The organism is Lactiplantibacillus sp. C232 (assembly GCF_023806725.1).
In the GTDB taxonomy this organism is placed as follows: domain Bacteria; phylum Bacillota; class Bacilli; order Lactobacillales; family Lactobacillaceae; genus Lactiplantibacillus; species Lactiplantibacillus plantarum.
The window spans coordinates 56,863-114,533 of record NZ_JAMSKZ010000006.1 but is presented as its reverse complement, the minus strand read 5'-3'; the positions used below and the strand labels follow the sequence as shown (position 1 = coordinate 114,533).

The 57,671-nt window shown below is 44.1% G+C and carries 53 protein-coding genes (2 of these 53 only partly in view); 10 read left to right on the top strand and 43 right to left on the bottom strand.

Annotated elements, in window-relative coordinates:
- From uvrB to MZO41_RS07750, 3 genes are all read right to left on the bottom strand, one after another.
- On the bottom strand, positions 1-719 hold the beginning of the coding sequence (gene uvrB, locus MZO41_RS07760; RefSeq protein ID WP_003641029.1) for an excinuclease ABC subunit UvrB. The gene continues 1,285 nt to the left of window position 1, outside the view; only the first 719 of its 2,004 coding nucleotides appear in the window; the start codon lies at positions 717-719; the stop codon falls past the left edge of the window.
- 148 nt (positions 720-867) lie between these two features.
- Positions 868-1,515: an HD domain-containing protein gene (locus MZO41_RS07755; RefSeq protein ID WP_003641028.1), complete on the bottom strand. Its 648-nt coding sequence runs from the start codon at positions 1,513-1,515 to the stop codon at positions 868-870.
- Between the two features lie 105 nt (positions 1,516-1,620).
- Complete coding sequence (locus MZO41_RS07750) at positions 1,621-2,817, bottom strand: MFS transporter (protein WP_013355256.1); 1,197 nt, start codon at positions 2,815-2,817, stop codon at positions 1,621-1,623.
- A gap of 169 nt (positions 2,818-2,986) precedes the next feature.
- Between MZO41_RS07750 and MZO41_RS07745 the strand changes: the two genes are divergently transcribed.
- Positions 2,987-3,544 carry a M15 family metallopeptidase gene (locus tag MZO41_RS07745; RefSeq protein ID WP_003641026.1) on the top strand — a complete coding sequence of 186 codons (558 nt, stop codon included), beginning with the start codon at positions 2,987-2,989 and terminating at the stop codon, positions 3,542-3,544.
- Between the two features lie 445 nt (positions 3,545-3,989).
- On the opposite strand, the gene MZO41_RS07740 is transcribed toward MZO41_RS07745, so the two are convergent.
- Positions 3,990-5,348 (bottom strand): FAD-dependent oxidoreductase, encoded by a 1,359-nt coding sequence (locus tag MZO41_RS07740; protein WP_128650885.1) that lies wholly within the window; start codon positions 5,346-5,348, stop codon positions 3,990-3,992.
- 153 nt (positions 5,349-5,501) lie between these two features.
- Between MZO41_RS07740 and MZO41_RS07735 the strand changes: the two genes are divergently transcribed.
- On the top strand, positions 5,502-6,212 hold the full coding sequence (locus MZO41_RS07735) for an EAL domain-containing protein (protein WP_003643965.1): 711 nt from the start codon (positions 5,502-5,504) through the stop codon (positions 6,210-6,212).
- A 123-nt stretch (positions 6,213-6,335) separates the two neighbouring features.
- Here the strand turns inward: MZO41_RS07735 and MZO41_RS07730 are convergent, their stop codons facing one another.
- The gene (locus MZO41_RS07730) at positions 6,336-8,063 is read right to left on the bottom strand and encodes a phospho-sugar mutase (protein ID WP_058906924.1); all 1,728 of its coding nucleotides are present in this window, start codon (positions 8,061-8,063) and stop codon (positions 6,336-6,338) included.
- 218 nt (positions 8,064-8,281) lie between these two features.
- Here MZO41_RS07730 and MZO41_RS07725 point away from each other — a divergent pair, with 218 nt between their 5' ends.
- Positions 8,282-8,734 (top strand): DUF3290 domain-containing protein, encoded by a 453-nt coding sequence (locus MZO41_RS07725; protein WP_003646084.1) that lies wholly within the window; start codon positions 8,282-8,284, stop codon positions 8,732-8,734.
- On the top strand, positions 8,735-9,367 hold the full coding sequence (locus MZO41_RS07720) for a DUF421 domain-containing protein (protein WP_003641021.1): 633 nt from the start codon (positions 8,735-8,737) through the stop codon (positions 9,365-9,367).
- Positions 9,368-9,472: 105 nt separating this feature from the next.
- Here MZO41_RS07720 and trxB read toward each other — a convergent pair whose 3' ends face one another.
- The 8 genes from trxB to MZO41_RS07680 form a co-directional block, all read right to left on the bottom strand.
- Positions 9,473-10,411, bottom strand: coding sequence for a thioredoxin-disulfide reductase (gene trxB / locus MZO41_RS07715; RefSeq protein WP_003641020.1), 939 nt, complete (start codon positions 10,409-10,411; stop codon positions 9,473-9,475).
- Between the two features lie 92 nt (positions 10,412-10,503).
- A complete protein-coding gene (locus tag MZO41_RS07710; protein WP_003641019.1) occupies positions 10,504-11,361 on the bottom strand; it encodes a hypothetical protein in 858 nt (285 codons plus the stop codon).
- A complete protein-coding gene (locus tag MZO41_RS07705; RefSeq protein WP_080396939.1) occupies positions 11,354-13,498 on the bottom strand; it encodes a cellulose biosynthesis cyclic di-GMP-binding regulatory protein BcsB in 2,145 nt (714 codons plus the stop codon). The genes MZO41_RS07710 and MZO41_RS07705 overlap by 8 nt, the downstream gene beginning before the upstream one ends.
- Positions 13,437-14,690 carry a glycosyltransferase family 2 protein gene (locus tag MZO41_RS07700; RefSeq protein WP_044429357.1) on the bottom strand — a complete coding sequence of 418 codons (1,254 nt, stop codon included), beginning with the start codon at positions 14,688-14,690 and terminating at the stop codon, positions 13,437-13,439. The genes MZO41_RS07705 and MZO41_RS07700 overlap by 62 nt, the downstream gene beginning before the upstream one ends.
- 38 nt (positions 14,691-14,728) lie before the next feature.
- The gene (locus MZO41_RS07695; RefSeq protein WP_013355252.1) at positions 14,729-16,303 is read right to left on the bottom strand and encodes a hypothetical protein; all 1,575 of its coding nucleotides are present in this window, start codon (positions 16,301-16,303) and stop codon (positions 14,729-14,731) included.
- Complete coding sequence (wsfD, locus tag MZO41_RS07690) at positions 16,296-17,792, bottom strand: glycan biosynthesis hexose transferase WsfD (protein WP_003641015.1); 1,497 nt, start codon at positions 17,790-17,792, stop codon at positions 16,296-16,298. The genes MZO41_RS07695 and wsfD overlap by 8 nt, the downstream gene beginning before the upstream one ends.
- A 17-nt stretch (positions 17,793-17,809) precedes the next feature.
- The gene (locus tag MZO41_RS07685) at positions 17,810-18,973 is read right to left on the bottom strand and encodes a glycosyl hydrolase family 8 (protein WP_003641014.1); all 1,164 of its coding nucleotides are present in this window, start codon (positions 18,971-18,973) and stop codon (positions 17,810-17,812) included.
- Entirely contained in the window at positions 18,954-20,366 is a 1,413-nt protein-coding gene (locus tag MZO41_RS07680; RefSeq protein ID WP_003641013.1) for an FAD-dependent oxidoreductase, read from the bottom strand. The genes MZO41_RS07685 and MZO41_RS07680 overlap by 20 nt, the downstream gene beginning before the upstream one ends.
- Before the next feature lie 391 nt (positions 20,367-20,757).
- Here MZO41_RS07680 and MZO41_RS07675 point away from each other — a divergent pair, with 391 nt between their 5' ends.
- Positions 20,758-21,438 (top strand): EAL domain-containing protein, encoded by a 681-nt coding sequence (locus tag MZO41_RS07675; protein ID WP_003641011.1) that lies wholly within the window; start codon positions 20,758-20,760, stop codon positions 21,436-21,438.
- Positions 21,439-21,535: 97 nt separating this feature from the next.
- Here MZO41_RS07675 and galU read toward each other — a convergent pair whose 3' ends face one another.
- The 20 genes from galU to MZO41_RS07575 all read right to left on the bottom strand — a co-directional run bounded on the left by galU (position 21,536) and on the right by MZO41_RS07575 (position 41,744).
- Positions 21,536-22,456 (bottom strand): UTP--glucose-1-phosphate uridylyltransferase GalU, encoded by a 921-nt coding sequence (galU, locus tag MZO41_RS07670; protein WP_003641010.1) that lies wholly within the window; start codon positions 22,454-22,456, stop codon positions 21,536-21,538.
- A gap of 43 nt (positions 22,457-22,499) precedes the next feature.
- A complete protein-coding gene (locus tag MZO41_RS07665; protein WP_003641009.1) occupies positions 22,500-23,516 on the bottom strand; it encodes an NAD(P)H-dependent glycerol-3-phosphate dehydrogenase in 1,017 nt (338 codons plus the stop codon).
- A gap of 17 nt (positions 23,517-23,533) precedes the next feature.
- Entirely contained in the window at positions 23,534-24,382 is an 849-nt protein-coding gene (gene lgt / locus MZO41_RS07660; protein ID WP_003641008.1) for a prolipoprotein diacylglyceryl transferase, read from the bottom strand.
- Between the two features lie 18 nt (positions 24,383-24,400).
- Entirely contained in the window at positions 24,401-25,348 is a 948-nt protein-coding gene (gene hprK / locus MZO41_RS07655) for an HPr(Ser) kinase/phosphatase (RefSeq protein ID WP_003643956.1), read from the bottom strand.
- A gap of 145 nt (positions 25,349-25,493) precedes the next feature.
- Positions 25,494-25,859, bottom strand: coding sequence for a phage holin family protein (locus MZO41_RS07650; protein WP_003641006.1), 366 nt, complete (start codon positions 25,857-25,859; stop codon positions 25,494-25,496).
- A gap of 21 nt (positions 25,860-25,880) precedes the next feature.
- Positions 25,881-26,192, bottom strand: coding sequence for a PspC domain-containing protein (locus tag MZO41_RS07645; protein ID WP_013355250.1), 312 nt, complete (start codon positions 26,190-26,192; stop codon positions 25,881-25,883).
- 99 nt (positions 26,193-26,291) lie between these two features.
- Positions 26,292-26,966, bottom strand: coding sequence for a phosphate signaling complex protein PhoU (gene phoU / locus MZO41_RS07640; protein WP_003641004.1), 675 nt, complete (start codon positions 26,964-26,966; stop codon positions 26,292-26,294).
- Positions 26,967-26,978: 12 nt separating this feature from the next.
- Positions 26,979-27,734, bottom strand: a complete 756-nt coding sequence (gene pstB, locus MZO41_RS07635) for a phosphate ABC transporter ATP-binding protein PstB (RefSeq protein WP_003641003.1) — start codon at positions 27,732-27,734, stop codon at positions 26,979-26,981.
- Positions 27,735-27,745: 11 nt separating this feature from the next.
- Positions 27,746-28,555, bottom strand: coding sequence for a phosphate ABC transporter ATP-binding protein PstB (gene pstB, locus MZO41_RS07630; RefSeq protein WP_003641002.1), 810 nt, complete (start codon positions 28,553-28,555; stop codon positions 27,746-27,748).
- Positions 28,556-28,569: 14 nt separating this feature from the next.
- Positions 28,570-29,454, bottom strand: a complete 885-nt coding sequence (pstA, locus tag MZO41_RS07625; protein WP_003641001.1) for a phosphate ABC transporter permease PstA — start codon at positions 29,452-29,454, stop codon at positions 28,570-28,572.
- A complete protein-coding gene (gene pstC, locus MZO41_RS07620; protein ID WP_003643955.1) occupies positions 29,444-30,373 on the bottom strand; it encodes a phosphate ABC transporter permease subunit PstC in 930 nt (309 codons plus the stop codon). Before pstC ends, pstA begins: the two co-directional genes overlap by 11 nt.
- A 10-nt stretch (positions 30,374-30,383) precedes the next feature.
- Positions 30,384-31,259, bottom strand: a complete 876-nt coding sequence (locus tag MZO41_RS07615) for a phosphate ABC transporter substrate-binding protein PstS family protein (protein WP_011101150.1) — start codon at positions 31,257-31,259, stop codon at positions 30,384-30,386.
- A gap of 343 nt (positions 31,260-31,602) precedes the next feature.
- Entirely contained in the window at positions 31,603-33,006 is a 1,404-nt protein-coding gene (pnpS, locus tag MZO41_RS07610) for a two-component system histidine kinase PnpS (RefSeq protein ID WP_003640998.1), read from the bottom strand.
- Entirely contained in the window at positions 32,999-33,727 is a 729-nt protein-coding gene (locus MZO41_RS07605) for a response regulator transcription factor (protein WP_003640997.1), read from the bottom strand. The genes pnpS and MZO41_RS07605 overlap by 8 nt, the downstream gene beginning before the upstream one ends.
- Positions 33,727-34,902 carry a PDZ domain-containing protein gene (locus tag MZO41_RS07600; RefSeq protein ID WP_003640996.1) on the bottom strand — a complete coding sequence of 392 codons (1,176 nt, stop codon included), beginning with the start codon at positions 34,900-34,902 and terminating at the stop codon, positions 33,727-33,729. The genes MZO41_RS07605 and MZO41_RS07600 overlap by 1 nt, the downstream gene beginning before the upstream one ends.
- Positions 34,903-35,085: 183 nt before the next feature.
- A protein-coding gene (gene prfB, locus MZO41_RS07595; RefSeq protein WP_096641376.1) for a peptide chain release factor 2 occupies positions 35,086-36,202 on the bottom strand; the annotation gives its coding sequence in 2 pieces (ribosomal slippage) (positions 35,086-36,129 and positions 36,131-36,202; 1,116 coding nt in all).
- 105 nt (positions 36,203-36,307) lie between these two features.
- Positions 36,308-38,671: a preprotein translocase subunit SecA gene (gene secA / locus MZO41_RS07590; protein WP_003643952.1), complete on the bottom strand. Its 2,364-nt coding sequence runs from the start codon at positions 38,669-38,671 to the stop codon at positions 36,308-36,310.
- A gap of 386 nt (positions 38,672-39,057) precedes the next feature.
- Entirely contained in the window at positions 39,058-39,624 is a 567-nt protein-coding gene (hpf, locus tag MZO41_RS07585) for a ribosome hibernation-promoting factor, HPF/YfiA family (protein ID WP_003637821.1), read from the bottom strand.
- 133 nt (positions 39,625-39,757) lie between these two features.
- A complete protein-coding gene (locus MZO41_RS07580) occupies positions 39,758-40,432 on the bottom strand; it encodes a ComF family protein (protein ID WP_003643951.1) in 675 nt (224 codons plus the stop codon).
- A complete protein-coding gene (locus tag MZO41_RS07575; protein ID WP_011101146.1) occupies positions 40,392-41,744 on the bottom strand; it encodes an ATP-dependent helicase ComFA in 1,353 nt (450 codons plus the stop codon). Before MZO41_RS07575 ends, MZO41_RS07580 begins: the two co-directional genes overlap by 41 nt.
- Positions 41,745-41,810: 66 nt before the next feature.
- On the opposite strand from MZO41_RS07575, the gene MZO41_RS07570 reads away from it, so the two are divergent.
- A complete protein-coding gene (locus MZO41_RS07570) occupies positions 41,811-42,458 on the top strand; it encodes a YigZ family protein (RefSeq protein WP_011101145.1) in 648 nt (215 codons plus the stop codon).
- 190 nt (positions 42,459-42,648) lie between these two features.
- On the opposite strand, the gene MZO41_RS07565 is transcribed toward MZO41_RS07570, so the two are convergent.
- From MZO41_RS07565 to groES, 5 genes are all read right to left on the bottom strand, one after another.
- The gene (locus MZO41_RS07565; RefSeq protein WP_003643949.1) at positions 42,649-43,551 is read right to left on the bottom strand and encodes a phosphate ABC transporter substrate-binding protein; all 903 of its coding nucleotides are present in this window, start codon (positions 43,549-43,551) and stop codon (positions 42,649-42,651) included.
- Positions 43,552-43,875: 324 nt separating this feature from the next.
- Positions 43,876-44,973 (bottom strand): glycosyltransferase family 4 protein, encoded by a 1,098-nt coding sequence (locus tag MZO41_RS07560; protein WP_003640988.1) that lies wholly within the window; start codon positions 44,971-44,973, stop codon positions 43,876-43,878.
- Positions 44,974-45,188: 215 nt separating this feature from the next.
- Entirely contained in the window at positions 45,189-47,024 is a 1,836-nt protein-coding gene (gene kimA / locus MZO41_RS07555) for a potassium transporter KimA (RefSeq protein ID WP_003640987.1), read from the bottom strand.
- Positions 47,025-47,273: 249 nt separating this feature from the next.
- A complete protein-coding gene (groL, locus tag MZO41_RS07550; protein ID WP_003640986.1) occupies positions 47,274-48,899 on the bottom strand; it encodes a chaperonin GroEL in 1,626 nt (541 codons plus the stop codon).
- A 55-nt stretch (positions 48,900-48,954) separates the two neighbouring features.
- On the bottom strand, positions 48,955-49,239 hold the full coding sequence (gene groES / locus MZO41_RS07545) for a co-chaperone GroES (RefSeq protein ID WP_003640985.1): 285 nt from the start codon (positions 49,237-49,239) through the stop codon (positions 48,955-48,957).
- A 192-nt stretch (positions 49,240-49,431) separates the two neighbouring features.
- Between groES and MZO41_RS07540 the strand changes: the two genes are divergently transcribed.
- Positions 49,432-50,076 carry a CPBP family intramembrane glutamic endopeptidase gene (locus MZO41_RS07540; RefSeq protein ID WP_011101144.1) on the top strand — a complete coding sequence of 215 codons (645 nt, stop codon included), beginning with the start codon at positions 49,432-49,434 and terminating at the stop codon, positions 50,074-50,076.
- Positions 50,077-50,240: 164 nt separating this feature from the next.
- Here the strand turns inward: MZO41_RS07540 and MZO41_RS07535 are convergent, their stop codons facing one another.
- Complete coding sequence (locus MZO41_RS07535; RefSeq protein WP_003640983.1) at positions 50,241-50,918, bottom strand: redox-sensing transcriptional repressor Rex; 678 nt, start codon at positions 50,916-50,918, stop codon at positions 50,241-50,243.
- A 168-nt stretch (positions 50,919-51,086) separates the two neighbouring features.
- Between MZO41_RS07535 and MZO41_RS07530 the strand changes: the two genes are divergently transcribed.
- Both MZO41_RS07530 and MZO41_RS16825 read left to right on the top strand, forming a co-directional pair.
- A complete protein-coding gene (locus tag MZO41_RS07530) occupies positions 51,087-53,069 on the top strand; it encodes an ABC-F family ATP-binding cassette domain-containing protein (RefSeq protein WP_013355247.1) in 1,983 nt (660 codons plus the stop codon).
- A 472-nt stretch (positions 53,070-53,541) separates the two neighbouring features.
- On the top strand, positions 53,542-53,664 hold the full coding sequence (locus tag MZO41_RS16825) for a hypothetical protein (protein ID WP_003640981.1): 123 nt from the start codon (positions 53,542-53,544) through the stop codon (positions 53,662-53,664).
- A gap of 291 nt (positions 53,665-53,955) precedes the next feature.
- Here the strand turns inward: MZO41_RS16825 and tsaD are convergent, their stop codons facing one another.
- Genes tsaD through tsaB form a run of 4 tightly spaced genes read right to left on the bottom strand, consistent with a single transcriptional unit; the run spans position 53,956 to position 56,742 of the window.
- On the bottom strand, positions 53,956-55,002 hold the full coding sequence (gene tsaD / locus MZO41_RS07525; protein WP_011101143.1) for a tRNA (adenosine(37)-N6)-threonylcarbamoyltransferase complex transferase subunit TsaD: 1,047 nt from the start codon (positions 55,000-55,002) through the stop codon (positions 53,956-53,958).
- 4 nt (positions 55,003-55,006) lie between these two features.
- A complete protein-coding gene (gene rimI, locus MZO41_RS07520) occupies positions 55,007-55,462 on the bottom strand; it encodes a ribosomal protein S18-alanine N-acetyltransferase (RefSeq protein ID WP_252129668.1) in 456 nt (151 codons plus the stop codon).
- Positions 55,455-56,033: a ribosomal protein S18-alanine N-acetyltransferase gene (gene rimI / locus MZO41_RS07515; protein ID WP_011101142.1), complete on the bottom strand. Its 579-nt coding sequence runs from the start codon at positions 56,031-56,033 to the stop codon at positions 55,455-55,457. The genes rimI (MZO41_RS07520) and rimI (MZO41_RS07515) overlap by 8 nt, the downstream gene beginning before the upstream one ends.
- A complete protein-coding gene (gene tsaB, locus MZO41_RS07510) occupies positions 56,017-56,742 on the bottom strand; it encodes a tRNA (adenosine(37)-N6)-threonylcarbamoyltransferase complex dimerization subunit type 1 TsaB (protein ID WP_003640977.1) in 726 nt (241 codons plus the stop codon). Before tsaB ends, rimI (MZO41_RS07515) begins: the two co-directional genes overlap by 17 nt.
- 279 nt (positions 56,743-57,021) lie before the next feature.
- On the opposite strand from tsaB, the gene MZO41_RS07505 reads away from it, so the two are divergent.
- On the top strand, positions 57,022-57,671 hold the 5' portion of the coding sequence (locus tag MZO41_RS07505) for a phosphate/phosphite/phosphonate ABC transporter substrate-binding protein (RefSeq protein WP_003640976.1). It continues 403 nt past the right edge of the window; only the first 650 of its 1,053 coding nucleotides appear in the window; it begins with the start codon at positions 57,022-57,024; its stop codon lies beyond the right edge, outside the window.

Here is a 57,671-nt window from a genome sequence, read left to right as displayed (position 1 = left end):
ACAATTTCACCGGTTAAGGCGTCAATCTCACGGATTCGATCAATCTCATCGCCAAAGAATTCAACGCGCAATGCGTGATCATCCCGTGAAGCCGGAAAGATTTCTACGACATCACCATGGACCCGAAAACGCCCCCGCTGGAAATCAATATCGTTACGATCAAATTGAATATCAACAAGTTTACGCAACAGATCATTGCGGTCGATCTCCATGCCGACTCGCAGTGAGACTACGTGATCTTGGTACTCGTGAGGATCCCCTAAACCGAAAATACTGGAGACCGATGCCACGACGATCACATCGTTGCGTTCCAATAATGAGCTGGTCGCAGAGTGCCGTAACTTATCGATTTCATCGTTGATTGCCGAGTCCTTTTCGATATAGGTATCACTCGAAGGCACGTACGCTTCCGGCTGATAATAATCGTAATAACTCACAAAATATTCAACGGCATTGTTCGGGAAAAACTTCTTAAACTCCCCGTATAATTGACCCGCTAACGTCTTGTTATGTGACAAGATTAACGTTGGCTTATTCACCTTTGCAATCACGTTCGAAATTGTAAAGGTCTTCCCGGTCCCGGTCGCCCCCAACAAGATCTGCTCTTTTTCTCCCGATTCAATGCCAGCGGTTAATTGCTGGATCGCTTGGGGTTGATCGCCCGTTGGTTGGTAATCTGAAACTAAGTCAAAATGATTATTATCTACCCGATCAATCAAACGTAGTCCTCCTTTTAAACGGTCACCCGTTCATATCATCTATTGATAACTAAATCTTACTGTCGCACCATAAAAAATAGGCAAGCCCGCGCTTCCCTATCACATTCAAATCGCATTTAATTTTAGCACATCGAACATACTTTCGCCATTAATCGGATTGCGGCCCGGCCGTTAAAATCTGGGTCGTCAGCGCCTGTAATTGATCCTGATGCGTGAACGGTTCCGCTAACATCTCTGGTAGCACTGCTTTTAAGAAATATTGAACACTAGTCATCTTTTTAAACGCGACAATTGTTTTTAAACTTTCTTGATAAATATCCCTAAAAACTGGTTCCGGATTACCCTTTTGAATTTCACCAAACGACTCATACAATAGGTCAATTTTATCGGCTACCGACAATATCTGGCCTTCTAGCGTTTCATCCTTGCCTTCTGATAGACGCCGTGAATAAGCTGCCTGAAACTCAGCTGGAATCTCATTTTGCACAAAATTTTGTGATAATTTATGCTCAACATCCGCCAGCATCGTCCGTAGCGTCGGCGTTGCGTACTTGACAGGCGTCTTAATATCCCCGATAAACCGCTCATTATAGTCGTGATTCAGCGCCTTCTCATAGAGGGCTCGCCAATCAACAATTTGTCCGGCATTTTCTTCCACATCACCTAAAAATTGGGCGACTTCAGCAACCTTAAATGAATGCGCCGCAACTGAATGATTCTGATACTTAAAAAAACCCGGGGCCCGTTGAATCGTTTCTAAATTACTTAAGCTCTGAAAATATTGATGCATTCCCATTGCAGCCCACCATCCTTCAATCTAATTTGGCCTAAGTGTAACAAAAGCGCCCCGGGGACGCAAACCCGGAGCGCTTTCGCTGATTAGCTTAACTGTTATGCAATGTTAAACTTGCTGATGTGAATGAACCTGGTTCGGTAATCGTAACATAAATGCCATTAAATAAGAAACAATCAAGAATCCGGCCACCACCAGATATGGATAGTGATAATTCATATCTAGTAACATCCCCGACATGATTGGGCCAACGATATTGCCAACACTCGTTAAGGACATGTTAAGCCCATTGATTAGCCCCTGGTTGGCCTCACTTGCTTTCGTTAATAGGGTCGTAATAGCGGGCCGCAAAAGATCGAATGCCGAAAAAATAACGAGCGTTGCAACCATGACAGCAACTTTCGAATGAGCCTGCGTAATCCAGATAGTGCAGAGCGCCGCAGCTGCAAAGCACACCCGAATGACCCGCCGTTCGCCCCAACACTGGACAAAGGTATCAAATAGTGCCACCTGTAGGAAGAGCGAAATCAAACCATTTAAAGTCAAGACCAACGCAATGTTGCTCAGACTAAAGTGAAAGACTTCATTCACGTAAATACTATAAATGCTCTCAAACCCCTGTAAGCCAAAGGAAGACACTAAAATCATCGTAAATAATATAATAATCGGGACGGTCCAAAATGCCCGCGTCATCGGATGATTGGTCGTCGTTGTCGTGGCCGTAATTGCTTCGCGATCAGGATCAATCTGACGATCCGCAGGCAACAGAATGACGAGCACAATGGCACTGAGTAATCCCAATGCACCAGCAACCCAGAACGGCGTCTTATAACTAATACCAGCCAATACCCCACCGATACCGGGGCCTAAAATCAAGCCACCACTAAAGGCCGCCGATAACCAGCCAATTACTTTAGCTCGCTGTCGTTTGGTCGTAATATCGGATGCTAACGCCATCGCCGTCGGAACGACCATCGCTGCTGATAAGCCACCAACAATCCGGGAAATATTAAAGACCCACAGCTGGTTGGTTAGCGCAAATAGTACTTCCGAGACCATATATAAGACTAGCCCTACCGTTAATACGGGCTTGCGACCAACTTTGTCTGAAACCCGGCCAATAATGGGTGAGGCCACAAATTGTGCCAATGCGAATAGCGCATTCATTATTCCCATATCGGTAGCCGTTAAATGCAGTTCATTTTTAATAAACGGCATGACTGGAATAACTAAACTAATCCCTAAACAAACTAAAAACTCACTAAAAACTAAAATTAAAATTGCGCGTCGTGTTTGTCGATCCATGCGACCTCACCTCTTCAATCAATTGTTAAATTTACACCGCTTTCCATCATATCAGGGACCCGGATTGAAAGCTAGCAGAAAGTTTGACACCATTTGCAACCCTTTTAGTCGGTAAAATATCGGCCAATCAGATACAATAAGCATAACTAAATTCTAAGGAGGACCTACTATGGATCAAGCTTTAACTGGTTTCACCAATATTCAACACTTAGACTCCGAAATCATCGTTGACCTGCGTTATGCCACCACTAATAACTTTACTCATCAAGTGATTTACGACTTTACCACGGCCATTGTTCGCACTGGCACGGCCCACAAACTCGCCAAGGCAAGCGCCCTGGTTAAACAACAAGGTTATCGACTCAAAGTCTGGGATGCTTATCGGCCCGTCAGCGCCCAGCGCCGTTTATTTGAAGTGTATCCTGATCCAGAATTTGTTGCCCAGCCTAATCCTAATTTCAGCCACCAAAAAGGCGTCACCTTAGATTTGACCCTGGCCCATCCTGATGGTAGTGAGTTAACAATGCCAACTGCCTTCGATGACTTCACGGCAGCTGCTCACCGTGACGCTCCTCGAACCGCACTTCAAGAAAAAAATTATCAGCTGCTGGACACCGCCATGACCGCCGCGGGCTTTGTCGGCTACGTTAACGAATGGTGGGACTACCGCGACACCGAAATGGACGCTTACCAACCCCTAGCCGCCGATCCCAACGACTATGCTTGACCAATCGCTTTCAAATAATATAAAGGTGGCCGCCAAACAGTCAGGTTATGAAACCCACTGTTTGGCGGTCACCTTATTTGGCTCATTATTTTTATGGATTCACCAGCACTTATTATTAAAACATGCTAGTTAGTTGGATTGTTGCCCGTCAGCATATGCGCGTCCTCGTCTGACTTCCAGGAAACCACTCGAGTGGCAGATGAACGGCCGCTTAACCCAAGCTAAGCTGTCGCTGAACCATCTACTCCGTTAGACTTGGAACAAACGTTAACATAGCACATTCGTTTTGAATACCATCCCAGCGATTGGCAGCAATACCTGAAGAACGGTATCGGACACACTCCCCAAACAAGTTTACGCTAATCTGAACTTATTCCAGCGGGTCTAAGCTGGCTGTTCTTGATTTTAACAACCAGCACCTTCTGAACATAATTAGTGCAAAAACTTAATTATTCCGACGATAGCCATGTTCCTGATCTACTGCAGCCTGCGCCACTAAATTCAAGTAATTAAACGGTTCATCAAAGTTGGGTGAGAATAGCATATCCATGAAGGCTAATTCATCAATCGTATTACCATTATGAATCACTACGGACAACGTATTTGCTGATTGTGAAACTTCATGAGCACTCATTAGTTGACCACCCAAAACCTTCCGCGTTTGTTGATCATAAACCAACTCAATCATGACTTTCGCCGTGGTAGGCATAAAGTCCGGCCGATAATTGCCTTCATAAAAAGCTGCTTGGGCATCGAAGTTAGCTGCTTTGGCCGCCGTTAAGGTCAGACCTGCACAAGCCACGGTCTGATCAAAAATCAACATCCCAGTCGTCGCTTGCGTACCAATTGCACCTAAGCGTTTATCAAAGATATTAATTCCTGCCAGTGCACCTTGCCGAATTGCATGTGAGACTAATGGCATATAGGCGTGTTCCTTCGTAGGATTAAAGTTAACTTCCGTCACATCGCCAGCCGCAAATATATCCGGGTTGGAGGTTCCCGTATAACGGTCCGTTACAATGGCCCCCTGCTTAGTTCGGTTGACCTGTCCCGCCAATAACTCTGATTGTGGAATCACACCCGGACAAATAACAGCCATATCAAATATTTCTTCACTATCAGCGGTTGCAACTCGTAGTCGATTATCAGCCGTATCACTAAAAGCCGTCACTTGTGCATTGGTTCTAACTTGGATGCCTTTCGTCGTTAACAAGTCTTCGATCTTCTCAGAAATTTGTGGATCAAGATACTCATTAATTAAGTGGGGGCCCCGTTGAAACAACGTCACAGTGTGTCCGGACTTCACGTACCCCTCAGCAAGTTCCACCCCCGAATAGCCACCACCAACGATTGCAATATGGTGTGCATGTTTAGCTGCTTCGTAGAGTTGCTGGGCCTGTTCGCATGTTTTGCAAAGCATGACCTTAGGATTCTCTACGCCCGGAATAGCCGGGATTGCAGTGATTGAACCCGTCGCCATGACTAACTTATCATAGTGATCCGTTTGTAATTCTTTTGTCTGTAAATTTTGAGCCAAAATTGTATGCTTATCAGCATTCACATTAATCACATCATACTGCATCCGCATCTGCACACCTTGTTCACTAAATTCACTAGGATTAGCGTACAACGCTTGATCCAAATTATGGATGGTACCCCCTAAGTGTAGATAAGTCCCACAAGACATATATGAAATATCCGCGTGCCGTTCATAGACGGTAATTTCAGTGCCCGGATAATATTTCAAGATTTGTTTCATGGCGGCAATCCCCGCATGTGTACAGCCAATAATGGCAACTTTCATTGTTTCGACCACAGCTTTCATTAAAAGTTAAAATTTAACTTGGATTAAGTTAAACATTTATTTAAGTTGACGTATACTTAGAGTATACAGCGATTCGGTTGATATTAAAACGATTCAATGATTTTAAACTTATTATAAAAGGCGATGGTACTTATGGAACCAATTTACCGCTATTTTGTACAACCTCAACTTAACTTACTCAACAATACAGTTTACGGATACGAACTACTAATCAAACAACTAACCCCAGACGGCTGGCGTCTGCCTGAATCCTTTGCCGCAATTAGTTCACAAGTTACCTCTGATCTGCTCATTGCAACAACTAAAATTCTTGGACTAAAAGTTCGTTATTGTGCAGTCAATATCAGTCGCGAACAATTGATGGATACAACGGTTGCGAAGGCCATTATTCAAAGTCAGGTTCAGCTCTATCCTGCTAAATTAGTCGTTGAGCTAACTGAGGAACGTAGTCCTAAGGATTATCCAGATACCATGTTAATCCCACACTTACGGGGGTTCATCGAACATGGTATGCAAATTTCACTTGATGATGTTGGTACCGGAATTAACGATTTCAAGAGTATCCAAGAAATTTTGCCATTAGCTTCTGAATTAAAATTTGCGTTGCAAAACTTCCGCAGTGATATCAAAGATCCTAAGATTCAGCAAAAGCTCCATTTTTGGCGGGCCATCAGTAGTGAATACGGATTGCGTTTAATCTTAGAGGGGATTGAAGACGCCGAAGATGATCGCTTGAGTAGTCACTTCGATATTAATCTTCGACAAGGTTATTACTATGGCAAACCGCAATTATTACGCCTACCCGGTGACCCCGTCAACTTTGAATATCCGACAATGAATTAATTTCTAATATGAACAACAACTAAATAACGCCTTACGAAATTAACTTGAAATTTCGTAAGGCGTTATTTATCACTTAGCATGGCTAGTCAGCTGGGCCGTACAACTTCTGACTAAATAACCAATTTATTCTTTAATAAACGCTTGAATGGCATCTTCAAATTTCGCTAACTTATCATTAGCTTCTTCTAACGTACTACCTAGCGTCCCAATGTAGAACTTGATCTTTGGTTCCGTACCAGATGGCCGAATGGCGATCCAAGTGCCATCATTTAAATGATACTTCAAGACATTCGCCTTTGGCAAAGCAATTGGTGCCGTGTGGCCATCAGCAAAGCTTTCCGTTTGACTCTGGAAGTCTTCAGTCCCAGTGACATCGTAGCCGGCAAAGGCAGTTGGTGCTTCGCTTCGGAACTTAGTCATCAGAGCCGCAATCTTATCGCTGCCGCCAACGCCATCAAATTCTTCGGACGTGGTTTGTTCGCGGAAGTAACCGTATTCCTTAAACAAGTCTTGTAATCCATCATAAAGGTTCTTACCTTGTTGCTTATAATAAGCCGCTACTTCGGCTAAAAGCACTGTGGTTTGAATCGCATCCTTGTCATGAACAAATGGTTTGATTAAGTAACCGTAACTTTCTTCAAAACCAAACATATAGGTATGTTCGCCAGTGGCTTCAAAATGTTCGATTTGTTCAGCAATATACTTGAAACCGGTCAAGACATTGATCATCGTGACACCATATGAAGCCGCTACTTTAGTAGCAAATTCACTTGAAACAATTGACTTAACTGCGGCCGCATTGGTCGGTAACGTCCCGGCATCCTTGTTTGCTTGCAAGATGTAGTGTAACAAGACAGCGGCAATTTGATTACCCGTCAACAGAACATACTCACCATTAGGTTGACGAACAGCTGTCCCTAACCGGTCAGCATCAGGATCAACCGCAATCAAGACATCCGCACCTTCTTTTTTACCCAAATCAATGGCTATCTTAAAGGCTTCAGGAAATTCAGGATTAGGGAATTTAACCGTCGAGAATTCAGGGTCAGCCACAGCTTGTTCCTTAACAACACTGAAGTTTTTAAACCCGGCATTCTTCAAAGCCTTTTCGCCAAGCATCCGGCCAGTCCCATGTAATGGTGTGAAGACTAACTTCATGTCCTTACCGACTTCATCCACTAGTTTTTGATTGATCGTCACTTCTTTGACCTTAGCTAAGTAGTCCTGATCGACATCATCCCCAATAATGGTTTCCGTCTTATCAGCTAATAATTGTTGTTCATCAGCAACGGCAATCGCAAAGACATCGTCAACTTTACGAATATATGATGTGATAAGATCAGATTCCTTAGGTGGCATTTGACCACCATCTTCGCCATAAATCTTGTAGCCATTATATTGCTTCGGATTATGGCTCGCCGTAATCATGATCCCTGCGTAAGTATGCAGATGCCGAACGGTAAATGAAAGTTCTGGGGTTGGCCGCAAGCTTTCAAAAACGTATGACTTGATACCATGTTGGCCCAATACTCGCGCAGATTCATGCGCAAAATCTTCTGAATGATGGCGGGAATCAAAACTGATTGCTACCCCGCGTTCCTTAACCTCAGCAGGCAAGGTATCCATGAAGCGTGCTAACCCTTCCGTTGCTTGACGAACCGTATAAATATTCATCCGGTTGATACCAGGTCCAAGTACCCCCCGCATCCCCGCGGTTCCGAATTCCATTGGTTCATAAAAGGCGTCTTCTAAGGCGGCGTCATCGCCAGCCATGCCCGTCAATTCTTGTTTTAAACTAGTTTCAAGTGTCGCTTGGTTTTTCCAGGTATTATAAGTATCCTGCCAACTCACAAAAACCATCTCCAATTCCGATATTTGTTAGTGCTTACAAAAATAGTATACAACATTGACACACTTTACAAAGTAAAATTTACTAAGAAAATCCATTAATTAATGCATTTTAAATGCGTAGTGGGCCCGCATCAGTGCGAATACCCATAAATTCTGAAGTGCTAGTTAGTTCAGTCACTATCAAAACTTGCTATAATAAATCTTATAAGGAGGCCATCATGACTTTTTATTCATACAACTACTTAGTCCATCAAAATAACAATCATACTCTTGTCCAACTCGCAGCCATCGGCATCATTATATTAATAATCGCCATACTCAGCTGGTTATGGTACCGCCATAAAACAGACCTAAAATACCGCGACTTATTCATTATCATGGTTTTATTATTATTGCTGCTCGTCGGCATTCAATTTAATGAATGGCAGACAATCAAAAATAGTTTCAACCAAAAATCACAAGTGACACAAATTATGCAGCGTGTCGCCAAAGAAAAAGGGGTTCGTAAAACCGCGGTCTGGTCTAATACAAGTTCTGTCAGCAGTGGGATGCTCATTAAAGTCCATGACCATATCTATAACGTGACGATCAATACGGATGGAAACAGTTATACCCTGACTAAAGCCACACCGATTCAATCAACAATCAATTATGTTAAGGAGGGGCAATAAATGTTTTCATACTGGGATGTGACGATCAAACTGGCCCTCGGGCTATTGACCATCATTCTACAAATCAATCTATCTGGTAAAAGTAACCTTGCGCCAATCAGCGCCCTCGACCAAGTTCAAAACTACGTTCTCGGTGCAATCGTTGGGGGCATGATTTATAGTACCAGCGTTACTGTTTTACAATACATTTTAGTGCTTCTCATCTGGACACTGCTAGTGCTGGTCCTGCGATTCCTAACACATCACAATCGCTACGTGAAACGTTTGATTGATGGACAGCCACAGCTATTGATTAAAAATGGGCAATTACTCGTCAGCACGGCCCTCAAAAATGGGATGAGTGCTAACGATCTGATGTTTCGCTTGCGTACAGAAGGTATCACGGATATTCGCTACGTCAAACGGGCCGTACTTGAACAAAACGGCCAACTGACGATTACCCAAGTGGGCGACGACGCCGTCAAGTATCCAATAATCGTCGATGGTCAGGTCAACCTCGATGCGCTTGAAACTAGTAATCATGATGAAGCCTGGTTACTGACCCAATTGCAGGCCCAGCACTATACTGTCAGTGATATTTACCTGGCAACGTATACTAACAAGCAATTGCTTCTATTTCCCTATCAACACTAATTCGCGAACCTTTGGTCATCGTCAAACAATGACTAACGCTATATTTACCAATAAAAAATGCGTGGCTGATCTCAATTAAATCAGCTACGCATTTTTTAATTTTATTTAATTGTTAACTTTGTCGCCTAAAGCAGTGATATAAGTGTAAACGCCTTGACCGGCAGTTCCGCCTTCACCAACCGCCGTCGCAACTTGGCGTAAATCTTTCTTACGAACATCACCGACTGCAAAAATACCAGGGACCTTGGTTTCCATGTGGTCATTAGTTTCGATCCAGCCGTTTTCGTCAGTAATCCCAAGATTACTGAATGGCTTCGTAATTGGGTTAATACCAACATAGATAAAGACACCATCGACCGCAATCTCACTGTCTTCACCAGTCTTATTATTATTAACCTTAACTCCCGTGACCTTCTTATCATCACCGATGATTTCCGTCACGTTGCTATTCCAAACAAATTCCATCTTTGGATTAGCAAAAGCCCGATCTTGTAAGATTTGTTGTGCCCGCAATTGGTCACGACGATGAATAACCGTCACCTTATCAGCAAGCTGTGTCAGGTAAGTGCCTTCCTCAATCGCTGAGTCACCGCCACCAACGACAACTACATGCTTGTTACGGAAAAACGCTCCATCACAAACTGCGCAGTATGAGACACCGCGGCCACCATACGTATCCTCGCCAGTAACACCCAGCTTACGATATTCAGAACCAGTCCCAATGACAAGGGCCTTAGTCTCAAACGTATCGCTATCCGTCGTCACAATTTTAACATCGCCACGATCTTCAACGGATTCGACGCTACCATACGCGTATTCAGCACCAAACTGGGTCGCTGATTCATACATGTCTTTAGCCAAATCCGGCCCCAAAACAGATTTGAAGCCCGGATAATTTTCAATTGCGGCGGTATTATTCATTTGTCCACCATAGATTCCGCGATCTAATAGTAGCACTGATAGATTGGCTCGTGAAGCATAGAGGGCGGCTGTCATGCCGGCAGGCCCCGCACCAATAATAATCACGTCGTAACTCTTTGCCATTTCTAAAGACCCCTTCCACTTAAATTCCTATGACGCTTAATATACCCCCAAAATTTACATTTGTCGACTATCTTGTTTGTACACAACCGAAATCAACGCGCCACATCATACTCAGTTTCTTTAATGCCAGTATTCATAAAATCATACGGGCTCTTCATCTTTTCCGCATCCCAACTCGCGATACCAACCACCAATAAGATTTCTAATGAATTTAGGCTGGTTGAGCGTTGTAAATTTTTTTCAAAATTAGATTTAATGCGGTTCGCTGCAATTTGAGCGCCTGGTTGGTCTGAAAATAACAAGATGGCCCACGTTGGATTATTCTGATCAAGGGAATAGGTAATATCGTTATCTCGCGTTGCCGATGTAATCGTATCCGAGACCAACCGCAATAAATCACGGTATTGTTGTTCACTCATCATCCGTCGAATTTCATTATAGTATCGCACCCGAATAATAACCGTGGTAACCGGTAATTGAAACCGTCGATTCGTTTCGATAAACACTTGTGCATCTTGAATATATGCGACAGTTGTTCGCAAATTGGTTTGTTCGTCAAAGGCCCCTCGTTTCATAATATCTGCTCGTAGCTTGGCATTGGCCGCTTGCAATTGTATTAATTGCCGGGTCATGCCATAAAAAGTAGCTGACAAAAGCAACGGCATAATCAACCAAAAAATCATCATCATTGGAATTACGGCGTGATGCGTTGAATTAATATAAATCATGACGATTGCCTGAGCAAAGATAAATAGTAAGTTAGCCATTAGACCAGTGACCACACCGAAAAAATAAGTCATCAAAATCATAATGATCGTTACACCTAAATAGATCGTATTAAGTGTGATATTAGGGGTTAACGCCATCAGTACGGCCATCGTGCTAATAAGCGCTAAAAATAATAACAAATAAACGTCAGCAAAAATAGATGTTCGTTGATCATCATTCATGGTGCTGCCCCTTTCGCTCTAACAAACCACTTTTACGCATAATCAGGAATCCTGCCAGTAAAATGATCACCACGATTAGCAACGCAATACCTAAATAAATCACTAGCTTAGAATTCTTCTGAATAACTGTTTTGGCGTTCACGCCATCATTAACTGTCTTATGCTTCTTAAAACGATAATTATAATGATTATTATCGTGATCGACGACAATCGCATCACCTTGATACTGGGCAATGTTCCGTTGAAAATTGATTTGAGTAGACGCCCGGTAGACATCACTACTCTTCGCGGCGGTTACAACTAGCAATCCCGCTCGCTGATTATACGGTGAGCGTAACAGCTGGGCAGTGCCAATATTTTGACCATACGTTTTCTCAATACTAAGTTTCTCATTTGACAGGAACCCAGTAAAATGTCGATTATATTTAAAATACAGCTTAGAATTCAGAGACCGAATAAACGCGTTTTGAGCTGGCGTCCCAAACGCAATTACGTTGCTATTTTTGAGTACCGTTTTACTAGGCTGATGGGTATAAAACTGAATATTGCCAGTATTACTTTGCGCATAAGTTCCAATAAGATTAAATATATTAGTTAGCGTTTGAAAATCGTCACTAGTCAGCGTTCGTGGTCGAACAACTGCAATGTGGTTAAAGGTCGCATTCTTCAAAAACAAATATGGATAATTCGTAAATAATAAAGCTGCGACTGGCTTTGACTTAATCGTCGCTTCAGAATCAGCCTTAATCAGCGCCCACGGTGTTTGGGCATTATCACTTTGAGCCGCCTCACTCATCTCAAGATCAAAGGCGACACGAATCGTGAAACTATGCCCTAGCGCTTTTCCTTTCGGCAGACTAACGGTCAACTCATCATTATTGGCACGCGCTGCTGTGAGTCTTTTACTACCTAAAGCGGAATCATTTACATAAACCGTTACAAGCGATCGTTTAAAATCCAGGTTCTTAGCATAGCGAAAATGAATCCGGATTTTCGAACCATCAGCATTGGTCCGATCAACAGGGAGACTAACAAAATAAGTACTTGACTGATGTTTAGCGCCAGTCAAATAATCATCGCTGGTCGTCAATTGCGTTTTGCCACCGTATTGTAGCTCAGAGGTAAACGTCTGTGTGCTGTTACTGATGTATTTCGTATCTGCTACTGTTTCCTGCATTAATTCCTGATTAGCAATAAATCGGCTTGCCTTCTGCAATAATTTGGTATTGAAGGCACTCACAATTAAATAATGTTTATCATCATGCGTATATGTCTTGATAACTGCATGTTCTCGCAGTCGCTGACGATCAAGTTGCTGCTGAAACACTTTAGGCAAATGCTGATAAGTCGCAATGACCAACTGATAATCAGCCTGTTTAGCCACCGCGGTATCTGCCGTTGTTACCGGAATCTGTGTATTCTCTGTGGTAATGGTCCGCGCCTCACCCGTTAACGCATACATGCCAGCTGACAACTCTGCGTTTGATGCTTGATGTGGCAGCGTTATGACTGAATTAGCATTCGCGATGGTATCAGTCCCAGAAAAATGCGCATAAAAAGATTTAATAGCCGTTGTTGGGGGTTGCAAGCGATACTCAAAGTTAGCATTCGCCCCATTGTAAATCGTCAACCAGTTGGCAGGTGTCTGCACCAATTGAGAACTTTGCTGGCCTTTTTTATTCAGGATCTGCCCACTGATCTTTAACTGATTTTCACCTTGAATTAACCGCAGTGGGACTTCGATAGCCCTAGTTTGGAGTCCAGTCTCCTTTTTGGGCCGGAATGAGTAAAACTTCGTTCCGTTCAACGACAACGTAATGTCAGATGTCTCTCGATTGGCCAACTGCGAAATTTGGAAATTTAGATTAATCGTCACTTTTTTGACTTGCCAATAATCCATTTTAATAAAATACATATTGGCCTCAACTGCATCACCAGACAGTGTCGTTGTTGAGTTTTGAAAAGGTTGCGTATAAGTTTGTAGATTATTTGCTGCCTGCCCACTGATAGGACAGCTTAGATTACTACCCATCCCAATTAATAAAGCGAGCATGCCTATTAACCAGAAGAACCACTTACTGATACCGTTTGGTTTTATACCACTTTGCTTGTTGATGAAAAACTTGTTCACGAACATACCCCACCATTCCATGTGCAGCCACTGCCAGCCACATCTGACTATAGACTAAGTACATAAAAACAATAATCATTAAATTGGCAATCGTCATTTCCCCTTTTTCCGTTGTAATTGTCACGAACGTACTGATTACAAATGTGATGATGGCCATTAGCCATAGTATATTGCTGAACCCTACCAAGTCGGAGTGTGCGATTCCAGCTACTGAAAGGACGAACATACTATCTGACAAAATCAGCGACGTCATTAATAAAAAGTAAATCGATAGAAAGTACAACAAGTCAAATCGAATTGGCCGCCCCGTTTTAGTGAAAAGTAGCCGTGCGTTTTTTAAAATGACATAAATATTGCCTTTGACCCACCGTGTCCGCTGATGAAACCACACATCTAAAGTTTGGGGTTCTTGTTCCCAGGTAACGGCTAGGGGTTGAAAGCGAATCCGATATCCCATTCGATAAACGCGAAAACTGATTTCCGTATCTTCCGCCAATGCTTTAACATCCCAACCACCAATTTTCTCAAGAATATCTCGCCGAATAACATAATTGGTCCCCGGGATCGTGCATAATTTAAACAACTTTTCCCGGCCCGCCTGAGCCATCCACTGAAATGATAGCGTCTCAATATTGATAAAGCGTGTCAGTATTGATGCATTCTTGTTCCGCGTACGAAATTTACCAATCACTGCCGCTAGCCGTTGATCACTCATTAACTCAGCCACCAAATACCGTAATGCCGTTCTTTGAGGTGTATTATCCGCATCATAAATCGAAATCAACGAACCACGTGCCTGTTTAAGGCCAATATTAAGCGCATTCGACTTTCCCTTACCACCATTAGTCTTATCAGTATTGATCACTTTCAAGTTTCGATGTGGATACAATGACTGCACTTCCGCCAGTAATTCAGCAGAATTATCATCCGAATTATCATTAATAATAATAATTTCATAACGATCCTTGGGATAATCAAAATTCAATAACGACTGTAACGTTTTGACGATTACAATACCCTCGTTATGCGCGGGCACCATAATTGAGACAAAGGGTACCTTTACCGGTAATTGAGGTTCAGGACGTCGCACCTTTTGTAAATAATTCACATAGCCCGCAATTGTTAAGACAACGTTCACGACTAGAATGCCCCAAATCGACAATACAGCCAAGAATAGAAAATAATCTAAAATACTAATATTAATTCCTCCCGTTATGATAGCAACGATGCCGTCCCCTACTTAGGTTTAAACATATTCAAATAAACCCGCCGACCAATCACAATAAACAAAACAAAAATTCCCAATGTCACCGAAAAGAAAATCAATAACACACTCCCCTGAGTTTTAAAGAACCGATTCATCCAGCTTTCTGCTGGTTTTACTGCAGCCAAGGTTGTCGTCGCTGGCGCATTATCAGTCACTTGTGTGGGCGCACCGTTTAACAAATACGTTCCACGCCGATAACTGATCGTCGCTGTTCCACTCTTGAGCATCGTCGTTGTCATTTGTTGTGCAGGGTCAAACCACTGATAGTTCATTCGGCTGAGTTGTCTAGTCAAATTGTGTAAACTCGTCTCACTATCTGGCATAGTCATTGTAAGTGCGGTGGGAATGGCAAAATTCAGCGCTAACTTACTGAGCTGATCACCAGATTTCAGCGTTTCAAAGGATTTAGCACTAACCCCATAAAAGGCCTGATCAAATACCGTTGCTTGATTATCTTGATGGGCATAAGTCGTCACCTTAGGATCGGGTAATAAGAGAACCTGATTCGCCTTAGTTAAAGCGTTCTGGCGGTAGACCCTGTCCTGGTTCCAATAAGCGGAAGCACTAATTCCAACTGGATAAACCTGATTCTGTGCTAACTGAATGACGTAACTGTCCATCAACTTGCTCAGTCCAGGACCGCTACTTGCCGTAACACCACCAACGACAGGTGTTTTTAAGAAAATAACCCCACCACGGTTTTCGATTAACCGTAAAACTTTGGCAAAGCGTTGATACGCTTTGAATTTGCCATTAGTGCCAACCGTTGTTGTGCTAACCGCAAATGGAATCCCTTGTTGATATAAGGTCGCACTGAGTTTATTCAACAAATTAAGATTAGAATACGGCGTTACCTTAGTAATCGTTAACAATGGTTGATAATGACTACGGGTACCGAATAATGTTGCCATTGTCTGAGTAGCTAACACTAAACTATAACCTCCAGTTGAAAGATAAGGTAGATAACCGTATCGACCAACGATGGTTCCATAAGGATATTCATGTTTTAGCGATGATTGTGCCCTCAAATAGCCGATTGTTTTGGCCTTAGCGGGTAACTTTGTGAGTGCCGTCATACTGCTCATAAATGGTAATAATTGGCGAACTTGTTGATCATTGCTCTGAAGAAAGAACTGTTGTTGGTAAACTTTGACCGGTTGGGCATTCAATTGTTGGGCCTCAATAGCGGTCAGATTTGTGCCAATATGCAGCTTCGTACCGCTGAACTGCTTACGATCCTTGATAAACGCTGCATTGTTGAGCTTAGTCTGCGGCCAGTTAATTAGCGTAATAACGCCTTGATAGTGTCGTAGTTCGCCAGCATGATAATCTTCGGCCGCCACCGTTTTGATGCTAATGTGTAGACCGGTCAGGATTCGTTGAATCATCGCGATTTTGGTTTGATCATTATTGGCCACATTCCGCGAATCATAAACCAGCATAACGTGTGTTGCTGATGTTTGAGCGTGGATCTCTGTCGGCAATAACCAGCTACAAAGTATAATGACACCCATGATTACCAACTGCCATAACCGCTTATGCATCTTGGTCCTCCTCTCGATAGGCATGCCACAAACGGTGATTTAAGGTATCCGAAATAAACAGCAAGACAATTAGATCAATGCTAACCGGAACCATAAATAAATGTTTTGCTAAGTCTGCATCACCATCACCAATGATTGAAATAATTGGCACAAAAATAAAAATCGACAAAAAACCTAATACTAAGAAAAACCGCAAGACGCCTTCGATTCGCTGCTGACGCAAATCATTATAAAAACCAACCAGATAAACCATCACTAACGCAACTACTAGAAGACAATTAAAGGCAAACTTTTGTGGAAAAAAAGCCCCGGCAATCTGACTATACGTTGTAAAGAATGTTAGTTGTTTTCCTGCGGGTGCTCCTGACGCTTGGGTGTAATCTCCAACCGCTTTAACTTGAGTAATCATGACATCGGCGGCGGCAAGATCCATCAATTTGCCAAACTGCTTCAGATGAGTCGCATAATACTTTAATACCCAACCAACTCCCAGCTTAGAAACCAAGTTTTTCTTAACATAAGAACCAGAAGCTTGAATCGTCGCAAACTGTTTAGCGTAGTAGTCTTGTGACTGCATTAAGGCATACTGCTCATCAATCCCATTCTGAGCAAGATCCTTACTAGGATCATCGGTTTGGGTCAAGATGCCGTGCGAAAAAGTCTGATAGGTATTGATATCCACAAAGTCTTGACCGATCAATTTATAGGTCAGTCCACCCGTGATCAAGATCATGACCATTCCCGCAAGCAAGTACACACGCATTGCGTTAAAGTGTGGCAAAAATAGTAACCCAATCGTCACGACCACAAAGCTCAATGCTAGCGGGGCGTTTTGTGACTTGTTAGTTATCAATAGAACTGTACAAACAAAATACAATGCAACGAGTGGCCACCGCCGCCGATATCGTTGTCGCGCTAGCAGTAAGACGGCTGAAAATGAGATTAAAGTTAGTCCTAACATTTGGGGCTCAGCAAAAAAAGAATTTAAATACAATGTAAATGAAGAATCACCAAATACTAGAACGACTAATCCCGCAATCAGATAATTTCGAAAACGCTTGGCAGGATACGTCAAAGCATCCGTCAATAAATAAATGCCACCCAGATAAGGAATCACATTCACAATACCCATAAACCGGATATCAAATACCGTCTTACTATAAAATAATTTATTGAGACCGATAGCCACTTTCACAAATAAGGGCTGAGATGAAAAGTTCACCGATCGATAGTCGTTGTAGTACTTCATCAAGCCAAATTTCTGCGTTACAAAATCAAAATAGTTGTAGTGCGTTCCCAGCAACTTATAAATACCATTGGTATACATCGCCCGATAAAAATCGCCATTATCAGCCAGTCCGTTAATGGGCGGTACAAATGCCACATAAGCAGCCAAACCAGCACAAAGTAAAGTTGCGAGTAGTGGGGGTGGCATTAGCTGTTGAAACAGCCGCGTTGCGCGCCAAAATTGTTGTTTTAACTTAGTCACAAAGATTACCTCAATCTCTAATTAAACGCTGCGTTTAGCGCCGTCAAATTACTATATGAATACACTTGCTTGGTTTTGACATCCCCAATACCACCGTTAATCGGCGAACTGTCTTGCTGTACCTGCAATCGCCAAACATTATTCATCGCAACTTGATAATGCTTTTCATCACCCAGCGTCGCAAAGATCGACGCCGCTAACGCATAGTTGGCCGCTGATTCACCACCAACACTCACCGTGCCCCTTGTCGTATAACCGTTTGCTAAATCACGGTGGGTGACCCGTTGAATCAGCCATCGCCGACTAGTCGCTTTTAGGTGACCAACTTCTGCTAAATGCAATAAGGTTTCCAAAGCCTCTGATGTATTCAGGTTACCATCACTATATTGGCTAGTGGTCCATTGGTAACTTTTTGCATACAAGGGAAAAACATCACCTAAATAACCGCCCTTAAGGACAATCAATTGCTTCTTATACGCACTCCGGCCCTTCTTAGTATCTTGTTCAAAATACTTAAGTGTTCGTAAATCAAAGTAAGCTAAACTGCCCGTCGTAGTTGCCTTACGCGCATGAACATCGTAATAATCGACCAGGTGCCCATCCTTGATTGTTGTATTGACCAGATTCTGATAACGTTGCGTGGCTTTCTGGCGATAATGATTAGTATGATGTGCTTGATCATAAGTAAGTAGCGCACGGATTATCCGTAAATCGTCCAACGTAGCGTTGACCGCATACCGCTTCTTGGTACGTGGATCATAACGATAACTGAACAACCCGTTTTCATTAAAGGTCGCTTTCGTCTGGCGATAGAATTGCCGAAATTGTGCCCATTGGCGAGTCGTAACCAGGTACTGTAGCCACATCCCCGATGACTCACTCAACATTTCATGACCAGTGGCCGTTGCAGTCGTCCGTTTACGCGTATCTAAATAGTTCGTATAAAGCCCTTGCTTCGTCAAAAGTCCTCGTTTAATAAATGCAGCTAGTTTTACCCGCCGTTGCTTTGACACCTTAGTCGCATAGGCCGTCGTCGTTACAAATCCACTTGGCGCATGTCGTGGTGTACTAACCGTAGTTTGTTTCCGACACCCACTGACAACTGCAGTCAGCATCACTAACACGACCAGCCACCCAAGGTAACGCAGACGTCCTGGACGTCTATTGTAAATCCTTGTCATTTTGCTTGGCCCAATCGCCATAGGCCGTAATTCGTGGGTGATTGCGGCCTGCCTGGCGTTCTTGTTCAATCGCTTGTTGGGCGACGAGGTTCAGATAATTGAAGGGTTCATCAAAATTAGGTGAGAATAACATATCCACAAATGCTAGATCATCGATGGTGTTTCCATTTTGAATCGCGATTGATAACGCATTAGCAGACTGTGCCACTTCATGCGCACTTAAGAACTGAGCACCGAGAATTTTACGATTTTCCGGATTATAAATTAATTCAATCATCAGTTTCGCCGTACTTGGCATGTAAGCTGGTCGCCAGTTGCCCTCATAAGTCACCCGTTCAGCTGGAATATGATTCAATTTCGCCATTGCCAGTGTTAACCCCGTGGTTGCCAGCGTGTGATCGAAGAGTTGCATGGCCGATGTCGCTTGAGTCCCCATATATCGTTGCTGGTTACCAAAAACATTGGCCCCCGCTAACGCACCCTGCCGAACCGCATTGGTTGCTAATGGCGTATAAGCCGAACGCCCAGTTGGGTTGAAGTTAACAACACAAGAATCACCAGCAGCGTAAATATCTGGGTCAGAGGTCTGAACGTAATCATTGATGATAATGGCACCGTGCTTATCCATCTCAACTTGACCGCGTAACAGTTCCGTATTGGGAACAAACCCAGTTCCGACAATTGCTAAATCAGCATTAAAATCGCCTTGATTGGTTTCAATGACAAGTTCACCATCATCATTACCAGTAAAGGCAGTTACTTGGTGATTCAATAGCACGTTCACGCCATGATCTTTTAATAGCTGAACTGCTTGGTCTGAAATTTCTTTACTAATGTAATTATTCAAAATTTGATCATGCGATTGGAATAACGTTACTTCATGATGTGTATTCGCATAACTTTCAGATAATTCGGTTCCAATATAACCCGCCCCAATGATTGCGATCCGCTGATTGTCTTGGGCTGTTTGGTAAATTTCCTGTGCTTGGCTGTAGGTCTTGCATAATAGGACCTTAGACTCATCGATTCCAAAAATCGGCGGGACCGCAACATTTGAACCAGTCGTCATAATCAATTTATCATAAGTATCGCCAAACACTTTTCCAGTAGTCATGTCAACCACTTGTAAGGTCTTCGACTGGGCGTCAATTTTTAACACGTTATGTTTGGTTCTGACCATTGCCCCCAACTTGGCTAACGTTTCTGGTGACGAATAGAACATATCCTCCAAGTGATTGACCTTTCCCCCGAGATAAAGGTAGATCCCACATGATAAGAATGAAATATTGTCATCACGCTCATAAATCGTGACCGTAGCCTCCGGATGATCCTTCAGAATTTGTGCAGCCGCAGCGGTCCCCGCATGCGTACATCCAACAATTACAATCTTCATTTCATTTTGCTCCCAATTATAATTTTATTTATTTAACCATAGGTATATTATAACCGCTTTACTGCGCAAATACATAACTCTAGTTAATATAAATACAGGTCATGATGAAACATAACTACTTTTAAAAACCAATCAGCGATACGCTGGCAAGCAGTTATTCTCACAATATCGTCCATACCAGCTTTGCCAGGTAACCACTAATTGACTTTTTACTCATTTTCAGAAAATTACCTTGTTCACCAAGCAGTTTAGCACAATCATCATTAGCCCAATTGATAATCGATACCATGCAAAAAAAGATGGTGTCAAACAGTTTCACTTATTCATTTTTTGGTATAGTATGTATTAGGAAGCATCAAATCGTGTTAATTCAAGTCTAAGGAGTTCCCTTATGTACCGCTATTTTATTCAGCCCCAGTTAGATAAATTTAATAATTCACTGATTGGCTACGAGATGCTGATTCGCTATCGTGAGACTGATCAGGACCGGTGGACCTTACCAGAAAGCTTCGATAATATTCCGATCGATGTACAAGTCAGCTTACTAAAGGCTACGGCTAGTGAGCTTGCATTAAAAATTGGGTCAGTATCAATTAACTTTAATCGCAAGCAATTTTTAAATGATGATATTGCTGCCGCAGTCATTGATGCTCAGAAAAAGCTATTCCCGGTTCATGTTATCGTCGAAGTCACAGAAGAACCCGGTGAAGATACGTTTACACTGGCGGCGATGCAACAACAAATTGATAAGTACAAGGCTAACGGCCTACAATTTAGCATTGATGACGTTGGCACGGGAATCAACGTTTACGACCACATTAAACCGCTACTCGAATCGGCCGAAGAAATCAAATTCGCCATGCAAAACTTTCGGGCCGAAGATCGTGAAAACGAGATTCCCATTCAATTAAAATTCTGGCGCGACATTGCGGTACAACATGATATCCGGTTAATTCTAGAGGGTGTTGAAAACGATGCCGAAGATCAAATGGCGAATGACTTAAATATTTCACTACGCCAAGGTTATTATTATGGCAAGCCCCATTTATTCAAATTAAAAGCCGACCACTAGGTGCCAGCTTAATTAGTGAATCGCAATTATTCAGCAGTTAACTAAAAACAACCGTGAAATCTTAATAGATTTCACGGTTGTTTTAATTAATCAAGTATTATTTAGTTGGTTTCTTCGTTGTTTTAGGAGCGGCGCTATCTTCTTTAGATAACTTAGCACCAAGATCCTTGATGTAAGTCCGCAAGTCAGCCTTAACATCCGGATGAGTTAACCCGTATTCGATCGTCGTCTTCAAGTAGCCAAACTTGTAGCCAACATCGTGCCGAGTCCCCTTGAATTCATGGGCAAAGACCCGCTGAGTCTTGTTCAACGTATCAATGGCATCCGTCAATTGAATTTCGTCACCCTTACCAGGTTTTTGGTTTTCAAGAACATCAAAAATTTCTGGTGTTAATAAGTAACGACCAATGATAGCAAGATCACTAGGCGCGTCTTCAGGTGATGGCTTTTCAACAAAGTTATTAACGTTGTATAGGCCCGGTTCCTTTTCACTTTCAGGATTGATAACCCCATACTTAGAAACTTCCTCATGAGGAACCTTCATAACAGCTAACGTTGACGCATGTGTCTTGTCATAGCTATTCATTAACTGTTTGGTTAACGGTACTTTGTCTTCCATTAAATCATCACCAAGCATGACGACGAAAGGTTCGTCACCAACGAAAGCTTTAGCCGTTAAAACGGCATCGCCCAAACCACGTGGGTGTGATTGCCGGATAAAGTACAAGTTAATGTCTGTGGTTTCTTGAACCAGCTTGAGCATTTCTTCCTTGTGCTTAGCCCGTAAGTTATCCTCTAATTCTGGGTTAGAATCATAGTAATCTTCAATACTACGCTTGCTCTTACCCGTGACGATAACAATGTCTTCGATCCCCGATTTACGAGCTTCGTCAACAATGAACTGAATCGTTGGTTTATCAACGATTGGTAACATTTCTTTAGGCATCGCCTTAGTAGCAGGCAAAAACCGTGTTCCTAATCCGGCCGCTGGGATAACGGCTTTTCTAACTTTTGACATGTGATAAATCCTCCTAAAAATAGTGAAATTAGTTTGGAAATTCCTACTGAATCTCAGGTTTCCCCTCGCGCCGCATCAATTGTGGAATGACTTCCTTAATGTCGGCACTCTTATATAATACATCATAAATCGCTTCAGTGATGGGCATTTCGATATTTTGTTGCTGTGCAAGCTCGTAAGCGGCTTTAGTTGACGGGATACCTTCAATAACCATGCCCATGGTATCAATCACCGTCTTGAGGTCCTGACCAGCACCTAACTCATTACCAGCGCGCCAGTTACGCGAATGGACACTAGTTGCCGTAACAATTAAATCGCCAACACCGGATAAACCGATAAATGTCAACGGCTCTGCGCCCAACGCCACTCCGAGCCGACTGATTTCAGCTAAACCACGAGTCATTAAGGCTGCCTTGGCGTCATCACCATAGCCCAGGCCGTGTAGCGCACCAGCACCCAGGGCAATGATATTTTTGAGCGCCGCACCTAGTTCAACACCAACCACGTCGGTATTCGTGTAAATGCGGAAATAGTCATTCATGAAGAGTTGCTGTACTAATTCGGCTGCAGATTCATCGGCGCTAGCCGCCGTAATCAACGTAATATCGTGGCGGGCCACTTCTTCAGCATGACTAGGGCCCGATAAGACAACGATCGCTTGTCGTAATTCGGCGGGAATTTCTTCTGCCAAAACTTGCGACAGCCGCTTGTGTGTCTCTTGTTCGAGTCCCTTGCTAGCATGCACAATAATCGGCCGCTGATGGGTCTTGGCAAGCACGGCAGTCACTTGTTGGGCCACTTCGCGAATCGCTTTGGTTGGTACGACAAACAAGATTACATCCGCACCATCAATCGCCTGTGTTAGATTAGAATAAGCGGTCAACGTTTCTGAATATTTAAAATCAGGAACGTATCGCTCATTCGTGTGTTGCTCATTTAATTCTGTGACTTGGGCCGGTGAGTACGACCAGAGCCGCACTGAGTGGCCATTTTCATCCAACAGATTTGCCAAAATGCTACCCCATGAGCCAGCACCTAAAACGGCAATTTTTTTCATCATTCAAATAACCCTCTAATCTACTTATTTTCTGCGACAACCTTTTGACCAGAACCAGCTAAATACCAACGATTATTCGGATTGTGACGCCGGCGCCAGATCATTAAGCCAATGCTACCAAAGAACAGTACCACTGACAACGCTTGTGAGACCCGAATAACGTTAAATAACATGAGCGAGTCAGTCCGCATCCCTTCTGTGAAGAAGCGACCAAAGGCGTACCAAGCAACATAAGTCAAGAAGACATCACCCTGCTTATACCAATGTGTGCGATGACGCGTGAGCATCAGTAAGGCAAATCCTAATAGATCCCATACCGACTCATACAAGAATGTTGGTTGCCGATACGCGCCACGGATATACATCTGGTTAATCAGCCAATCAGGTAAGTGCAAGCCTTGTAAGAAACTCAGACTAGTCACTCGACCAAAAGCCTCCTGATTCATAAAGTTACCCCAGCGACCAATACCTTGGCCCATGATCACCGTTGGTGCGGCAATATCAAGCATTAGCCAAGTTGGGATAAAGCGTGACCGACAGAATAAAATGACCACAATTCCGGCGCCAATCAAGCCACCATAGATGGCAATTCCACCATCCCAGATACGGATGATTTCACCGGGATTCTGACGATAATATGACCACTGGAAAATCACATAGTAAGTCCGCGCCGCAATTAAAGTAAACGGAAGTGCCCATAAAATCATATCGTAAATGTCATCGGGCCGAACACCCCGTCGCTGACCTTCACGTACTGCTAGTGCAACCGCAATGACGACGGCACTAGCAATAATGACGCCGTACCAATGGACCTGAATTGGTCCTAACCGCAGTGCAATTGGGTTAAGTGCCCCTAAAACGGTATTCACGCTACTGCCATCTCCTTATTACTTGTGAGAATCATGCACGGAATTCGTTTTGATCAACTTGTTCAAGTTATCGTCAAAGACCTTGGTCGCATCGTAGCCCATGCTCTCGGCCCGAAAGTTCATGGCCGCTGCTTCGATAATGATTGCTAGGTTACGTCCAGTCTTAACTGGAATCGAGATTTCAGGAACTTCAACATCAAAGAATTTCCGGTTCTGTTCTCCATTTCCTAGTCTATCAAATTGCTTATCAGGCGTCCAATTCTCAAGGTGCACGATAAGGTCAATGTCGGTATCTTGACGAACAGCCCCAGCGCCAAAAAGATTCATAACATCAATAATTCCGATACCTCGAATCTCCAATAAGTGATTCAAGATTGCGGGTGCTTCACCGACAAGCGTTTGTTCATCCTGTTGATAGACATCGACCCGGTCATCAGCAATCAAACGATGCCCCCGTTTGACTAATTCCAGGGCCGTTTCACTCTTCCCAACACCGGAATCACCAGTAATCAGCACACCTAATCCATAGATGTCAACTAATACCCCGTGGACAGATTGTCGTTCAGCTAATTTACCTTCCAAGTAATTCGTCATATTACTTAGAATCCGTGATGATGTCATTTTCGTTCCTAAAATCGGCACGCCATTTTCCTCACCGGCTTGCACGAGTTCTTCTGGAACGGGTAACCCCGTTGAAATGACGAACGCGGGTGTGGTTAACTGACACATCTTACGAAAAATCATCAGTCGTTCATCATGACTCATATTTTTCGAATAAGCGGTTTCAGTTTTACCTAGCAATTGCACTCGTTCACGAGGATAGTAGTTGAAGTAACCGGTCAACGCCAGCCCCGGACGTGAAATGTCGCTCGTTGTAATATCTTTCTTTTCTAATAAGTCAGCGCCATGATACACATCCAGGCGCGTATTTTTCACCAAATCGGCAACGGTTACACTTCCTGCCAAAAGAATCCCTCCTAATTGTTCCACTAATAAAAAAGTGTGGCCCGCGTTGTCCAGTCGCGCCATTACGCTACCCTTTCAAGCGGCCACACTTTTATGACTGAAAACGGATTATTTCTATCTTCTAATCTTAGCACTTTAAAGCGCTTTATTCACCATCAACGCCGTCTTTCGCGAAAAAGTTGGAAACAATCACGTTAGCAATTGACATGAGAATCGAAACAACCATCGCCATGCCAAAACTCGAAAAGCCGAAATTGGCCTTACCCACAACGTAGGATGTCATCTGAAGCATAAAACCATTGATGACAATACTGAATAGCCCGAGTGTCAATAACGTAATCGGTAACGATAATAACAGCAAAAACGGCTTAATAGCGGCGTTTAAAATTGCAAGCACAAAACTGGCAATTAAAGCCATCCACACACTTGCAACGTGAAAACTGCTCTGAAAAAAGCCAGCAATCGCAATAAATAAGATTGTATTGATTAAAATTCGTTTCCAAAAGCCCACTGTATAATCACTCCATTAATCTTAGTGACGCGGATCATCCTCTTCATGAACGTTATGAATCTCTTTGCGCCCATGCGCTTGCGGTTTAGCTTGAATACCGGTACTTTGCCGCATCTGTTCGAAGAAACCCGTATTGTCTGGTTTACTTGGGATAATTGTCATTAATACTAAGTATACCAAAACACCAAAGCCATGGGTAACCAAGGTTAAAATAACGTAGAGTACTCGTAGAATCGTTGCATTCCAGTTCAAATATTCAGCAATGCCCCCGAGGACGCCGGCGAAAACGCGATTATTAGATTTAGTTAACTTTTGTTTTGTATTTGATTTCATCGTTAGACGCTCCTTATCAGTTTATCTAACCATATCTTACTAATTGTAAAAGCCGGTTGCAAACTAGACGACCGGCTTTAAGCAATTATTTATGATTAGTTACACTAAATTAGAACTTTCTGGATTCAATTCGATAATCTCACCAGTATTCAAATACACGATCCACTCACCAATATTAGTTACTAACGCCCCGATGCGCATTAGGTAAGTTGCAACATTCAGGTAATCCGTGGAACCGATGACCGTCTCAGGATGGCGCTCCATCTTGGAGATCCCCTTCTCATTAATACGATCATACATCTCCCCGACTTTTGCGTCTTTAGCTGCGACCCGGCGTGCTTCCTGATCATCACTTTTGACGTAAGCTGCCAACATCTCTTCGACCATCTTTCGCACGCGATTCCCCATTTCTGATAACGCTGCTTCAATTTCAGGGACGCGCACATTTCCTTTGACCCGAATCGTAGCGTGAGCAATATTACGTGCATAATCGGCCATCCGTTCCAATTCAGAGACGGCTTTCAAAATGGTGACAATTTCTCGCAAATCAGAAGTGACGGGTTGGTATAACGCAATCATCTCAAATGATTTCTGTTCTAGTTCAACTTCCCGTTGGTTGATTTTAGCATCATTATCAATGATTTCTTGTGCGAGGTCGCGGTCATGGTCGATAAACGCCTTGACTGCCTTTTCAATCGTCTCGCTAACCATCATTCCCATTTCAGTGAAGTTTGCATCAATATCGTTTAGTTCATCATCAAAAAGTCGTCGCATGTTTTTTTCCTCCTAACCAAATCGTCCTGAAATATAGTCATTGGTTTCCTGTTTAACTGGATTCATGAAAATCTGTTTCGTGTCGTTGACCTCAATTAATTCACCATTCAGGAAAAACGCCGTTCGGTCAGAAATTCGTGACGCCTGTTGCATGTTATGCGTAACAGTTATGATAGTGTAATCCTGGCGCAAATTCAATAGGGTTTCTTCAATCATCCGACTCGATATCGGATCAAGTGCACTAGTGGCCTCGTCTAAAAGGATAATATCAGGTTCGACGGCTAGGACGCGTGCGATACAAACCCGTTGTTGTTGCCCACCAGACAATGATAGCGCATTGGCATGCAACCGGTCCTTAACTTCATCCCAAATTGCAGCCTGCTTCAGACTTTTTTCTACCGCCGCGTCTAAGCGTTCTTTATCATGGACTCCTGCCAACCGTAACCCGTAAATGACATTCTCATAAATTGAGAATGGAAAGGGATTCGGCTGTTGAAACACCATGCCGATTTCTTTACGCAATTGAACCGTATCGGTCGTGGGCGCATAAATATTGTGACCATTGAAGTTCACCTCACCCGTGATCGTTACATTAGGAATCAGATCGTTCATCCGGTTCAAGCAACGTAAAAAGGTGGATTTACCACAGCCAGAGGGCCCAATCAAAGCCGTGATTCCTTTATCATCAAAATCAATGTTAATTCCTTTGAGGGCCTCTTTTTTACCATAAAATAATGATAAGTTCTCGGTCGTTAAAATTGTACTCATGAACGGTCCTCCTATCCAAAGTTTCCGGAAATATAGTCATTCGTCAGATCAACCTGAGGATTGGTAAAAATCTCACCGGTCTCTGAGTATTCTAGGACTTTGCCGAGGTTAAAGAACGCGGTATAGTCGCTAATTCGAGATGCTTGTTGCATATTATGCGTCACAATAATAATGGTATAATTCTGCTTTAGTTCTAACAAAGTATCTTCAATTTGACTTGTCGATACTGGATCCAAAGCACTCGCTGGTTCATCGAGCAGTAAAATGTCTGGCTTGATTGCAATTGCCCGAGCAATACAGAGTCGTTGTTGCTGCCCGCCAGACAGAGCTAACGCACTTTTATTTAAGTCATCTTTAACTTGGTCCCACATCGCCGCTTGCCGTAAAGACCGTTCAACAATTTCATCCAAGTCTTGTTTCTTGTTCATTCCGCGCTGGCGGAGTGCAAAAGCAATATTCTCATAGATTGATTTGGCAAACGGATTAGGCCGTTGAAACACCATGCCAATGTGCCGGCGCATCTCATAGACATCAATATCATTACTGTTAATATCTAAGCCGCGATACATAATTTTGCCCTTAACCGTTGCAATACGGTCATTCATTCGGTTTAGCGAACGCAAGTAGGTTGACTTTCCGGAACCGGATGGGCCAATCAACGCACTAATCTTATAACGTTCAAACTGTAAATCGCCCTCTGAAATAGCCTCGGATTTACCATAAAAGACGTGTAAATCCTCAGTTGAAAGCGCGATTTCATGATCTTTAGGATCAAACGCCATGATGTTACGTTGTGTCGTCGTCATTGTGTTATCTGCCATCAAAACGGCCTCCTTTATTCAGCGGTTAAGTGTTTGTACAAGCGTTTGCCAAGCCAACGAGCTAAGAAGTTAAAGAGCAATACCGCAATAATTAATACGGCTGAAGCTCCCGCCGAAACGGCTTTCGCGTCCGGCATAATTCCTTCTGAGTTGATCTTCCAAATATGAACGGCCAACGTTTCGGCTGGACGTAGTGGACTGAGTGGACTACTGATATCAAATGGATTCCAGTTACCAAAGTCCAAGGCTGGTGCACTTTGACCCGCAGTGTAGATTAAAGCTGCGGCTTCACCAAAGATCCGCCCGGCACTCAAGACGACCCCCGTTAAAATGCTTGGTAAGGCAGCGGGAACTACGATCTTCGTCACTGTCTCCCAACGTGATAGCCCTAACGCGTAGCCGGCCTCCCGTTGATTATCTGAGATATTGGCGAGTGCTTCCTCAATACTCCGGGTTAAAATCGGTAAGTTAAACACGGTCAGCGCAAACGCCCCGGAAAGAATCGAGAAGCCTAACTTGAACTGCACTACAAAAAACAAGTATCCGAACAGCCCCACGACTACGGATGGCAATGAACTCAGAATTTCAATGGTCGTCCGAATCAGGCCAGTCACCGTATTTTGCGGCGCATATTCATTTAGATAGATCCCCGCACCCAGTGAAATCGGTAATGAAATCAATAACGCTAAAAATAGTAAGTAGAAGGAGTTAAACAACTGAATGCCAATCCCACCACCCGCTTCAAAAGCCAGGGCCGGCGACGTTAAAAAATGCCACGAAATTTTGGGCACCCCTTGGATCAGAATGTATCCCAATAGGGCAACTAAGATGATGACCACAAAGGCTGCGACGCCGTATAGCACGCCAGTGGCAATTTTATCGATGCGTTTAGCGTTCATGGTTTAATTTCCCCTTTCGACCAATGTAGCGAATGACTAAGTTAAAGACTAAGGACATCAATAACAGGATCATGGCTAATGACCACAATGCATTATTTTGTAATGAACCCATGACAGTGTTCCCGATTCCCATCGTCAAGATACTTGTCAAAGTTGCGGCTGGTGAAACTAGGTTATGCGGCAACAACGTCGCGTTCCCAATCACCATTTGGACCGCCAGAGCTTCCCCAAAGGCGCGGGCCATCCCAAATACGACGGCAGTCAGCATGCCAGGAATGGCTGCCCGCAGGACGACTTTATAAATTGTTTGCCAGCGCGTCGCCCCTAGAGCTAGCGAGGCTTCTCGGTAATAACGGGGTACCGAATTCAGCGCATCCGCCGTCATTGACGTCACGGTCGGTAAGATCATGACAAATAGCACAAAGGTCCCAGAAAGAATCCCGTAGCCACTCCCCCCAAACGTATTACGAACAAACGGTACGACAACTTGTAGCCCGATAAATCCATACACTACGGATGGAATACCAACTAATAGTTCCGTAACTGGCCGGAGAATCTTCGCCCCCCGCCGTGGTGAAATTTCGGTCATAAAGACCGCCGTCCCGATAGCAAACGGTGTGGCAATTAAGGCCGAAAGAATCGTAATCAAAAACGACCCAACAATCATCGGTAGTGCCCCCACAGCTGGTTGCCCATTCGTTCCGACTGTTCCGGGGTTCCACTGCGTCCCACTCAGAAATTGCCATAGATTAATGTGATTTTGAAAAAAGGTTGCTAACCCCCGTGATGCAACAAAGTAGAAAATCAAAAAGACAATCCCGACAATTAGCGCTAGACAAACTAGACTAATGGCCTTACCACGCCGTTCAATTTTACTAGCAACTGATTTTTTTAATAAGCTTTCTCGAATTTTATCCATGCGCTCTCCCTCATTTCATAACTGAAACTTTACCGGCCGCATTCCGCTGTACTTGCATGTCATGGACCGAAATATAACCTAACTGCTTGACTAACTTCTGCTGAACAGCGGTTGATAAAATGTAATCAATAAATTTTTTGGTTAACTGATTGGGGTGCTTCCCCGTATATAAATGTTCGTAGGACCAGATGTACCAGCGATTATTCCGCACATTTTTTTCGGTTGGCCGAATACCATCAACATTGACGGTCTGGACTGAGTTGTCTAAGTAAGAAAAAGCCACATAACTAATTGCGCCAGGTGTACTAGCAACAATTGACCGAGCTAATCCTGACGAATCTTGTTCTTGGGAATCAACACTCTGATTACCCTTTAAGGCGTATCGCTCAAATGTCTTCCGGGTTCCGGAGCCTTGAGCACGGTTAATTAACGTAATCGGTAAATTACGTCCACCAACTTCACGCCAATTCGTGACCTTGCCAGTAAAAATCTGAATGAGTTGCTGCTGCGTCAAATTGGTAATGCCCGCCTTTTTATTAACGATGGGGGCAATACCGACGACGGCTACCCGGTGATCAATTAACTTGCTCGCTGTAATGCCAGACTGTTCTTCGGCAAAAATATCAGAATTACCGATTGCCACGGCCCCCGCCTGAATTTGACTGAGTCCCGTTCCAGAGCCACCACCCTGCACATTGATAAACACACCGGTATGGTTGCTGCTGTATTGTTCACCGGCTGCTTCAACCAGTGGCTGTAAGGCCGTTGATCCAACCGCGGTAATTGATTCACTGGCACTAGTTCGATCACGATGTGTGTACCCTAATCCAACTAGTCCAATGATCGCGATTAACACGATTAATTGGATGACCCGACTTTTTCTCATAACTATATACCTCCTACCCATTGCTCATATTCAATAATACAAAGTTTGTGTAAATGCTTTATATGAGTTTTGTAAAGATTGTGTAAACGTCGATATATTTTTAATTATTACCGGCTTTTAGCCCCCAATATGAAAGGAAAATTAAAAAAGTGCACAAAAAAACGATTTTCAAGGTTTACATTTACCTTAAAAATCGTTATCAATTCGTCTGGCTTAATTACGACACATTCAATTCTCAACTAATGACATCTTTTGACTCAGCAATACAACTCATACCGTCACCACGTCATCATTTGATAGACCACCAGTTACAATCAGAACTGTCCGTATGCTTAACGCCTTACTACTGCTCGGAAGCACTCGCAGCTAGTGGCAATGTAACTGTCATAGTTGTCCCAACGCCCCGTTGACTGACAACGTCGATTGTTCCGTGCATTGCGTTGACCAATTCTTGAACAATCGCTAATCCGAGTCCAGTCCCACTCACAAGTTGCTGTGAACGTGACGGACTCGCCCGATAGAAGCGTTCAAAAATACGCTGTTGATCATCGGCACTGATACCAATGCCCGTATCTTTAACTATCAGCGACCACGTTTGATGACTGACCATGGTGGCAATCGTCACGCTACCATGAGGTCGATTATACTTGATTGCATTCGTTAACAGATTTTTGATGATCTGACTCAACTTCTGTGAATCGCTCGTTATCATTAGATCAGCATCGACTTGGTTATTGATCGTTAAGTGCTGACGTTCGATTGCCTGCTGAACTACAGCCAGTTCCTGTTCGATCAATGGTCGAACAGCAAGCGGAGCTAAGGTTAACATCGTCGTATTCTGAGCACGAATTCGCGATAGCGACAGAACATCCTGAATGAGATCAATCAACCGTTGACTTTCATCCGCAATAATATGCAAGAATTGGTCAAGCGTGTCCGGATCATCCTTGGCACCACTTAACAACGTTTCAGTGAAACCGGAAATGGCTGTAATCGGCGTCTTCAACTCGTGGCTAGCGTTGCTGACAAAATCATCCTGCATTTGTTCAATCATATAGACTTCAGTGATATCATACAACATCAGGACAATTTGAAATTGTGAACGATTGCCTTGGATATAAACGGTTGAAGCCTCGACAACCTGCGTGTTAGGCGCTGGGGTCAGCGTAATCGTTGCCCGTTGATTTTTGCCACTAGTAATCGTATCTTCAATCAATTTAGTCAACGCGTACAGCTGAATATCCTTGGTATAAATGTGGGCCACCGTATTAACCGAGACTTGCAATAGTTCACTCATCGCCGGATTAGACAGTTGAACCTGTCGCCGGTGGTCAATGACCATCACTCCCACAGGCAAGTACCGCATAATCATCATTAACTCTTTTTCTTGTAGTTCCGCACGGCGCGTCTGACTTTTTTGATAACTCTCTAACTGGTTGACCGCTTGTGCTAGGCTGTATAAGGGGTCCGATTGTGGCAATAAGATATGTGGTGGAAATTGCTGGCTACTCATCTGACGAAGCTTAGCTTCCATACGGTCGATCGTGCGCTGCCGTTCACTTTGTTGCCGCCAAGCGATCAAGCCCTCGATTACTGCCAAAACCAGCCAAGCACCAACTAAACAACCGACTAGGCGCCAGGACCACTTAATTGGCGAAAAGTGCTGCAACACGACCAACACGATCAGAACCAGTAACACATTTTCCATGAGCAATAACCGTGTCGTCTGTTGCCAGCGATTATGCATGGCCGTCACCCACAAATTCGTAGCCAAAACCCCGGACCGTCCTGATCAACCGTGGCTGCTTGGGATCTGCTTCAATCTTTTCACGTAAATGTGAGATGTGAATATCAACGATCCGCGTCTCACTAGCATAGTCGTAGCCCCAGACGTGATTTAAAATCGCATCACGACTGAGAACCCGACCTTCTCGTTCAACAAAATACACAAGTAATTCAAATTCCTTTGGTGTCAAGCTGATATTTTTCCCGTTGCGCGCGACTCGGTATTTGTTTTGATCAATCTGTAAATCACCAACAAGCATTACCGCACGATTAGCAGGCGGCATGGGTGCCGGTGGTGTCACGGGCTCGTCCGGCGTTGTCCGCCGAATAACTGCTTTGATCCGAGCGAGCACTTCGCGGGGTGAAAACGGCTTGGTTATATAATCGTCCGCACCTAATTCCAAGCCGAACACTTTATCAAACTCATCATTTTTAGCCGTCACAATAATAATAGGCGTCTGAACCTTTTCTTGTCGTAACTTTTTTGTTACTTCCATTCCATCGAGTTTCGGCAACATCAAATCTAACAAAATACATGTAAATGATTGGGCCAGGCCTAATGACAACGCGTCCGCACCATCCGTCGCCGTCACAACTTCGTACCCCGCCTGCTTCAAGTTATATGATAATAACGTGACGATAGCTGGTTCGTCGTCTACCACTAAAATCTTATCCATGGTCATTAATCCTCCTGATCAGTGAATAACACAATTCCTAACTCGTGTGGGGCGCCATTATAGATCGCCGTTTCGGTAATAATTAATTCCTGTTGCCGATTGCGCACTTTGAGGTGAACATACGTCGGACTTTTCAGTAGGGCCGCGTAAAATTCAGCTTCCGTATTAACTGGTTGCCGGTTACATTCCAAGATAATATCTCCTAAATCGAGATTTAATTTATCCGCGGGCGTGTGGGGGCGTAACCCAATCACCCGCACACCTTGTTCAGTATCAGAATATCGAAACTGTTGGTGTCGATCATGATAACGGTGCTGTGCTAAGATTCCCCAAGTTAGCACAACGATTAATCCCATCAATGCTAGCAACCACTGCGGGCTGAGCACTGCAAAACGGGCAATGATTGCAACCAAAACACTCGCGAGTGTTACCCAACCATAGCGGGCCGCTAACTGCCGCCATGCAATTTGTGGCAGCTGCTTATAAACGCGAACACTCGTCCCAACTAATAAAGGCAACAATAAAATGCTGAAGGAGCGCTCGCCAACCATAAACACAGGCCACCAACTGATAGTTGCGTGTAACCAATCACCGGGGACCAGTACCCCAACTGGTAAGACCAACAATTGTTGCCACTGGTAACGAACAAGTCGCTTTCCACGTTGGTCGGGCTGTAGTTGCGGTGAACGGCCCTCATAATCATAGTGTCGTAACAAGACCGCCGTAGCCGCCAGCACGATGGCTAATAACAATAGTCCGTTCACCACCAAATTGCCACTCATACTGGTCATGGCAACACCGTGCCGTTGTAAAGCGCCCCCCACCGTCGTTAATTCCGGGCTCATAATCCAATAAACTAACCAGCTGAGGCCAAAAGCGGTCACTGGTACCAGTGCACCAGGAATAATGATCAAGCTAATGGCCGCCACTACTTCGTATATAACCACCCAGATGGGGGCCACCACTAGTCCCAATGCCAAGCTAATAATTGTCATTAGAACTCCTAGTAAACAGCCATCCACTAAAAAGTGGTGGACTTCAACTAATTGTGGGTTGATAGCACTCTGAAAATGCTGCCGTTCACTCTTCACCCGCCGTTTAGCGGTTAAATAACTACGCAGCAATCCTAACCAAACTAGCGGTTGTAAAAGAAACAATTCAAAAATCTTTAATACCTGCATGTGCGTGACCCCTAACGTTAAACTCTGAAGTTAGTATAGCATTTTTGCCCAAGGAGACCAACGCCGTTTCAATTCCGTCAGTCCTGCTATTACCGCTTTAATATCTCTATATTATAAGACTAGTAGCCAAAAAAATACTAAGACGACCTGCGCAATGATAGGTCACCTTAGTATTTGTGCAATCTATTGCGGATTACGTTGGGCTAATTTCCATTGTAAGTAAGCATCCATAAACGGATCAAGATCACCATCCATGACAGCCTGCCCATCATGTGATTCATAATTAGTCCGGTGATCCTTGACCATCGTATACGGATGAAAAACGTAGGAGCGAATTTGTGAGCCCCACCCAATGTCCATTTGCTCACCTTGGATGGCCGCCCGTTCCTTAGCCTTCTTCTCTTCTTCACGTTCGTACAACTTCGCTCGTAACATGTTCAATGCTGTTTGTCGGTTCTGTAATTGTGACCGTTGCGCTTGACTGGCAACGACAATTCCCGTTGGCACGTGGGTAATCCGAACCGCTGAAGAAGTCTTATTGACATGTTGTCCACCGGCCCCACTGGCTCGATAAACGTCAATCTTCAAATCTTCAGGTCGAATATCAACATCCACGGTATCATCTAACTCAGGCATCACATCAACACTCGCAAAAGATGTGTGGCGCCGACCAGCCGCATCGAACGGCGAAATCCGAACAAGACGATGAACCCCTTTTTCTGACCGCAAATAACCGTAAGCATTGTGGCCGCTAATTAATAAAGTCACACTCTTAATGCCTGCCTCATCACCAGCTTGGTAGTCAACAGTCTCGACTTTGAAATTGTGACTCGCAGCCCAGCGCGTGTACATTCTTAGTAGCATCGCACCCCAATCTTGGGATTCGGTCCCACCAGCTCCAGGATGGATTTCTAAAATAGCGTTATTGCGGTCGTACGGACCGTCCAAAAGTAAGTTGAGCCGGTACTGTTGTAAATCATGTTCAGCGTGCTGAAAGTCCGTTTCAAACTCAGCCTGCATCTCAGCATCGGGTTCCTCACTCAGTAACTCATAAGCGACTGCCAAGTCACCGACTTCATCAGCTAATTGCTTAAACGTATCATACTTTCCTTTCAACACGTTATTCTCATCGATGACTTTCTGGGCGGCAGCCTGGTCGTCCCAAAAACCGGGTTCGGCCATTCGAGCTTCATTTTCTTGAATGCTTTCGTTCAAAGCATCTAAGTCAAAGCGACCCCCTAAAGTCGTCGACAGCACTTTGCATTTCTTCAATCAGGTGTTTATATTCACTTAATTCCACAAAGGACCCTTCTTTCAACTTATTTATTAATTATTTAATATCTGGTTTAACTGTAAAACGAGCCTAAGACCTTAGTCTTAGACTCGCTAGCACTAACGTTAAATTTTAACGTTGAATATTTTGGCGAATTTCAGACTTCATGAAGAGTCGCGTCGTATCATAATCAATATCCGCAACCATTTCTTCAAACATCTGGTAACCGTCTCGTTGATATTCAACTAACGGATTCAATTGACCATAGCCCCGTAAACCGATCGATTGCCGTAATTGATCCATCGCATCAATGTGATCCGTCCAATGAGAATCGACCACTCGCAGAATAACGACTTTTTCAAATTCTAGCATCTGACCCGCATCGTAAAGCTGTTTAGCCTTGTCCGCATAAATCTTATCGACCCGGTCCATCAAGTAAGCTTCAACCTCTGCTGGCGACTTACCTTTCAAGTCAGCCACACTAATTGAATCTTCCTTCACCATAGCAGCTTGGGCAAAGTCAACAACTGCATCTAAATCCCAGTCCTTGGCATCGCCTTGCATGTGTAACTGAACGGTCCGTTCAACGGTCCGCTTGATCATTGGCATGATAACGGGCTTCAAAGATTTTTCTTCCATAATGACTTGTTGCCGCTCGCCGTAAATCACTTCACGTTGAGCCCGCATAACATCATCATATTGTAAAACGTTCTTCCGGGAGTCATAGTTGTTCCCTTCAACCCGTTTTTGAGCGGACTCAACCTGTCGAGTAATCATCCGTGATTGAATAACCGCATCATCATCTTCAACATTCATCCGTTGCAGGAAGTTCTTGATTCGTTCTGAACCGAACCGTAGCATCAAATCGTCTTCAAGTGAGAGGTAGAATTGTGACATACCAGGATCACCTTGTCGACCAGCACGGCCCCGCAATTGGTTATCAATCCGGCGGGACTCATGACGTTCAGTCCCAATAACGGCGAGCCCCCCGACTTCTTTGACACCAGGTCCCAACTTGATATCGGTCCCCCGACCAGCCATGTTGGTGGCAATGGTAACCGCACCACGTTGACCGGCGTTTGCAACAATGTCAGCTTCCTTCGCATGGTTCTTGGCGTTCAAGACCACGTGCGGAATGTTTTCCTCATCCAAGCGATGCGACAAGTATTCTGACGTTTCCACGGCAACGGTCCCAATTAACATTGGTTGGCCCTTTTCATGGAGTTGTTTGATTTCTTTAACGACCGCGTTGAATTTGCTTTGTAACGTTGGGTAAAGCAAATCTGAACGGTCATCACGAATCATCGGGCGGTTTGTTGGAATCGTAATAACTTCCATGTTATAGATTTCGCGGAATTCTTCTTGTTCCGTCTTGGCCGTCCCAGTCATCCCAGATAACTTTTTGTACATCCGGAATAAGTTTTGGTACGTGATATTCGCCATCGTCTTGGTTTCTTCTTGAATCTCAACGTGTTCCTTAGCTTCAATTGCTTGGTGTAACCCGTCTGAGAAGCGCCGACCATCCATGATCCGCCCCGTAAAGGAATCAACGATCAACGCCTGACCGTCTGAAATCACGTAGTCTTTATCTTTCAACATGATGTAGTTCGCACGCAAAGCTTCATCCAAGTAATGGTTCAACGCCGTATTATCAGTATCGTAAAGGTTTTCCAAGCCAAAGTATTTTTCAGCCTTCCGAATCCCTTCGTCTAATAATGCGACCGTCTTAGATTCCAAGTCAACCTTGTAATCTTCATCCTTCGTCAACGTCTTAGCAAAACGGTCAGCCCGCTTATACATTCCCGTTGTACCTTCTGATTGACCAGAAATGATCAACGGTGTCCGGGCTTCATCAATTAAGATTGAGTCAACTTCATCAATGATGGCAAAATTAAGTGGTCGTTGCACCATGTCTTCACGGTAGACCACCATGTTATCACGTAAGTAATCGAACCCAATTTCACCGTTCGTCGAATAAGTAATATCGGCGTTATAAGCGGCACGTTTTTCTTCAGGCGACTTTTCAGCCCCGTTGATTCCGACGCTCATCCCTAACCAGTTATACAGTTCACCCATTTCAGTCGCATCACGCGCTGATAAGTATTCATTAACTGTTACAACGTGAACACCCTTACCAGAGATGGCATTCAAATAAACTGGCATAGTGGCCGTTAAGGTCTTCCCTTCACCAGTCTTCATTTCAGCAATGTCACCTTGATGCAAAACAATTCCACCGAGGATTTGAACGTGGAATGGGTATAAACCAAGTACCCGCTTCGCACCTTCACGCGCCGTTGCAAATGCTTCGGGCAGCAAATCGTCGAGCGATTCGCCCTCCTTGTACCGTTCACGAAATTCTGGGGTCTTCGCTTGCAAGTCAGCATCACTTAACTTGCCGTATTCGTCGGCATAAGCTTCAACTTTATTAGCAATCTTATCCAGACGCCGAATAGTCCGCTTGTCGCTTTCAACCCAGCGTTTTAAAATGTTGGCCATTTACGTATCCTCTCCAAATAATTAATCTTAATTTTAATTTCAATTGTCCATTTCAAAATAAAATACCATCTGTCATTTTACCATTATTTACTAGCAATGAAAACCACAGGCCCCTATGTAATCGATACCGTCGACCGTTTTATTTACATCCTTAACTAAATATTAGTCTTTAACCACAGCCCAACAATCACTGACCCGTGTTCTTTAATTCTATCAATATTTGCTTAACTGTCTTGAGTCGCTGGCAAAAACGTGCCGTGAGTCGAACTTCAGCTTACTAACGCGGGCTAAGTCACTCTTATGATCACAATATGTTATACGGGCGTTCCGGGATAAAAATAAAGAACTGGTCAACTGACCAGTCCTCATAAGTTGCGCTTTTAAAATTAGTGATTGTCGTCGGTTTCAATCAAACCGTAACGACCATCGTTACGCCGATAGACGATGTTAATTGCGTCCGTTTCCGCGTCTTCGTAGATAAAGAAGTCATGGCCGAGCATATCCATTTGCAGAATCGCTTCTTCATTATCCATTGGCTTTAAAGCCACTCGCTTCGTACGTACAACGTCTAACTTATCGTCCTGATCATTGTCGGCAGCGGCAACTGTTTCATCAGTCGCTGCAAAATCAATCGCTTTATAACCCTTTTCACGGGATTTGCGGTTAACCTTAGTTTTATACTTGCGGATTTGGCGTTCCAACTTGTCAGTAACCAAATCAACACTAGCATACATATCAGGAGAAGTTTCTTCTGCCCGGAGAACTAAATAGGGAAGTGGAATGGTGACTTCGACTTTAGCCGTCTTGTCTGGGTGAACTTTTAAGTTGACATGGGCAATTGAGTCAACATTATTGTCAAAGTACTTCTGTAACTTACCCACCCGTTTTTGAACGTAGTCCCGAATTGCTTGGGTCACTTCGATATTTTCACCGCGAATATTAAAATTTAGCATAGATCTTCTCTCCCTTCACACACATTGCTGTGTACCCAAAGTAATTAAAGGACCACTCTTTAATTACTTTGCTTAAATTCATTATAATAGAAAGCGCTATAATAAACAATCCAAATACCACTTTCCCTCAAAATTAACGTGCTAGTGTTAGCCCCGTCACGCTCTTGGCACCGTTTTCCAAAAGTAGCGTTGCCGCGTGGCGCATCGTTCGGCCGGTAGTATAGATGTCATCTACTAATAATACCCGCCGGCCGGCCAAAATCGTATTAGGAGCCATCTTGAATGGTTGTGGTGTTCTCAACCGCGCTTGCCGGTCTTTCTTAGATTGTGGCACTGACTTCGCTGTTGCCTGGGTCATTAACCCGGGCGCGAGGGGTGCGGCTAACCAGCCGGCAACTTGATTAAAGCCCCGTGTTTGCAATGTTGTGGGCGTGACAGGTACCACTAAGCATATCTCAGCACACCGTTGTACCACTGCTTGTTGCATGATCTTCGCAAAAACTTGGCGTAATTGATAATCACCCTGAAATTTATAGCGTTGAAAATAATCATGCATCGCATCATTATATTCGAACAACGCCTCGTTATGAAAGGGACCGATTTCAGGCCACCGCTGACAATCTGTACACGGTTGTGGTCGTTTTTGAGCACGTCCACATTTGGAACATGCCGTTGCCCGATCGATGCGTACAAATTGCCGCCAACAAACCGAGCAGACGACCGGCCGCATAACCGGCTGCCAACTAAGAATCCAGGGCAACGTAAACTTAGTCGTGATAATGTTGTGACACAGTAGGCATGCTAGCACGTAATTGTCGCCCCTTTCGATTGATCACCCGAATCTGGCGCTGAGCGCGTTTGATATTGCGGCTATGACTGTGACAAATAAACCAGACGAGGCCAGTCGGACGCTCACTGCTGCGTCCGACCCGTCCTGCAATCTGGACGAGGGCAGCCGTAGAAAACACTTCGTCGTCCGCACCAAGCACAATCACATCGATTCCCGGAAACGTCACCCCTCGTTCCAATATCGTCGTCGTAACTAAGTATTGAAACTGCTGGTTCCGCATTTGTTGAACCTTAGTCAGTCGCTCAGGATCGGCTGAGTACACCGTCTCTCCGGTCATATGGGGAAAATAGTGTTGGAGTACCGCAAACACTGGCGCTAATTGTTGGATGCGCGGGACAAATAGTAAAAAGCGCTGGTGCTGTTGTTGATACTGTTGGAGTTGCCGGATAAGGTCTCGTGGTAATTTTCCTTGTTGCAAGAGCCGAGCCCAATTTGGCTGTAGCTTAACCTTAATTGCCGGTAATAAATGTTGGTGAAACCGCAATGGTAAATAACTGATTGCAAGCTCACCACGATGAACTTGGGACAACAAACTTTGGCTGGGCGTCGCGGTCAAATAAAGAATGGCCCCCTCCACCTTAGCTGCCTGATTCACTGCAAACGCCAAACGGGGATTGGCAGCAAACGGAAACGCGTCAACTTCATCAATGATCAATACGTCAAACGCCTGACGAAAACGTAGCAATTGATGCGTCGTACAAATCGTCAGCTGCGTATACTGATAGGGAGCGGGATTGCGGCCATGTAGCACAGCAATTTGAACATCAGCAAAGGCCGCCTGGAGCCGGGGTGCTAACTCTAAGCAAACATCGACTCGTGGTGAAGCAATGGCGACCCGCCACTGATGCGCTAACGCCCACGCAATACCTGGAAACAGCATTTCAGTTTTTCCAGCTCCCGTCACCGCCCATAATAATTGCCGTTTATGCGCCATGAAGTTAGCTTTGATTGATTGCGCGCAGTCCGCTTGCTGGGGCGTTAGGGTTCCTTGCCACGTGCAAACCGGGACCGTTGCAAAAGCATTCGGTTCTGGCATATGATAGAGTTTAACTAGTGTACTCACTCGACCTAAATTTAAACATTGATAACAGTAATATTGCTGATTGGGTAATTGGGCTCGCAGTCGGTCCAAGTGACTGCCGCAACGCTGACAGATAATTTGATGTTCATCAACCTGCATGGCTGGCAGTATCTGCGTGCCAGCAGGTACTGCGGCAGCCTCATTTGCAGATAATGCGAGCTGACGACCGTATAAGACTTGTGCTTCCATTGTGCGTACCTCCTTAGTTATCAAGTACGCCATTTAACGATTTATTCACGAAAGGAACCGATTAATTTGACTAAACCCTACTACACCATCACCCAAGACACGGTATTTGAACAAACCATCAAAAAGTCTCGCTTCATCGCTCATCTATACCGCATCAGTGACGAAGTGGATGCTCAAGCTAAGATTGCCGCTGTTCGAGCAGATAATCCTAAGGCCAACCACAACTGTTTCGCCTACATGCTTGGTGATGATGATCATATTCAGCGGATGAGTGATGACGGTGAACCAGTCGGAACTGCGGGCTCACCAATCTTAGAAGTGCTCAAGACCAACGAGCTACACGACGTGCTTGCGGTCGTGACCCGTTATTTTGGTGGTATCAAGCTTGGCGCCGGTGGACTGATCCGAGCTTATAATGGCACCCCCGCGCAAGCAATTGAAGTCAGTGGTAAGGTTCAGCGAATCTTACAAGCCCGCATCGCCATCACGCTCGACTATCGTAACGTCGATGCTTTAACCTACTATTTACAACAAAATAAGCTAACGACCCTGAATACCGACTACGGTGTTCAAGTCACACAAATCATCGCAGTCACTCAATCCGAAATTGCAACGATTCAGCAGGACATCACTAACCTCTTGAGCGGTCAAGTTACCTTTTCGGAGCAAGGTGAACAATTTACAGAAATTCCGGTCACTACGCCTGGCAACTAGATTGCTGGTTATATATAATTGGGAGCCTCACAAACTTTGATTGGCAGTCAAAATCGAAACAGCCAACTCGTCTTAACAATAACACCCAGCACTTGAGCCGATGATTTGTTTTTTCATTGTTAAAGTCCGCGTTGCACTAATTGCGGCCCATAAAAAAAGTCGAGCTATCGCTCGACTTTTTGTCTGTTATTTATTTTAAATTAGTGATTGCACCAGATTGGCCACGATCAACCTTCATCGAAGTCAATGGAATATATCCTAATTTCTCAACTAAACTACCTTGAACGGCTTTAGAAGTCATGTAAGTTAAGAAGTTCTTCAACTCCCCAGTTGGTTGCCCCTTAGTATACATGTGTTCATAAGCCCAAATCTTCCACTTGTTCGTCGCTACGTTAGCTTCGGTTGGTTTGACGTTATCAATAGAAAGCGCCTGAACGTCACTCTTAACGTATGAGAATGCTAAGTAACTGATGGCACCAGGCGTGGTGCTAACAATTTTTTGAACGGTCCCATTCGAATCTTGTTCTTGGCTAGTTGCGACCTTCGCGTTGTCTAATCCCCATTTTTCAAACGTCGCCCGGGTCCCACTACCTTGAGCACGGTTAACGACGGTAATCTTTTCGTCCTTACCGCCAACATCTTTCCAGTTAGTGATCTTGCCTTGGAAAATCTTGATAAGTTGTTCTTTTGAAATATTAGTGACACCGGCATCCTTATTAATAACGGGTGCCATCCCCACAACAGCCACTTTATGGTCAACTAACCCTTTGGCGTCTAACCCCTTTTGTTCCTGTGCAAATAAATCAGAGTTCCCAATATTGACTGAACCCTTCGCCACCTGACTTAAGCCTGCTCCTGAACCACCACCCTGAACGTTAATGGTCACGTTAGCATGTTCGTTCTGGTAAGCCTGTCCAGCCTGTTCCACTAATGGTTGTAAAGCGGTTGAACCAGTTGCAACGATCTTAGTAGTCTTGGAACTACCACTACTGCTACTAGTACTCTTCGTACTTGTGGCTGAGCTACTGCCGCAACCAGCTAGTAAAATGGTCATCGTTACTGCCAATGCGCCGAGTGTCAGTGCTTTTTTCATAATTGAAACTCCCCTTCTTCAATTGACTATCAAAATTAAGCAACCAACCCGGCAACCATCATAGCAAAACTGGGTAGGAGTGCTACGACTAGTGATGGAGCAACATCATCGTCCGACGGTTACACGTAATTGATTGCTTCGGAACATGCTTAATATTACTAATCGTTTGTAAATTGTGAATGACGATTGTGTAAATTGCTTGTATAGTTTTGGTAAAGTTAAGATTGATGAACCAACTGATGACCAACTAAAAACAGGCATCACCGCTAATCACACGGTAGATGCCTGTAACACTTTAATAATTTTCAATGATTTATTTGGTTTTTAATGATTACTCTTGGAGGTCAAACGCGCGACGGTCCGTTTGATCCAATCCAGTAGCGGTTGCCGATTGTCACCAGCTAATCCGATTGCTTCAACGAATAACTCTAGCCCAAATAATAAACCAATCGTCAATAACACAGAACCCCAAATAGATGAGATCGGATAGAGCAATGAAATAAATGAGAAAATAAGTGCAATCCCATAAATTACCATCACAGTCTGTCGATGGGTCAATCCTAATTGCATCAAGCGGTGGTGCAAATGATGCTTATCCGCTTGCGAAATGGGCTTCTTATTCAGGATCCGTCGAATCATCGCATACACCGTATCCGTAATTGGCACTCCCAGGATCATAACCGGAATACCAACTGAGATTAAGGTGACATTTTTCAATCCAAATAATGAGAACACAGCCGTCATAAAGCCGATAAACAACGAACCGGTATCACCGAGATAAATTCTAGCTGGAAAGAAATTATACGGAAGAAAGCCAATCATCGCCGCAACTAAAGTAAAAATCAACAACGAAACGAACATATTAGCATTCAAGAAGAACAACCCGATGATCCCCATGGTACTCAACGAAATAATCGAAACACCGGTAGCTAACCCATCCAGTCCATCAATTAAGTTCACCGCATTCGTGATAGCCAGTATCCACAGTAAAGTCACCGGTAAACTCAGCCACTGAAAGTGAATCAGCCCCAGCAACGGGAACGTGAAGGTCGTCATTCGGATACCACCAATAAAGTAGACCTCCAAAGCGGCTAACGTAATCCCTAACATTTTTTGCCGTGGTTTTAGCTCATAAATATCATCGATAACACCAGTCGCAATAATGATCAGCTCACCACCGAGTAGTGCGAAAAAAATGCGACTGGGAAACTGGTGCATGAGATACAACACAGTCGTCCCAACGGTGTAAGAGATAAAAATAGCCAAGCCTCCCATTGTCGGCATTGGAATTTTATTGACCCGTCGTACATTTGGTTTATCCACGGCACCAATTTTAAATGCAAGTTTCCGCACAAACGGCGTCAAGATCGCAGAAAGTATCATGGTCGCCACTAGGCTTACTAGGATTTCAAATCTGATCATTTGTGCGTAACTCCCTTCTCACTCTATTACGATAATTATACAAATCCCAGTGACGCTTGACAACTCGCTTCACTAAAACTTAGTAAAGGCAACACAATTCGTTCACATTTGCCGGTCACTGGGCTGATTAAGTATCTAAATTATAACCTTAGTTACTCATATTATGACACAAAAATAAAAACCCGGTAGCTATACCGGGTTTCAATACTAAGTCACTATTCTTTTAAATGGTAATTATAAGTTGAAACAATAATATTTTCACGAGAATTTAATACCGCTCGTAATCGGAGACTCGTTTGATTATGCAAAATATTCTGCCATGGTTTCTTCGGCACGAATTGTGGGACAAGAACCGTTGTCGAGAAGTTGCGTTCCGCTGCTCGTTTAGCAATCACATCGCAGAATCGTAACGTCGGTGTTGCAATCGACCGATACGACGAATGGATGTCCACGAAACGGACGTCTGGGAAGGTCTCTTTGAACTCTGCCGCCGTCTTGTGTTCCTTTTCAGGGTTCTCATCAAAGGACACGTGCATCGCAATGACGTAATCTCCGATGGATCGCGCGTAGTTGACTGCTTGAGCAGTTACCCGCGTCACATTCGAGACGAGGACGATCACCGTTGCACCGTCATAATCATGAATCGCCGCTTTTTCCTTGGCAACCACGCGTAACTGGGCCGCAACCCGGTTATAGTGCACGTGGATTCGGTAGAACATGTACAGTAAGAGTGGCATAACGATTAAGTATGGCCAAACATTGCCGAAATGTAGCAAGAATAGGAAAATCACTAGGAGAATTGAAATCAACGCCCCAAGTAAGTTTACCGCCGCCTTCATCCACCACCATTGCCCCCGTTCGCGGAACCAATGAATAATCATACCAGATTGCGACAAAGTAAATGGGACAAAGACCCCCACCGCATAAAGTGGAATCAAAAGCGTCGTCTTCCCATGAAAGATAAAGATCAACGCAATTGCCCCGACCGCCAATGAGATAATCCCATTGGAGTAACCCAAGCGATCCCCACGATCCATGTAAGCATGTGGTAGAAATTTATCTTTAGCCAAGTTATAAGCTAAAATTGGAAAGGCTGAAAAACCAGTATTTGCCGCAACGGCCAGAATTAACGCCGTCGATAATTGTAACAAGTAGTAGAATAAGCCGTGACCAAAGACCGCCGTAGCAATTTGTGACAAGACGGTATTGTCTACTTGTGGCTTAACGCCTAAGTAATAACTTAAATAAGTAATACCACCAAAGAAGACGGCCAAGACTAATGACATGATTGCTAGCGTGTTCGCCGCATTCTTGCGTTTCGGTCGTTTGAAGTTTGGCACCGCATTACTGATTGCTTCCACCCCAGTCAGCGAGGACGAGCCGGAAGAAAAGGCCCGTAAGAACAGCACCAGGGTCATCCCTTGAACCGGTGCTCCAACTGCTGCGGAGGCGTGGTAAGTTAAGTTACCACTCGCAATATTCATAACGCCCCATAGAATCATGCCGATAATCATAATAATGAAAAAATAAACGGGGAACGTTAAGAATGATGCGGATTCGCGCATTCCACGCAAATTTAACGCCATGATGGCGATGACAATCAGTACGGCAATCAATACTTGATAATTAGCTAGCGCCGGAATCGCCGACGTGATTGCTTCAGTACCAGAAGTGACGGAAACCGCTACGGTCAGCATATAATCAACCAGCAGTGATCCCCCGGCAACTAATCCGGCTGGCCGCCCCCAGTTCGTACTTGCCACCACGTAGGCGCCACCGCCAGATGGATAAGCCCGAATAATTTGTCGGTACGACATCGTAATAGCAAACAACAGCACTAACACAAGCGCCGCCACGTACAATTGATACATCAACGCGGCCGCTGAAAGTGTAATCAAAACGGTCGTAATCTGTTCAGTACCGTAAGCCACCGATGATAGCGCATCTGACGATAGCAGCGCCAGTGCCTTGAACTTGGTGAGTGCTTGCCCACCCTCGTCCATGGTTTTTAACGGTTTCCCAATAACTAACCGCTTTAAATAACGCCACATGATAATAACTCCTTTATTCCAAAATAATTATCCCAAAGTAAACTGAGTCAAAGTAGATTCTACTACTTTACCCTGCCAAATACTACCAGTTAAATGTCGGGTGCTTCACCGCACCCACATTTTGCGTTAACGACTAATCCTACCGCTCTAATATGGATAAATCAATACCTTTATTCTAGTCGATTCACACCCTAACAGCACTAAAAAAGCACTTACTCAGCCGAGTAAGTGCTTAATGTTACGATTTGTTTACATCATACCGCCCATACCTGGGTTTGGTGCGGCTGGTGCAGCTGGTGCATTTTCTTCAGGTTTTTCAGCGACAACGGCTTCAGTCGTTAAGAGAAGGGCTGAAACAGAAGCGGCATTTTGTAAAGCAGAACGCGTTACCTTAGTTGGGTCCACGATACCAGCTTTGATCATGTCAACCCATTCATCAGTTGCGGCGTTGAAACCAACACCTGGCTTTTGTTCCTTCATCTTTTCAACGATAACAGAGCCTTCTAAACCAGCATTTTCAGCGATTTGGCGAACTGGTTCTTCCAAAGCACGTTTAACAATGTTGATCCCAGTTTGAACGTCACCAGTTTCCTTCAATGCAGCAACATCTTTGATAACGTTAATCAAAGCAGTACCACCACCAGCAACAAAGCCTTCTTCAACGGCGGCCCGAGTTGCGTTCAAAGCATCTTCAATCCGGTATTTACGTTCCTTCAATTCAGTTTCAGTAGCGGCACCGACACGAACAACGGCAACCCCACCAGCTAATTTAGCTAAACGTTCTTGTAACTTTTCTTTGTCAAAGTCAGAAGTTGTTTCACCGATTTGGTTACGGATAAATTCAACCCGTTCTGAGATAGCATCCTTGGAACCAGCGCCTTCAACAATGGTGGTGTTATCCTTAGTAACCGTAACTTTGTTGGCTTGACCTAATTGATCGATGGTCGTGTCCTTCAATTCAAGGCCAAGGTCGTCAGTGATAACCGTCCCGCCAGTTAAGATAGCGATATCTTGTAATTGTTCCTTACGCCGATCACCAAAACCGGGTGCCTTAACGGCGACAACGTTAAACGTCCCACGCATCTTGTTCAAGACTAAGGTTGGTAAAGCTTCACCAGAAATGTCATCAGCAATGATCAACAATGGCTTGCCTTGTTCAACGATGGATTGTAATAGTGGTAAGATATCTTGAATGTTTGAAATCTTCTTATCAGTAATTAAGATATATGGATTGTCAAGATCCGCTTCCATCTTATCATTATCAGTAACCATGTATTGTGATAAGTAGCCGCGGTCGAATTGCATCCCTTCAACAACGTCTAAGCTAGTATCAACACCACGTGATTCTTCAATCGTGATAACACCGTCATGACCAACTTTTTCCATGGCTTCGGCAATCAATTTACCAGTTTCTTCACTTGCTGAAGATACAGAAGCGATTTGCGCAATATCTTCTTGCGTCTTAACTTCGTGTGCCATAGCGTGTAATGAGTCAACCGCCGTCTTAGTAGCTTCTTCAATCCCACGACGAATGCCAACAGGGTTAGCACCGGCCGTAACGTTCTTCATACCTTCATTAACGATTGATTGTGTTAAGACCGTTGCAGTAGTCGTCCCATCACCAGCGATGTCATTAGTCTTTGAAGCAACTTCAGAAACTAACTTAGCACCCATGTTTTCGAAATGATCGTCTAATTCGATCGCCTTAGCAATCGTTACACCATCATTAGTAATTGTTGGTGAACCATATGATTGTTCCAAAACAACGTTGCGACCCTTAGGACCTAACGTTGACTTAACTGTGTCAGCTAATTGATCGACACCTTTTAGCATCGCTGAACGTGCATCTTCAGAGAACTTTAATTCTTTAGCCATTATCTCTATTCACCTCATGAATTTAATTTATTTTAAGTTGCGCAATTTAAATGGATTAGTCTTCGATTGCAACGATATCTTTTTCGTGCAATACCAAATACTTAGCACCTTGATACTTGACTTCGGTACCGGCATACTTATCGAATAATACTTGATCGCCGACCTTCACGCTGGGGTCAACTTTTGTCCCGTTATCTAAAACACGACCGTCATTGACGGCAACAACCTTACCGCTTTGGGGCTTTTCCTTAGCGTTATTGGCAATGACAATACCGCCAATTGTTTGTTCTTCTTCTTCTTGTTGTTGCAAGATAACGCGATCTCCTAATGGTTTTAACACGTGAATCCCTCCATTTATTCTTTTTTAGCACTCCTCAACCTCAAGTGCTAATTACATTGTCAACTATATCATTTTAATTCAAGATTGCAAGTGATTTGTCAATTATTAGTCAAAGAATGTCAAATCGACTATAATGAATACTATTGAAGTATCAATAAATCTTAAATCAAACTTTTAAAAGGACGTGACTTGATGGTTAATCGCCGCCAATCAATCTTTATTCTTATCATCTACTTTATTATTTACGCACTACCGAGCGTCCTTGTGACTGCTTTCCATCAGCTAGGGGCCCAAGTATTCGTGATTCAAACGGTCGACTACTTAGTCGGTGCAATCCTACTCATCTGGTTGGCGAGTCGCATGCGGACAAAAAACGTTGTTGAAAAACAACCAAGTAACTGGTTCATGACGTTCATCTGGGGATTGATCGGTCTTGTCCTAGTCATCATTGGTCAAGTCATCATTTTAAAAATGACGGCTTTACTGGGACAGTCAACAGCGTCAACCAACACGACCACCCTCTTAACTGTTGGGCAACAATATCCCGCTTTCTTCTTAGCCATCATTGTCGGTGCCCCGATTATGGAAGAAATCGTCTTCCGCAAAGTTATCTTTGGCAATCTAAGTGCGGTTACTGGTCAGATTGGGGCGGCCTTGATTTCTAGTGTGTTATTTAGCTTTGCACATGCGGATGGTCACTTTATCCTCTATGCCTTTATCGGGTTATTATTCTGCTGGTTATACCAGCACACCGGTCGGATTCAAACATCGATGACGGCCCACATCCTAATGAACGCATCGGTTGTGTTACCCACGTTATTAGGCTTACTGCACTAGTATCATTACTAGGTAGCGCTAACCTAGCGTTTCAACGTTAATTTTCACCGAATATTTATACGTTACAATCAATGATTCGTGATCTAAGTATGTTAAAAAAGCTTCCCTGAATAATTCAGAGAAGCCTTTTTATAGCCATTTAATTTCAAAGATAAAGCGAGTTATTAATCTTCAGTCTCATTTTCATCGTCATTACCATTGTCACCTAATTGCTGACCGTAATGTTCAATGAAGTAGATCAATGTTTGTAATTCGTTGGTCAAATCAACGTTCTGAACCCGTACTGTCTCAGGAACGGAGATTCGTAACGGCGTAAAGTTCATGATTCCTTTGACGTTTGCATCAACCAAGTCATCGGTAATTTTCTGAACAACCGTGGTTGGCACCGTTAAGATAGCAATCTCAATCTGTTGTTCGATCAATTGCTTTTTGAGCTCCGTCATTGGGTACACTGGAACCCCACTTTGGACTGTATTGGCAATCGCCTCGTTGACATCAAATGCTGCTGAAATGCGGACATTACTGTTTTTGTGAAAATTAAAGTTCAGTAGGGCGTGGCCCAAATTACCGACCCCAATTAAAGCAACATTCGTTAAGGTGTCTTGATTTAAAATCTTTTTGAAAAATGCAAGTAACGTTTCAACATCGTATCCATACCCTCGTTTGCCGAGCGCCCCAAAATACGAGAAATCTCGCCGAATCGTTGCTGAATCTACTTTAACCGCCTCGGACAACTCGGTCGATGAGACCCGCTTCTTATCTGCATCTAGCAAGATATTTAAATAGCGGTAATAAATCGGTAACCGTTTTGCCGTTGCCCGTGGAATTTTTGTTTCTGCCATTCGGACGTGTCCTCCTAATTAAAAGTTTGTGAATTTGCTGACACTATTCTAGCATAACGCGTGACTTTGTGAAATAATAATTACTTATTATTCCGAATAATTGGGTCAGGCCGTTACAATATGCTACAATTATGTCACGAATTAAATGTGAAAGGAGCTTAATAAAGCGTGATTTTACTACAAGTACAGCAAGTTATGCGGCGTTTTGGCGCCGATGTCTTGTTCGATAACGTACAAATGGATATTCAAGAACACGCTCGGGTGGCCCTCGTCGGTCGAAACGGGGCCGGAAAATCAACCTTACTTAAAATGATTGCCGGCGAAACGGTACCGGACGAAGGCCAGATTTCAATGCGCAAGGGCTTAACAATCGGTTACTTGGCGCAAGACCAAGGACTGGATAGTAACAATACGATTTGGGAAGAAATGAGTAGTGTCTTTGCTGAGTTACATGCCATCGAAAAACGGATGCACCAGCTCGAAAATCAATTGAGCGACCCCGCAATCATGAATGATGAGCAGGCTTATCAACAGACCCTGAAAACCTATGATCAGATTCAAACTGGATTTCAACAAAAAAACGGGTACGGCTACCAAGCTGAGATTCGGGGCGTGTTGCACGGCTTCCAATTCGACGCCGATGTGTACGATAAGTCGGTGACGGCACTATCCGGTGGACAAAAGACCCAGTTGGCCTTGGCCAAGTTGTTACTTGAAAAACGGGACTTGCTTATCCTTGACGAACCGACGAACCACTTGGACGTCGAAACTCTTACTTGGTTGGAAAGCTATCTCCAGTCTTACTCTGGTGCGCTGCTAATCGTTAGCCATGACCGTTATTTCTTAGACCGGGTCGTTAACGAAGTCTATGACTTATCACACCATGAAATGGTGCACTACACTGGTAACTACGACCAGTTTGTGCAAGAAAAAGCGGCTCGAATCCAAGCACAATGGAAACATTATGAAAAGCAACAAGCGGAGATCAGCAAGCTTGAAGACTTTGTTAATCGTAACATCGTGCGTGCTTCTACGACAAAACGGGCCCAGGCTCGGCGTAAGCAGTTAGCAAAGATGGACCGCCTTGACCGCCCTGATAGTGACGAGAAGACTGCCCACTTTGGCTTTCATGCGGCTAAACAAAGCGGCAACATTGTGTTGACCGTCAAAGATGCAGCCGTGGGCTATGATGGTCAGATTCTTTCGGAACCCGACAACTTGAATATTAAGAAACATGAAGCTATTGCCATTGTTGGACCGAACGGTATTGGAAAATCGACTTTCCTAAAGAGTATTTTGGGACAGATTCCATTCATTAAAGGCCAGGCCGTTTTTGGCACCAACGTCGTTACGGGCTACTACGATCAAGAGCAACGTAATTTAAACGACAAAAAAACCGTCCTCAGTGAACTTTGGGATGAACATCCCACCACTCCTGAAAAAGACATTCGTACCATTTTGGGCAGTTTTCTCTTCACTGGTGAAGATGTTGATAAACCCGTTCATGCCCTATCTGGTGGAGAACGAGCCCGGTTACTGTTGACCAAACTTGCCATGCAAAATGACAACTTCTTAATCTTAGATGAACCAACTAACCACTTGGATATCGATAGCCGTGAAGTTTTGGAAGTCGCCCTCAACGACTTTGACGGCACCCTTTTGTTCGTGTCACATGACCGCTACTTCATTAACCAAGTCGCCACGAGTGTCGTAGAGGTTTCTCCGGAAGGCACGGAACTCTTCTTAGGTGATTACGACTACTACATCGACAAGAAACAAGAGCAAGCTGAAATCGCGGCTGCGGCTGCTAGCCAAGCGGCCGAAAAAGCTGCTGAAGCCGGTGCAGCGGATTCAACCAGTGCCACAACTGCTGCTCCCCGCTCCAAAGGCCAGCAAAATTACCAAGCCAGCAAGCAGCAACAACGTGAAAAGCGCAAGCTCGAGCGCTCAGTTGCCGCCCTGGAAGAACAGATGACTGCCTTAGATGAACAAGCCACACAGATTCAAACTGAAATGGCGCAACCTGAAGTATCGGCCGATGTTGGTAAACTACAAGACCTACAAAAAGAACTTGAAGCCATCAATACTCAACAAGAACAAGTTGAAACCGAATGGACCGAACAAGCTGAAGCTTTAGAAGAATTGAGCTAATTTTCCAATGACTCATCAGATAAAAATAATAGTCGCCTCAAGAATTAATATAATTCTTAAGGCGACTATTATTTTGCCCCTATCCGCGGCATAAATCATGATTGAAAGGTGCCGGTTAGGTGGGTTCCTGTTCGTCAGCAATGCGCGTCCGATTCCGACCTCCGGGGCTGGGTGACAATTGCTGGAACGTAAGCCGACGTCGATTTGAGTCTTATTCTAAGCCGGAAGGAACCCACTTCCAGCTAAGAATAATTTGGCTACTGAGCATTGTCACCCAGCCCCTCCAGTCGGGATGCCGCTCGAATGGCTGATGAACGGCCACTGAACTCGGTACAATTTGTCGTTGGCTATTTTGATACTGAACCCTTTAAGTCAAATATCAGAGTGCCTTCTCCACTTTTTCGAAATATTCAATTATTACTACGGTAATTCAGAAATAGTGAGTTATCACAAGACCTTTTCAATCTGACAGTTGATTGATAAAATTAACGTTTATGAAAAACAACGACAAATCCAGCAAAAGTTGAGTACGCCCCTATCAGCCATTCGAACGCTATCCCGACTGGAAGGCGTTTCTGACAATGCCCAGTGGTGAAATTTCACTTAGCAAGCGTCCTGTGCTTGGTTAGTGAAAGGCCAGTATTTGAGACGTGGTTTTTCGGCTCAAATCTGTGCCCACCACGTTCCGGCAATTGGCAGAAATGCCTGGAGGTCGGTGTAGGACGAACTAACTAAGCAAGTTTACACTAACTTGAACTATTTCCAGCGGGCTTAAGCTGGTCATTTTTGATTCTAGGAATCATCCTCTTTTAATCATAATTAATGAAAAGATACTAAAACGGGTGTGAAAAGGACTGTCTTTTCACACCCGTTTATAACTGCTTCATTACTTCAACATACCTGGCATCCAATCAAATTCTAAGCTTGGATCGGCATTCAGCGTCGCGTCGCCGAATTGGTGATGCTGATATTGAACATAGCCCGCAGCACCAATCATGGCACCATTATCACCGCATAACTTTAGAGGCGCTAAGATTAGTTCGGTGTCAGGGAAAGCGGCTGGTAAATCTTGTTGTAACCGTTCACGTAGCCCCTGGTTAGCTGCAACGCCACCGGCTAAGACCAATTGCTTAACTGGATATTGTTTAAGGACTCGTAACGTTTTACTCATCAGGACATCAACCACGCTAGCCTGAAAGCTAGCCGCTAAATCGTTCTTATCCAGAGTCGCGCCAATTTGATCTGCGTGATGGACCGTATTGATGAACGCACTCTTCAGCCCACTAAAACTAAAATCGTAATTATCTTCATCAATCATTGCTCGCGGAAATTTGAAAGTGTCGTGGCCTGCATGTGCCATCTCGTCAATGACTTTACCTGCCGGATATGGAACACCCAATACCCGACCGATTTTATCATAGGCTTCACCAGCCGCATCGTCACGTGTTTCACCTATAATCTCAAATTGCCCATCTGCTTGCATGTAGACCAATTCAGTATGACCGCCAGAAACTAATAGTGCCATTAGCGGAAATTCGAACGGCTTAACGAACCGAGCAGCATAAATGTGCCCAGCCATATGGTTAACTGGAATCAGCGGTAATTGGTGCGCGTATGCCACTGTCTTAGCTGCATTAACACCGACTAACAGTGCCCCCACTAGACCGGGGCCATACGTCACGGCAACAGCATCAAGGTCAGCATACGTCACGTGTGCCTCTTGAAGTGCGGCTTCAATACAAATTGTAATTTGTTCAATATGATGACGGCTGGCAACTTCAGGAACCACGCCACCAAACCGTTTGTGACTATTAATCTGCGTTGCAATCACGTTGGATAAAATCTCATGGCCATCTTTGATCACTGCCACACTAGTCTCGTCACAACTGGACTCAAACGCTAAAATCAAGTTTTGTTTTTCCACGGTTCCCATCCTTTTAATTAATCATTTTACGCATGATCCACGCATCTTCTTCGGGATCATGATAATATTCCTTACGCGTGGCAATCTGGTCAAAGCCGCATTGCTGATACAAGCGCTGGGCGGCGAGATTACTAGCCCGGACTTCTAGGAATACGGACCCTGCCAATAATTGTGCTAAGCAGGCTGTTAATAACCACCGCGCATGCCCTTGACGCTGATAGGCCGGATCAATTGCAATATTCGTAATTTCGGTCTCATCAAGCACTGTTGAGCGGCTGACAAACCCGATCAGTTCATCCTGCCACCGTAATAAATCATAGTGTACCGTTGGTAACGCCATGTCCGCCGCAAACGTCGCTTGCCGCCAAGGTGCGCCACCGGGATATGCTAATGTCGCTAACTGGTAACAAACTTGGACGGCCCGACCCGCGTCAAGCTGCGTACTGGCGACAAGCTGTCGTTCAGTCATCCGTAGCTACCGGAATACGATAAGTCATATCAATAGCATCTTCATGGTCGCCAAAATAGTACCGTTTCTTGATACCAGTCTTTTCAAACCCTAAATCGCGGTAAAGTTGTTGCGCAATCGTATTACTGTAACGAACCTCAAGGGTCACCGTTTGGTAATGCAACTTACGCGCCCGCTTCATCATGACTTGCATCATAAAATGGCCTAGTCCTTGGCCTTGAACATCAGGATGTACAGCAATATTGGTGATATGTGCATCTTGGCGGCGATCATCAAAGACACAACCACAAAAAGCGACGAGGCGATCTTCATGACGCATCACAATATAGAAACGACCGCTCTGTCGGCGAAGTTCCGTCTTAAACGCATTTTCATCCCACGGTGTCTGTCCCGCATATACGGCCCGTTCAATGGCTAGCATCTCGGGCACATCGGTAATCAGTGCGCGTGAGACATAGTAATTGACTTCGCCCACTTTAACGATGTGATTTTGAATGGCCAATACACGTTGGCGGCGTTGATTGCCACCGGTGGTCATTTTTTGAAAGTACTCCTTAAATTTTCTCAACATAGGGCGCATGTTCCTTTTCTGGGTGCTTGGCTTGCCAATCACGTTCAGCTTGCGTTAAACGCAAATAGTTCGGCACAAAGTTATGAATTTCACTCACGGGTGTCAGCGTTCGACCCATCAAACCTAGTACTACGGCTTGGGGCAAGTCAAGTTGTGGGGCTGCACGAACGAACTGCTTGGCTAACGATTGCTGCAAAGCATCCGCATATTGATCGACATCCGCGCCGACAAAGGTAATTGGTTCATCATAACTAGCTAATCGTTGGCCCCACTCGGTCACACTGATATGTTGATCAGCGATAACGGCAACTGGACGCTGGTTCTTAATCCGATATAACCCGGCAAAGATGTTGTCACGACGCGCATCAAATAACGGCGCCACTAATTGGCCTTCCGTCACAATGTTGCCAGCTAACACGGCCAAACTCGATACACCAACTAAGGCTTTATCTAATGTAAAGGCAAGTGTTTTAGCAGTCGTCACGCCAATTCGCAACCCCGTATACGACCCTGGTCCGGCAGCAACGACGATCCGGTCTAAATCAGCTGGTGCCAATTTAGCTTGAGCCATGGCTTGTTCAATAATTGGTAATAATGTACTACTGTGGTTACGGCCAACATTAGTGGTCGTTGTGGCCAAGATCTGGGTATCTTCTAATACCGCGACACTCAATGGCCGATTCGAAGTATCAATCGCCAACAACTTCATAATTTTAAAAAACTCCTCATTTTGAATTACTTCACATATCTTATCATAATTTACTTACTTTGAAAGCTTTACGGTAGTAACCAACCAATTCAATCCAGAAACAATCAACAACTATCCTGACCAGTTTCCACTCATACTTACCAATCACTGAATTGAAAACCGAATGTAAATATTATTTACATAACTTATACATATACTTCACTAATCCTTGTCCGCACATTTACAATACCTTGTTATGCTACACAAGTAACTAAAATTACTTGGAGGTAATTGGAAACTATGTCAAAAGTTAGTAAGTCATTATTAGGTCTTTCATTCATTTCGGTTTTAGGTTTAGGACTCGCAGGTTGCGCTAGCGGAACCAGTGCTAAATCTGGTGGTAGCAGTACGGATAGCAGCAAAACCATCACGGTGGTCTTCTATCCTAACGAATCAGCCAAGAGTTTTGCTGGTTCCCGTACGGCCATTAAGCAAGCAGTTGAAAAGGCAACGGGTAAGACGGTTAAATTACAAACCACGACCGACTATAACGTTGCGATCCAAGCAATTGCATCCGGCAAAGCTCAAGTCGCATACATGGGGGCTAACGGTTATATCCAAGCACACCACAAGAGCAAAGATGTTGTACCTTTTGCCGCACAATCTGATGCTAAAGGTACCTTGAAAGACGCTACTTATAACTCCTACTTAATGGTACAACAAAAAGATGCCAAAAAGTATGAAGAAAACGGTAAGTACAGTATTAAGAACGTCAAAGGCAAGAAGATGTCTTATGTTTCCAATAGTTCAACTTCAGGCTTCTTAGTACCAACGGCTGAAATCTCACGTGAATTCAACATCAAAACCGCTGACCAAGATAAATTAACTCAAAGCGGATCATTCTTTAGTAAAGTGCTCTATGGTGGCTCTCATCAGGGTTCCGCGGTCAA

Excerpts from the sequence above, each read along its gene's own strand:
- MZO41_RS07755 (WP_003641028.1), bottom strand. The coding sequence starts at position 1,515 with ATGGGAATGCATCAATATTTTCAGAGCTTAAGTAATTTAGAAACGATT.
- MZO41_RS07750 (WP_013355256.1), bottom strand. The coding sequence starts at position 2,817 with ATGGATCGACAAACACGACGCGCAATTTTAATTTTAGTTTTTAGTGAG.
- MZO41_RS07745 (WP_003641026.1), top strand. The coding sequence starts at position 2,987 with ATGGATCAAGCTTTAACTGGTTTCACCAATATTCAACACTTAGACTCC.
- MZO41_RS07740 (WP_128650885.1), bottom strand. The coding sequence starts at position 5,348 with ATGAAAGTTGCCATTATTGGCTGTACACATGCGGGGATTGCCGCCATG.
- MZO41_RS07735 (WP_003643965.1), top strand. The coding sequence starts at position 5,502 with ATGGAACCAATTTACCGCTATTTTGTACAACCTCAACTTAACTTACTC.
- MZO41_RS07725 (WP_003646084.1), top strand. The coding sequence starts at position 8,282 with ATGACTTTTTATTCATACAACTACTTAGTCCATCAAAATAACAATCAT.
- MZO41_RS07720 (WP_003641021.1), top strand. The coding sequence starts at position 8,735 with ATGTTTTCATACTGGGATGTGACGATCAAACTGGCCCTCGGGCTATTG.
- trxB (WP_003641020.1), bottom strand. The coding sequence starts at position 10,411 with ATGGCAAAGAGTTACGACGTGATTATTATTGGTGCGGGGCCTGCCGGC.
- MZO41_RS07710 (WP_003641019.1), bottom strand. The coding sequence starts at position 11,361 with ATGAATGATGATCAACGAACATCTATTTTTGCTGACGTTTATTTGTTA.
- MZO41_RS07705 (WP_080396939.1), bottom strand. The coding sequence starts at position 13,498 with ATGTTCGTGAACAAGTTTTTCATCAACAAGCAAAGTGGTATAAAACCA.
- MZO41_RS07695 (WP_013355252.1), bottom strand. The coding sequence starts at position 16,303 with ATGCATAAGCGGTTATGGCAGTTGGTAATCATGGGTGTCATTATACTT.
- MZO41_RS07685 (WP_003641014.1), bottom strand. The coding sequence starts at position 18,973 with ATGACAAGGATTTACAATAGACGTCCAGGACGTCTGCGTTACCTTGGG.
- MZO41_RS07680 (WP_003641013.1), bottom strand. The coding sequence starts at position 20,366 with ATGAAGATTGTAATTGTTGGATGTACGCATGCGGGGACCGCTGCGGCT.
- MZO41_RS07675 (WP_003641011.1), top strand. The coding sequence starts at position 20,758 with ATGTACCGCTATTTTATTCAGCCCCAGTTAGATAAATTTAATAATTCA.
- galU (WP_003641010.1), bottom strand. The coding sequence starts at position 22,456 with ATGTCAAAAGTTAGAAAAGCCGTTATCCCAGCGGCCGGATTAGGAACA.
- MZO41_RS07665 (WP_003641009.1), bottom strand. The coding sequence starts at position 23,516 with ATGATGAAAAAAATTGCCGTTTTAGGTGCTGGCTCATGGGGTAGCATT.
- MZO41_RS07645 (WP_013355250.1), bottom strand. The coding sequence starts at position 26,192 with ATGAAATCAAATACAAAACAAAAGTTAACTAAATCTAATAATCGCGTT.
- phoU (WP_003641004.1), bottom strand. The coding sequence starts at position 26,966 with ATGCGACGACTTTTTGATGATGAACTAAACGATATTGATGCAAACTTC.
- pstB (WP_003641003.1), bottom strand. The coding sequence starts at position 27,734 with ATGAGTACAATTTTAACGACCGAGAACTTATCATTATTTTATGGTAAA.
- pstB (WP_003641002.1), bottom strand. The coding sequence starts at position 28,555 with ATGGCAGATAACACAATGACGACGACACAACGTAACATCATGGCGTTT.
- pstA (WP_003641001.1), bottom strand. The coding sequence starts at position 29,454 with ATGAACGCTAAACGCATCGATAAAATTGCCACTGGCGTGCTATACGGC.
- pstC (WP_003643955.1), bottom strand. The coding sequence starts at position 30,373 with ATGGATAAAATTCGAGAAAGCTTATTAAAAAAATCAGTTGCTAGTAAA.
- MZO41_RS07615 (WP_011101150.1), bottom strand. The coding sequence starts at position 31,259 with ATGAGAAAAAGTCGGGTCATCCAATTAATCGTGTTAATCGCGATCATT.
- pnpS (WP_003640998.1), bottom strand. The coding sequence starts at position 33,006 with ATGCATAATCGCTGGCAACAGACGACACGGTTATTGCTCATGGAAAAT.
- MZO41_RS07605 (WP_003640997.1), bottom strand. The coding sequence starts at position 33,727 with ATGACCATGGATAAGATTTTAGTGGTAGACGACGAACCAGCTATCGTC.
- MZO41_RS07600 (WP_003640996.1), bottom strand. The coding sequence starts at position 34,902 with ATGCAGGTATTAAAGATTTTTGAATTGTTTCTTTTACAACCGCTAGTT.
- secA (WP_003643952.1), bottom strand. The coding sequence starts at position 38,671 with ATGGCCAACATTTTAAAACGCTGGGTTGAAAGCGACAAGCGGACTATT.
- hpf (WP_003637821.1), bottom strand. The coding sequence starts at position 39,624 with ATGCTAAATTTTAATATTCGCGGTGAAAATATCGAAGTGACCCAAGCA.
- MZO41_RS07575 (WP_011101146.1), bottom strand. The coding sequence starts at position 41,744 with ATGGAAGCACAAGTCTTATACGGTCGTCAGCTCGCATTATCTGCAAAT.
- MZO41_RS07565 (WP_003643949.1), bottom strand. The coding sequence starts at position 43,551 with ATGAAAAAAGCACTGACACTCGGCGCATTGGCAGTAACGATGACCATT.
- MZO41_RS07560 (WP_003640988.1), bottom strand. The coding sequence starts at position 44,973 with ATGATCAGATTTGAAATCCTAGTAAGCCTAGTGGCGACCATGATACTT.
- kimA (WP_003640987.1), bottom strand. The coding sequence starts at position 47,024 with ATGTGGCGTTATTTAAAGCGGTTAGTTATTGGGAAACCGTTAAAAACC.
- groL (WP_003640986.1), bottom strand. The coding sequence starts at position 48,899 with ATGGCTAAAGAATTAAAGTTCTCTGAAGATGCACGTTCAGCGATGCTA.
- MZO41_RS07540 (WP_011101144.1), top strand. The coding sequence starts at position 49,432 with ATGGTTAATCGCCGCCAATCAATCTTTATTCTTATCATCTACTTTATT.
- MZO41_RS07535 (WP_003640983.1), bottom strand. The coding sequence starts at position 50,918 with ATGGCAGAAACAAAAATTCCACGGGCAACGGCAAAACGGTTACCGATT.
- tsaD (WP_011101143.1), bottom strand. The coding sequence starts at position 55,002 with ATGGGAACCGTGGAAAAACAAAACTTGATTTTAGCGTTTGAGTCCAGT.
- rimI (WP_252129668.1), bottom strand. The coding sequence starts at position 55,462 with ATGACTGAACGACAGCTTGTCGCCAGTACGCAGCTTGACGCGGGTCGG.
- rimI (WP_011101142.1), bottom strand. The coding sequence starts at position 56,033 with ATGTTGAGAAAATTTAAGGAGTACTTTCAAAAAATGACCACCGGTGGC.
- tsaB (WP_003640977.1), bottom strand. The coding sequence starts at position 56,742 with ATGAAGTTGTTGGCGATTGATACTTCGAATCGGCCATTGAGTGTCGCG.